The 57,671-nt window shown below is 47.8% G+C and carries 58 protein-coding genes, 1 pseudogene and 1 riboswitch (1 of these 60 running past the window's edge); of the genes and pseudogenes, 51 read left to right on the top strand and 8 right to left on the bottom strand.

What is annotated here, in order from left to right; all coding sequences use genetic code 11:
• The 5 genes from HNR77_RS19370 to HNR77_RS19350 form a co-directional block, all read left to right on the top strand.
• Window positions 1-20, top strand: partial view of an AraC family transcriptional regulator gene (locus HNR77_RS19370; RefSeq protein WP_184187864.1) — the 3' portion only. It extends 1,933 nt beyond the left edge of the window; 20 of the gene's 1,953 nt are visible here — the last part of the coding sequence; its start codon lies off the left edge, out of view; the stop codon is at window positions 18-20.
• A gap of 185 nt (window positions 21-205) precedes the next feature.
• Entirely contained in the window at window positions 206-2,179 is a 1,974-nt protein-coding gene (locus tag HNR77_RS19365; RefSeq protein ID WP_184187861.1) for an AraC family transcriptional regulator, read from the top strand.
• A gap of 147 nt (window positions 2,180-2,326) precedes the next feature.
• Window positions 2,327-3,364 (top strand): NAD(P)/FAD-dependent oxidoreductase, encoded by a 1,038-nt coding sequence (locus tag HNR77_RS19360; RefSeq protein ID WP_184187858.1) that lies wholly within the window; start codon window positions 2,327-2,329, stop codon window positions 3,362-3,364.
• A gap of 230 nt (window positions 3,365-3,594) precedes the next feature.
• Window positions 3,595-4,245 carry a hypothetical protein gene (locus HNR77_RS19355; protein WP_260410685.1) on the top strand — a complete coding sequence of 217 codons (651 nt, stop codon included), beginning with the start codon at window positions 3,595-3,597 and terminating at the stop codon, window positions 4,243-4,245.
• Between the two features lie 540 nt (window positions 4,246-4,785).
• The gene (locus tag HNR77_RS19350; protein WP_110895246.1) at window positions 4,786-5,262 is read left to right on the top strand and encodes a hypothetical protein; all 477 of its coding nucleotides are present in this window, start codon (window positions 4,786-4,788) and stop codon (window positions 5,260-5,262) included.
• 133 nt (window positions 5,263-5,395) lie between these two features.
• Here HNR77_RS19350 and HNR77_RS19345 read toward each other — a convergent pair whose 3' ends face one another.
• The gene (locus tag HNR77_RS19345; protein WP_110895245.1) at window positions 5,396-5,995 is read right to left on the bottom strand and encodes a thymidine kinase; all 600 of its coding nucleotides are present in this window, start codon (window positions 5,993-5,995) and stop codon (window positions 5,396-5,398) included.
• A 177-nt stretch (window positions 5,996-6,172) separates the two neighbouring features.
• Between HNR77_RS19345 and HNR77_RS19340 the strand changes: the two genes are divergently transcribed.
• On the top strand, window positions 6,173-6,385 hold the full coding sequence (locus tag HNR77_RS19340) for a hypothetical protein (protein ID WP_184187855.1): 213 nt from the start codon (window positions 6,173-6,175) through the stop codon (window positions 6,383-6,385).
• 36 nt (window positions 6,386-6,421) lie between these two features.
• Here the strand turns inward: HNR77_RS19340 and HNR77_RS19335 are convergent, their stop codons facing one another.
• Both HNR77_RS19335 and HNR77_RS19330 read right to left on the bottom strand, forming a co-directional pair.
• A complete protein-coding gene (locus HNR77_RS19335) occupies window positions 6,422-6,769 on the bottom strand; it encodes a potassium channel family protein (protein WP_184187852.1) in 348 nt (115 codons plus the stop codon).
• 53 nt (window positions 6,770-6,822) lie between these two features.
• Window positions 6,823-7,140 (bottom strand): DUF2627 domain-containing protein, encoded by a 318-nt coding sequence (locus HNR77_RS19330; protein ID WP_184187849.1) that lies wholly within the window; start codon window positions 7,138-7,140, stop codon window positions 6,823-6,825.
• 234 nt (window positions 7,141-7,374) lie between these two features.
• Between HNR77_RS19330 and lpdA the strand changes: the two genes are divergently transcribed.
• The 5 genes from lpdA (at window position 7,375) to lipB (ending at window position 13,344) form a co-directional block, all read left to right on the top strand.
• The gene (gene lpdA / locus HNR77_RS19325; RefSeq protein WP_184187846.1) at window positions 7,375-8,799 is read left to right on the top strand and encodes a dihydrolipoyl dehydrogenase; all 1,425 of its coding nucleotides are present in this window, start codon (window positions 7,375-7,377) and stop codon (window positions 8,797-8,799) included.
• Between the two features lie 138 nt (window positions 8,800-8,937).
• Window positions 8,938-9,966 (top strand): thiamine pyrophosphate-dependent dehydrogenase E1 component subunit alpha, encoded by a 1,029-nt coding sequence (locus tag HNR77_RS19320; protein WP_184187844.1) that lies wholly within the window; start codon window positions 8,938-8,940, stop codon window positions 9,964-9,966.
• Window positions 9,967-9,968: 2 nt separating this feature from the next.
• Window positions 9,969-10,955, top strand: a complete 987-nt coding sequence (locus HNR77_RS19315) for an alpha-ketoacid dehydrogenase subunit beta (protein WP_184187841.1) — start codon at window positions 9,969-9,971, stop codon at window positions 10,953-10,955.
• Window positions 10,956-11,034: 79 nt separating this feature from the next.
• Window positions 11,035-12,519 carry a dihydrolipoamide acetyltransferase family protein gene (locus tag HNR77_RS19310; RefSeq protein WP_184187838.1) on the top strand — a complete coding sequence of 495 codons (1,485 nt, stop codon included), beginning with the start codon at window positions 11,035-11,037 and terminating at the stop codon, window positions 12,517-12,519.
• A gap of 117 nt (window positions 12,520-12,636) precedes the next feature.
• Complete coding sequence (lipB, locus tag HNR77_RS19305; RefSeq protein WP_397367151.1) at window positions 12,637-13,344, top strand: lipoyl(octanoyl) transferase LipB; 708 nt, start codon at window positions 12,637-12,639, stop codon at window positions 13,342-13,344.
• 37 nt (window positions 13,345-13,381) lie between these two features.
• Here lipB and prli42 read toward each other — a convergent pair whose 3' ends face one another.
• Entirely contained in the window at window positions 13,382-13,483 is a 102-nt protein-coding gene (gene prli42, locus HNR77_RS19300; RefSeq protein WP_090922458.1) for a stressosome-associated protein Prli42, read from the bottom strand.
• An 80-nt stretch (window positions 13,484-13,563) separates the two neighbouring features.
• Here prli42 and HNR77_RS19295 point away from each other — a divergent pair, with 80 nt between their 5' ends.
• Window positions 13,564-14,694, top strand: a complete 1,131-nt coding sequence (locus tag HNR77_RS19295; RefSeq protein WP_184187836.1) for a M20/M25/M40 family metallo-hydrolase — start codon at window positions 13,564-13,566, stop codon at window positions 14,692-14,694.
• Between the two features lie 109 nt (window positions 14,695-14,803).
• On the opposite strand, the gene HNR77_RS19290 is transcribed toward HNR77_RS19295, so the two are convergent.
• The gene (locus HNR77_RS19290) at window positions 14,804-14,941 is read right to left on the bottom strand and encodes a Z-ring formation inhibitor MciZ (RefSeq protein ID WP_184187833.1); all 138 of its coding nucleotides are present in this window, start codon (window positions 14,939-14,941) and stop codon (window positions 14,804-14,806) included.
• Between the two features lie 184 nt (window positions 14,942-15,125).
• Here HNR77_RS19290 and HNR77_RS19285 point away from each other — a divergent pair, with 184 nt between their 5' ends.
• The 7 genes from HNR77_RS19285 (at window position 15,126) to HNR77_RS19255 (ending at window position 20,684) form a co-directional block, all read left to right on the top strand.
• A complete protein-coding gene (locus HNR77_RS19285) occupies window positions 15,126-15,719 on the top strand; it encodes an NUDIX domain-containing protein (RefSeq protein WP_184187831.1) in 594 nt (197 codons plus the stop codon).
• A 3-nt stretch (window positions 15,720-15,722) separates the two neighbouring features.
• Window positions 15,723-16,940 (top strand): endonuclease Q family protein, encoded by a 1,218-nt coding sequence (locus HNR77_RS19280; RefSeq protein ID WP_184187829.1) that lies wholly within the window; start codon window positions 15,723-15,725, stop codon window positions 16,938-16,940.
• A gap of 122 nt (window positions 16,941-17,062) precedes the next feature.
• A complete protein-coding gene (gene spoIIM, locus HNR77_RS19275; protein WP_145403903.1) occupies window positions 17,063-17,692 on the top strand; it encodes a stage II sporulation protein M in 630 nt (209 codons plus the stop codon).
• Window positions 17,693-17,800: 108 nt separating this feature from the next.
• On the top strand, window positions 17,801-18,268 hold the full coding sequence (gene fur / locus HNR77_RS19270; RefSeq protein WP_090922447.1) for a ferric iron uptake transcriptional regulator: 468 nt from the start codon (window positions 17,801-17,803) through the stop codon (window positions 18,266-18,268).
• Between the two features lie 160 nt (window positions 18,269-18,428).
• Window positions 18,429-18,671, top strand: a complete 243-nt coding sequence (locus tag HNR77_RS19265; RefSeq protein ID WP_184187827.1) for a DUF4227 family protein — start codon at window positions 18,429-18,431, stop codon at window positions 18,669-18,671.
• A 100-nt stretch (window positions 18,672-18,771) separates the two neighbouring features.
• Window positions 18,772-19,662: a tyrosine recombinase gene (locus HNR77_RS19260; protein ID WP_184187825.1), complete on the top strand. Its 891-nt coding sequence runs from the start codon at window positions 18,772-18,774 to the stop codon at window positions 19,660-19,662.
• A gap of 197 nt (window positions 19,663-19,859) precedes the next feature.
• Entirely contained in the window at window positions 19,860-20,684 is an 825-nt protein-coding gene (locus HNR77_RS19255; RefSeq protein ID WP_184187823.1) for a purine-nucleoside phosphorylase, read from the top strand.
• A gap of 167 nt (window positions 20,685-20,851) precedes the next feature.
• Here HNR77_RS19255 and HNR77_RS19250 read toward each other — a convergent pair whose 3' ends face one another.
• Window positions 20,852-21,403, bottom strand: coding sequence for a glutathione peroxidase (locus HNR77_RS19250; protein WP_184187821.1), 552 nt, complete (start codon window positions 21,401-21,403; stop codon window positions 20,852-20,854).
• Window positions 21,404-21,796: 393 nt separating this feature from the next.
• Between HNR77_RS19250 and HNR77_RS19245 the strand changes: the two genes are divergently transcribed.
• From HNR77_RS19245 to HNR77_RS19220, 6 genes are all read left to right on the top strand, one after another.
• Complete coding sequence (locus tag HNR77_RS19245; protein WP_260410699.1) at window positions 21,797-22,918, top strand: D-alanyl-D-alanine carboxypeptidase family protein; 1,122 nt, start codon at window positions 21,797-21,799, stop codon at window positions 22,916-22,918.
• Window positions 22,919-23,060: 142 nt separating this feature from the next.
• Window positions 23,061-23,414: an anti-sigma F factor antagonist gene (gene spoIIAA, locus HNR77_RS19240; RefSeq protein ID WP_110895208.1), complete on the top strand. Its 354-nt coding sequence runs from the start codon at window positions 23,061-23,063 to the stop codon at window positions 23,412-23,414.
• Window positions 23,411-23,866 carry an anti-sigma F factor gene (gene spoIIAB, locus HNR77_RS19235; RefSeq protein WP_110895206.1) on the top strand — a complete coding sequence of 152 codons (456 nt, stop codon included), beginning with the start codon at window positions 23,411-23,413 and terminating at the stop codon, window positions 23,864-23,866. Before spoIIAA ends, spoIIAB begins: the two co-directional genes overlap by 4 nt.
• A gap of 14 nt (window positions 23,867-23,880) precedes the next feature.
• Window positions 23,881-24,636 (top strand): RNA polymerase sporulation sigma factor SigF, encoded by a 756-nt coding sequence (gene sigF / locus HNR77_RS19230; RefSeq protein WP_110895204.1) that lies wholly within the window; start codon window positions 23,881-23,883, stop codon window positions 24,634-24,636.
• A gap of 241 nt (window positions 24,637-24,877) precedes the next feature.
• Complete coding sequence (locus HNR77_RS19225) at window positions 24,878-25,903, top strand: hypothetical protein (protein ID WP_184187815.1); 1,026 nt, start codon at window positions 24,878-24,880, stop codon at window positions 25,901-25,903.
• A gap of 70 nt (window positions 25,904-25,973) precedes the next feature.
• Entirely contained in the window at window positions 25,974-26,507 is a 534-nt protein-coding gene (locus HNR77_RS19220) for a hypothetical protein (RefSeq protein WP_184187812.1), read from the top strand.
• 420 nt (window positions 26,508-26,927) lie between these two features.
• Here the strand turns inward: HNR77_RS19220 and HNR77_RS19215 are convergent, their stop codons facing one another.
• A complete protein-coding gene (locus tag HNR77_RS19215) occupies window positions 26,928-27,068 on the bottom strand; it encodes a hypothetical protein (RefSeq protein WP_184187810.1) in 141 nt (46 codons plus the stop codon).
• A 61-nt stretch (window positions 27,069-27,129) separates the two neighbouring features.
• Here HNR77_RS19215 and HNR77_RS19210 point away from each other — a divergent pair, with 61 nt between their 5' ends.
• The 26 genes and pseudogenes from HNR77_RS19210 to HNR77_RS30680 all read left to right on the top strand — a co-directional run bounded on the left by HNR77_RS19210 (window position 27,130) and on the right by HNR77_RS30680 (window position 55,741).
• Window positions 27,130-27,786 (top strand): stage V sporulation protein AA, encoded by a 657-nt coding sequence (locus HNR77_RS19210; protein ID WP_184187807.1) that lies wholly within the window; start codon window positions 27,130-27,132, stop codon window positions 27,784-27,786.
• On the top strand, window positions 27,773-28,195 hold the full coding sequence (locus HNR77_RS19205) for a stage V sporulation protein AB (RefSeq protein ID WP_184187804.1): 423 nt from the start codon (window positions 27,773-27,775) through the stop codon (window positions 28,193-28,195). The genes HNR77_RS19210 and HNR77_RS19205 overlap by 14 nt, the downstream gene beginning before the upstream one ends.
• A 30-nt stretch (window positions 28,196-28,225) precedes the next feature.
• Window positions 28,226-29,902: a spore germination protein gene (locus HNR77_RS19200; protein ID WP_184187803.1), complete on the top strand. Its 1,677-nt coding sequence runs from the start codon at window positions 28,226-28,228 to the stop codon at window positions 29,900-29,902.
• Between the two features lie 103 nt (window positions 29,903-30,005).
• A complete protein-coding gene (gene lysA / locus HNR77_RS19195; protein WP_184187800.1) occupies window positions 30,006-31,337 on the top strand; it encodes a diaminopimelate decarboxylase in 1,332 nt (443 codons plus the stop codon).
• Window positions 31,338-31,610: 273 nt separating this feature from the next.
• The gene (locus tag HNR77_RS19190) at window positions 31,611-32,042 is read left to right on the top strand and encodes a peptidylprolyl isomerase (RefSeq protein ID WP_110895194.1); all 432 of its coding nucleotides are present in this window, start codon (window positions 31,611-31,613) and stop codon (window positions 32,040-32,042) included.
• Window positions 32,043-32,157: 115 nt separating this feature from the next.
• Entirely contained in the window at window positions 32,158-33,477 is a 1,320-nt protein-coding gene (locus tag HNR77_RS19185) for a hypothetical protein (protein ID WP_184187797.1), read from the top strand.
• A gap of 154 nt (window positions 33,478-33,631) precedes the next feature.
• Window positions 33,632-33,797, top strand: a riboswitch (FMN riboswitch).
• Window positions 33,798-34,127: 330 nt separating this feature from the next.
• On the top strand, window positions 34,128-35,231 hold the full coding sequence (gene ribD, locus HNR77_RS19180; protein WP_184187795.1) for a bifunctional diaminohydroxyphosphoribosylaminopyrimidine deaminase/5-amino-6-(5-phosphoribosylamino)uracil reductase RibD: 1,104 nt from the start codon (window positions 34,128-34,130) through the stop codon (window positions 35,229-35,231).
• A 93-nt stretch (window positions 35,232-35,324) separates the two neighbouring features.
• Window positions 35,325-35,993 carry a riboflavin synthase gene (locus tag HNR77_RS19175; protein WP_184187792.1) on the top strand — a complete coding sequence of 223 codons (669 nt, stop codon included), beginning with the start codon at window positions 35,325-35,327 and terminating at the stop codon, window positions 35,991-35,993.
• Between the two features lie 63 nt (window positions 35,994-36,056).
• Window positions 36,057-37,298 carry a bifunctional 3,4-dihydroxy-2-butanone-4-phosphate synthase/GTP cyclohydrolase II gene (locus tag HNR77_RS19170; RefSeq protein WP_184187789.1) on the top strand — a complete coding sequence of 414 codons (1,242 nt, stop codon included), beginning with the start codon at window positions 36,057-36,059 and terminating at the stop codon, window positions 37,296-37,298.
• Between the two features lie 65 nt (window positions 37,299-37,363).
• Complete coding sequence (ribH, locus tag HNR77_RS19165; protein ID WP_090922403.1) at window positions 37,364-37,831, top strand: 6,7-dimethyl-8-ribityllumazine synthase; 468 nt, start codon at window positions 37,364-37,366, stop codon at window positions 37,829-37,831.
• Between the two features lie 103 nt (window positions 37,832-37,934).
• Window positions 37,935-38,735: a segregation and condensation protein A gene (locus HNR77_RS19160; protein WP_184187786.1), complete on the top strand. Its 801-nt coding sequence runs from the start codon at window positions 37,935-37,937 to the stop codon at window positions 38,733-38,735.
• Complete coding sequence (scpB, locus tag HNR77_RS19155) at window positions 38,704-39,402, top strand: SMC-Scp complex subunit ScpB (protein ID WP_260410682.1); 699 nt, start codon at window positions 38,704-38,706, stop codon at window positions 39,400-39,402. The genes HNR77_RS19160 and scpB overlap by 32 nt, the downstream gene beginning before the upstream one ends.
• A gap of 171 nt (window positions 39,403-39,573) precedes the next feature.
• Entirely contained in the window at window positions 39,574-40,356 is a 783-nt protein-coding gene (locus HNR77_RS19150; protein ID WP_184187783.1) for a DUF2953 domain-containing protein, read from the top strand.
• Window positions 40,357-40,544: 188 nt separating this feature from the next.
• A complete protein-coding gene (ytfJ, locus tag HNR77_RS19145; RefSeq protein ID WP_184187780.1) occupies window positions 40,545-41,021 on the top strand; it encodes a GerW family sporulation protein in 477 nt (158 codons plus the stop codon).
• A gap of 139 nt (window positions 41,022-41,160) precedes the next feature.
• Window positions 41,161-42,348 (top strand): D-alanyl-D-alanine carboxypeptidase family protein, encoded by a 1,188-nt coding sequence (locus tag HNR77_RS19140; RefSeq protein ID WP_397367141.1) that lies wholly within the window; start codon window positions 41,161-41,163, stop codon window positions 42,346-42,348.
• A 57-nt stretch (window positions 42,349-42,405) separates the two neighbouring features.
• A complete protein-coding gene (locus HNR77_RS19135) occupies window positions 42,406-43,032 on the top strand; it encodes a nucleoside recognition domain-containing protein (protein WP_184187774.1) in 627 nt (208 codons plus the stop codon).
• A 6-nt stretch (window positions 43,033-43,038) separates the two neighbouring features.
• Window positions 43,039-43,572, top strand: a complete 534-nt coding sequence (locus HNR77_RS19130; RefSeq protein ID WP_289371420.1) for a spore maturation protein — start codon at window positions 43,039-43,041, stop codon at window positions 43,570-43,572.
• A 63-nt stretch (window positions 43,573-43,635) separates the two neighbouring features.
• Complete coding sequence (locus HNR77_RS19125) at window positions 43,636-44,457, top strand: S1 family peptidase (RefSeq protein ID WP_184187771.1); 822 nt, start codon at window positions 43,636-43,638, stop codon at window positions 44,455-44,457.
• A 176-nt stretch (window positions 44,458-44,633) separates the two neighbouring features.
• On the top strand, window positions 44,634-45,383 hold the full coding sequence (locus HNR77_RS19120) for a pseudouridine synthase (RefSeq protein ID WP_110894394.1): 750 nt from the start codon (window positions 44,634-44,636) through the stop codon (window positions 45,381-45,383).
• Between the two features lie 136 nt (window positions 45,384-45,519).
• On the top strand, window positions 45,520-46,047 hold the full coding sequence (locus tag HNR77_RS19115) for a redoxin family protein (protein WP_184187768.1): 528 nt from the start codon (window positions 45,520-45,522) through the stop codon (window positions 46,045-46,047).
• Between the two features lie 14 nt (window positions 46,048-46,061).
• Window positions 46,062-47,735, top strand: a complete 1,674-nt coding sequence (gene resB, locus HNR77_RS19110) for a cytochrome c biogenesis protein ResB (RefSeq protein WP_184187765.1) — start codon at window positions 46,062-46,064, stop codon at window positions 47,733-47,735.
• Complete coding sequence (gene ccsA / locus HNR77_RS19105) at window positions 47,732-48,994, top strand: cytochrome c biogenesis protein CcsA (RefSeq protein WP_184187762.1); 1,263 nt, start codon at window positions 47,732-47,734, stop codon at window positions 48,992-48,994. The genes resB and ccsA overlap by 4 nt, the downstream gene beginning before the upstream one ends.
• Before the next feature lie 140 nt (window positions 48,995-49,134).
• Window positions 49,135-49,851: a response regulator transcription factor gene (locus HNR77_RS19100; protein WP_110894386.1), complete on the top strand. Its 717-nt coding sequence runs from the start codon at window positions 49,135-49,137 to the stop codon at window positions 49,849-49,851.
• Window positions 49,852-49,906: 55 nt separating this feature from the next.
• Complete coding sequence (locus HNR77_RS19095) at window positions 49,907-51,301, top strand: ATP-binding protein (RefSeq protein ID WP_184187758.1); 1,395 nt, start codon at window positions 49,907-49,909, stop codon at window positions 51,299-51,301.
• Window positions 51,302-51,488: 187 nt separating this feature from the next.
• Window positions 51,489-53,036: pseudogene (locus tag HNR77_RS30685) on the top strand (collagen-like repeat preface domain-containing protein); the annotation flags it as partial.
• A 440-nt stretch (window positions 53,037-53,476) separates the two neighbouring features.
• On the top strand, window positions 53,477-55,741 hold the full coding sequence (locus tag HNR77_RS30680; RefSeq protein WP_184188013.1) for a collagen-like protein: 2,265 nt from the start codon (window positions 53,477-53,479) through the stop codon (window positions 55,739-55,741).
• 96 nt (window positions 55,742-55,837) lie between these two features.
• Here HNR77_RS30680 and serA read toward each other — a convergent pair whose 3' ends face one another.
• Complete coding sequence (gene serA, locus HNR77_RS19075) at window positions 55,838-57,433, bottom strand: phosphoglycerate dehydrogenase (RefSeq protein ID WP_184187754.1); 1,596 nt, start codon at window positions 57,431-57,433, stop codon at window positions 55,838-55,840.
• Window positions 57,434-57,671: the final 238 nt, after the last annotated feature.

Below are 57,671 nucleotides of genomic sequence, written 5' to 3'. Positions count from 1 at the left end.
AGATTTCGAGAAAAAAGTAAACGGTAAGATTACTTGCTGAGAAGGCATCCAATTCCACTCAAAATTTCAGTTGATAATGAAAATTATTATCACTTATAATTGATAGACTATAGTGCACCTCTGCTAGGCATATGTCTTATCGATTTTTGGCAGAATGATGACCATTTAAGGTCTTTAGGGTGAGGCCGGGATTGGAGAGTATTTGATGCAATTAGACGAACAGATGAAATGCTGGAATCAAGCCGCAGTTAAGGTTCTGGATATCCGTCGAATCGTTATGGGGAGAGGAGCACAACTGAGTTCCTATTCACTTCCGGCAAATGGATTTATATATACGATTCGGGGATCTGCTCAACTTCAATTAGATGGACAAGCACATCAGGCGGAGCGATTTTACATGCTTCATGGAGCGAAAGGATCTTTACTGGATATCCAAGCCAATGCAGATTTTGAATATATTCTGCTTTACTACAGGGCATTCCTTGCCTTTCCACGTTTTCGAAAAAAAATGTTATTGGCACAGCCTGAGGTTGCACCATTCTCCTTGCAGTATGGATTTACTCCGAGTAGTCCACTGAGGCTGTTACGATATCTTAGTGAGATGGAGAAAGCATGGGCGCAGTCAACCCATTTAGATCTGCTTCATACTAAAAGTTTGTTTTATCAGTTCATTCATGAGTTGATGGTTCAACTGTCTGCACAGGAGGTTCAAACAGAACTTGCGGACCCGGTAAAACAAACCATTCGTTACATCCAGAATCATTACAGAGAACAGGTTACACTTGATTTGCTTGCAGAGCAATTTAATTATAGCTCTCGTCATTTATCGATGCGATTCAAAAGAAAGACGGGTTATAGTCCCATCGATTATTTAATTCAGACACGAATTGGCAAGGCTCGGGATTTACTTGTGCGCTCTGATGCAAAGCTCGGCGATATCGCAGCAGAGGTTGGTTATTCGGACGTGTACTACTTCAGCCGTATTTTCAAGAAACATGTAGGGGTGTCTCCAAGCCTTTATCAAAAGAAAATGAGGCATGAGGGGCAAGCTGAAGATCGTGCATTGCATTTATCCGGATCGTCCATTGGCTGGACCTTGAAGTCGAGATATATTGATTATGATAATCATTATCAATATAAAGACGGAGGGTCTACACCAATGAAAAGTAAAAAAACGAGCGCCAGCATGATCATGATTGCATTGTTAAGTTTAACGATGCTCCTTGCGGCCTGTTCTTCGGGGACAGCTGCTACTCGATCAGCCGGTGAAAGCACGGGTACGAATTCGAACAGCAGCAATCAGGCAGTAACCTCAGAGACGGGAAGTCAAGTAAACAAAGATAATGAAACACGCACTGTCTCGACAATAAAAGGTGATGTTATTGTTCCAGCTAATCCAAAACGGGTTGTTGTGCTGTATCTTCAGGGTGATGTGGTTGCACTTGGAGTTAAGCCCATCGCAACATCAGATGTATACGACGGGGCTGCTTACAAGAGTGAGCTTGAAGGTGTGAATTCACTGGGTACCTGGTTCGAACCGAACCCTGAAGCGGTCATTGACCTTAATCCAGACCTGATTATTGTCCCGTCGGAAGAAACATATAACATTTTGAAAAATATCGCACCTACGGTGTATATTCCATATGAGAAAATGACAACAGAAGAACGGCTCCACGGCATAGCCAGCATCTTTGGTAAAGAAAAGGAAGCTGAAGTCTTGATTAATGACCTTAACAGCAAAGTGGAGGAGAGTAAGAAAACTCTTGCAGATGCAGGGATATTGGACAAGACCATTTCCATTATTGAAGGTGGTTTGAAAGGTATGGTCGTTGTGGAGAGTAAGCAATTTGGTCGGGGTTCTCAGGCAGTCTATGAGTATCTGGAAATGAAAGCTCCTAAAGTAGTGCAAGACAAAATCGATGTAGTATCAGAAGCTGCTGGTTCTACAATCTCGATGGAAGTTCTTCCGGAATACGTAGGTGACTATCTGTTTCGCTCTGTTTATGATGGGGCAGACAATCTAACAGATAACCCTATATGGAGCAGCATTCCGGCAGTAAAAGAAGGTCGTCTGATCGAGATTGATTTTGATTTCTTTTATTATTCAGACATCTATTCCATCAATAAACAACTCGATTTTGTCGTAGATAAACTTTTGTCTGCCCCAAGAGCACGCTAAATGAAGAGGAAATCTTATACGTAAGGTTATTCAGGAGGCAAAAATGATATAGCCATTGTAATTTCAAACGATTTCCATTAAACTTAAACGATAATGAGAATCAATATCATAATCGATGATAGTCGAATGGATGGAGGTCCTATAAAGATGAATCAGGATTTGGAGCTTTATGATGTAACCATCATCGGAGGCGGCCCGGCGGGCATGTACTCTGCTTTTTATAGCGGTATGCGTGATATGAAGACTAAACTGATTGAGGCGAGAGACAGACTTGGGGGACGTATGCTTTTTTACCCGGAAAAGATGATTTGGGACGTTGGCGGAGTGACCCCGATCCTGTGTGAAGATTTGATCAAGCAGCTCGAACAGCAGGCCCGAACCTTCGATCCAACTTTGGTATTTGAACAACAGATTGAAGGATTTGAGCGGCTGGATGACGGTACGATTCTGCTCACAGCTGCAAGTGGGGAACAACACTGGACACGCACGGTTATTCTTGCTATCGGATATGGTATTTATAAAATGGCGAAGCTTGAGCTTGAAGGAGCAGATCGCTACGAGGTATCGAACTTGCATTACACTGTGCAGGAACTGGAGCCTTTCCGCGGTAAACGTGTGCTCATCTCTGGTGGTGGAGATTCAGCGGTGGATTGGGCTAATGAGCTGGAGAGCCTTGCCGAGCAAGTAACGGTTGTACATCGCCGTGATCATTTTGGCGGGTTGGAACGCAATGTACTGCGTATGAAAGAATCATCAGTGGACGTGCGGACACCTTATGCGATTGATAAGCTGCACAGCTTGAGCGGGGAAATGATCGAACATGTAACCATCACCCATATGGAAAACGGACAGACAGAGATGCTTGAAGTCGATGCGGTCATCGTTAATCATGGCATGAAGAGTGATTTTGGTCCGATTCGTGATTGGGGATTGGATTTGGGCGAATGGCATGTCAGCACAACCGAGAGACTTCAAACCAATATCCCGGGTGTTTTTGCAGCAGGAGATTTCGTAGATTATGGCAGTAAATTATATCTGATTGCGGGAACGTTTACGGATGCTGCTCTGGCAGTAAATAGCGCGAAATTGTACATGGACCCGGCTGCGGAGAAGGTTGCTTACGTCTCTTCACATAACAGCCGGTTCAAAGAGAAAAACAAAGCACTCGGTGTGGTAGAAGAATAATTTATCACTTTCACTCAGAATTGGACTTCATAATACGGATAACCTCGGGAATTTCCCGAGGTTATTTTTTTGCCTGCTGCGGGTATGAAGAAAATAAGACTGCACAAAATAGAAGGGGGCTTGATCCATTTGAAGAACACCTCCAAACAAACTATAATCAAAATCGATAACTCAATAAAATCAGATTCAATAACAGGTTTTTACGAACCGACAAGAGTGGAGTGCAGCATATGAAAAAAAATTCACCTTCAACGCGAAATGTCACTTTCATTCAGCGCATGTTTAATCGAATAAACAAGAAACGAATCAAGTGGTCTGAAATCTATCTTGCCGCAGCCGGAGCGCTTCACCGTTTATTGGTAGAGGGGCGCCGTAAACGGGTAGCCGCGAGAAGACAACAGCAGGACCTGCCTCTTAGTGTATTAACTTCAATGAAGCTCGAGCCGGGGGACATCGTATATACGCCAAGCTCGGAGTCAACCTATTATGCTGGACATATGGGTATTATTGGTCTGGATGGGAAGGTGTATCATGTGCACCCTTATGGACCTGTTTTTGCAGATACACTGGACTGGTACCTCACCCGCTTCTATGAAGGAGACCGTTTTATCGTATTTCGCTCCAGGCTTCGTCAAGTTGGAGATCGGGCAGCGGAATGGGTAGAGGATCATTATCAGCTGGTAAAGTATTATCGTTTGCAAACGGATCTTCTGAGCATTGAACGAAACTATTGTTCTAAATTTATATACCAGGCGTACAAGTTCACGTCGGGGTTGGATCTGTGGGGACGCAGATTTTCCAAAATCAGGCAGGGTTTCATCTATCCTTTTCGGATTGAGCGTTCGGCAGATCTGGATGTGCTGGGCACATTTTATAAATAAAAAACAAGCCAAAAAATCGACTAGTCACCTGTTTCTCTTTTGTGAAAGAGAGAGGTAGCTGTCGTTTTTTTTTAATATGTACTGAGATTAAAACAGGAAAAACAGCAAAAACGTCGAATAAATTATGAGATAGACACGCACAACTTGGAATCGTATACATAATAGGTGGCGCGATTTACAGGCCAAGGATGAGAAGCGACTACAAGGCTGGCGAACAGAAAAGAGTGAGGCGAATATGCATTGGCGGAGCTTCTTACGAAGGTTTAAACGGCAGCAAAACGTAGTGAAGCTATCGGACCACATTCCAAAAAAGGAAAGGAGGTACTACTGTTCCATTTGCAAGAAACATGTGAATCACATATTGCATTACGCTGCTCCGCAGGGAAATGTTACAGGTGTATGCAGTTCCTGTAAGTCTTTGGCGGACGAAAGGGGCATGTTCCCCATTTAATAAGAAGAAATGCGCTCAGGAAACAATATTATTTTGATTTATGCGCGTTTTTGTAGTACATTAGCAAATGTATTCGAAGGAGGATTCTAATGTACTCAGGAAGACAAGACGATACTTTATACATCATGACCTACACTTTAAACAGCGGTATCAAGGGTACGGTTCCACTGTCTAACAAGCAGATTATTGAATGGCTCGATTGTTATAGAAATGAGAAGCGCTTCGTGACGGAGATCGGTAAAGAGTTTTTTGGATTAAATGCAGGACTGGTTGCAGACTTCAAAGTTCAAAATCATCTATCCGATTATCAGCAGACGATTATGCCTACGCAGCAGCAGGATAACCTAGATCGTTTGTCCAGTGCTTATAAATCAACCGAGATATTGATGAAGATTGATTGTAAATGTGGCACGGCTTACGTGACGGAATCCCCTTACAAGCGTACAAAATGGTATTGCACAAAATGCAAAGAAATTGTATTTCTGGATGCCAAAAAAGGAATGGTTGAAACGTCGCGAGGAGACGCTTATTACATGACCAACAAGTATTTTGTTTCCCGGGATTAGCGGGAATTGATTTTGGAGCATCGCCTATGCGATGCTTTTTTTATTCGTGATGTGGATGCTTCGTACTGCTGATCTAAAAATAGTACTTCACATTGCACATCTTCAGTATAAACAAAAAAGCCCAACAGGGCTTTTAAGAAGGACACTCGACTTTGTGAGGTGGAATAAAGCAGCAGCGACAGCGGGGTTCATAGGCTTCCGAATCGCCAATCATGACAACTGGACCCAATGTGACAGGTTCTCCGTTGACAATACGCTGTGTGAACGCTGCATCCGGGCTGCCGCAAACAGCACAGAATGCTGATAATTTTTCAATATCATCCGCCATGGCCAGCAGCCCGCCGATATATCCGAATTCTTTGCCGCGGTAATCCATATTCAGTCCATCCACGATAACATGTTTGCCGCAGTAGGCCAGCTCGGAAACGAGCTCCATAATGGCACTGCTGAAAAATTGTACCTCATCAAAGGCAACCACATCGGCATCTATGGTCTGCTTCAGAATCGTCTCTATGGATTCCGGCGTCAGCTGCCGGGGAATGGAATGGGCGGGCAGTCTGTAGCCAATCCGGCTTACGATCTCGTCCTGAGCGAAACGATCATCCTCGGCTGGTTTGTAGGCAACGACCTTTTTACGGCCAAATTGAATAAGCTTCTGACAACGGCGAATAAGTTCACCGGATTTTTCGCTGAACATGGGTCCAGTAATAACGGTTATACGTCCAGTTTGCACGGTGCTGCTACCCCTCTCGCATACGGAATTCAAAAAAAGCGACCATTACAGATTACCACATCTGCTTTGGAAAGAGCCAGAACTAAAATGGAGCAGTTTGTGTTACGATATGGTTTGTTGCGATATTGGTCACGGCAGACGCAGAGTTAATATAGTTTTTGAAAAGAGGTGTTACCCATGAACGAAGTTTTGAATTCGCTGAAGCAGCGTTACAAGGAGCTGCAGGGACAGGGCAAGCTGGATGAGGCTGCACAGACTCTGTTTGCTGAGTTGATGGCAGAGGCAGAGAAATTGCAGGCAAGCAACTTGACGCTGCGCAGAACCATTCTGAAGTCCTCCTCCAAGGAGTCACGCATGTCTACCAAGCTCCGAGATGCTTTATACGAGTGAGGGATACAGTTCAGTTAATGCAAGAGAGTGAGTAGTCTACTCTTCCTCCTGTTCTGATTTCATTCTGCGAGGGAACAAAATACCGGCTGTAATTCTGGCAATCATGGCAAAGGTGAGACCGATGCCGGCAAACATATAAATGACAGTAAAGGCTTTGCCCAATCCCGTGGAAGGCACGAAGCTTGGATGACCCACGGTTGTTAATGTAACGGCACAAAAGTAAAGAGCGTCAATCCAGTGAAGTCCTTCCACACGTGTGTAGAACAAGGTGCCTGATAACAAAGTTGCCGCCGCTAAAACGAACAAAGCCAGAAATTTGGGGTCTTTGAATGCATAGAATATGCCTTTAAGCAGGCGTTTTAATGTCAGTACGAACGAAACCATAATCAACCTTCCGATCTGTATGTAAAATGAAAAGAAACAAAAAAAGCCCGGAATCAGGTAGTGCTTCCGGGTGTTTCGACCTGTTCAGGCTGCTTTTTCGAGCGAAAACGAGGACCTACATAATTGCGTTTACGGTCGCGAAACAAAATCCAGCCGCCGAGAAAACTCATGCCTGCTGCAAACAGGACGAGCCCACCTAAGAAAGAGAGCCACTGGAAGCCGGGAGAGATCAAGTCATTCCCATGCTCAGCGTAATACAGAAACAGGGCATCTTTCATCATGAGGAAACCTTTCATGGCCATCAAGCCAGGGATGACGAGTACAATAATTGCGAGAAATCGCGCAAAGACTATTTTTGTATTCATGAGCATTATACCCTTTCTGCCAGAGTAGACATAATATAAAGGTTACGCTTACAGAGAATTCCTGTTTATATCATAGCTTGGAATGCACAAGCTGTCCATGCGAGATTGCACAAACTTTGAGTTGACTGCGCAAGGAGAGTACAATGAGATGTAGAGGGCATGCCATTGTTTGGGATGCAAGCACACCTATTTATTATTTTTATGAAACCAAAAAATGAATGTATAGAGGAGAACGTAGAGATGCCAATACCATGTGATGTTGCTGTACTGGGTGGAGGAACGGGAGGATATGTTGCTGCAATCCGTGCCGCACAGCTGGGCAAGAAGGTTGTTATTATCGAGAAGGACAAGCTGGGTGGAACCTGCCTGCACCGTGGCTGCATTCCAAGCAAGGCTCTGCTGAAAAGTGCGGAGATGTACGCCGAGATTCAGGACAGCGAGAGCTACGGAATTGAGACGACGGGAGCAACGCTTGTATTTCCCAAAGTACAGGCACGCAAGGATGCCATTGTTGAGCAGCTGCACAAGGGTGTTCAGTATTTGATGAAAAAAAATAAAATCGAGGTTGTACATGCCAAGGGGCGTGTCATCGGACCTTCCATCTTCTCGCCGCAGAGCGGTGCAGTAGCGGTGGAGTTCGAGGATGGCGAGATGGATACAGTCGTTCCAACCAATCTGATCATTGCTACGGGATCACGTCCACGTGTACTGCCTGGGCTTGAGCCGGATGGAAGATATATTATGAGCAGTGATGAGGCGCTTCGCATGGACGAGCTGCCTGCTTCAATCATTATTGTAGGTGGCGGTGTGATCGGGCTGGAATGGGCGTCGATGCTGAATGATTTTGGCGTGAGTGTGACAGTGGTTGAGGCGGCTGAGCATGTGCTTCCGGCAGAGGATGAGGAAATAGCGAGAGAAATGCAGCGTTTGCTTGGCAAACGGGGTGTTCGTTTTCTAACGGGTGCGAAATTACTGGCAGACAGTTATCGTGTAGAGAATCAGAGCGTGCATGTGGATGTGCAGCTTGCAGGAGATGACCTGGAGACGCTGACTGCTGAAAAAATGCTGGTGTCCATTGGACGTCAGGCAAACGTTGAAAATATTGGACTGGAGAATACAGATATCAAAGTAGAGCGCGGCTTCATTGCAGTGAACCAGCATCTGCAGACGGGTGAAGGTCACATCTATGCAATTGGCGATTGTATCGGCGGATTGCAGCTGGCGCATGCGGCAAGCCATGAGGGCATACTCGCCGTTAATCATCTTGCTGGTGAGCATGTGCATGCAGTTGAGGCGCATCGGATTCCGCGCTGTGTGTACACAAGGCCAGAAGCGGCAAGCATTGGTTTTACGGAGAAGGAAGCCAAAGCACGCGGCCATGAGATCAAAACGGGCAAGTTTCCTTTTCAGGCGATCGGCAAATCACTCATTCATGGAAGCCGTGACGGCTTTGTGAAGGTCATTGCAGACGCTGAAACGAATGATATATTGGGCGTACATATGGTTGGCACCCATGTAACAGAGCTGATTGCAGAAGCCTCACTGGCCCAGATGCTGGATGCTACTCCATGGGAGGTCGGACAGACCATTCACCCGCACCCTTCGCTCTCTGAAATTATGGGCGAGGCCATGCTGGCCGTGGATGGAAAAGCAATTGGCATGTAAGCCGGACAGGCTTATGAGAAAGGTTCTTTCCTTTTTTGGGCAAAAGGGATTATAATAAGGTTAAGCCAAGTCTTAGTACCAGGTTATAAGATCGGGTAGTAAGGCTGAACAGGCTCTGACTAAAAGGAGGTACCTCATATGAGTTCACAAGGTACTGCAGATGCGGTCCATCGCCATGAACAGCTTGGACTTAGCGATGGTGAAGTATTGGATATGTACAAATACATGCTGCTTGCACGCAAGTTTGACGAGCGCTGCTTGCTCTTGCAGCGGGCCGGCAAAATTAACTTTCACGTATCCGGTGTAGGTCAGGAGGCTGCGCAGGTTGGCGCGGCATTTGGTCTGGACCGGGATCACGATTACTTTTTACCTTATTACCGTGACTACGGCTTCGTTCTGGCTGTAGGCATGACGCCGCGTGAGCTGATGCTGTCTGCATTCGCGAAGGCGGAAGATCCGAACAGTGGCGGACGGCAGATGCCAGGTCACTTCGGACATAAAAAGCTGCGGATCGTTACGGGCTCCAGCCCGGTTACAACGCAGGTTCCTCATGCTGTTGGATTTGCTCTGGCTGCCAAAATGCAGAAGAAAGAATTTGTATCCTTTGTTACCTTTGGTGAAGGCTCAAGCAACCAGGGGGATTTTCACGAAGGGGCCAACTTTGCAGGTGTACACAAGCTGCCTGTAATCATCATGTGTGAGAACAATCAATATGCGATCTCCGTTCCGCTGCATAAACAGCTCAGCGGTAAGGTGTCGGACCGTGCACTCGGTTACGGCTTCCCTGGCCTGCGGGTAGATGGCAACGATGCTCTTGAGGTGTACGCGGCCGTGAAGGAAGCACGTCAGCGTGCCATTGCGGGCGAAGGGCCAACACTCATTGAAGCAATGATGTATCGCCTGTCTCCTCACTCCACTTCAGACAATGATCTGGCTTACCGGACCAAAGAAGAAGTTGAGGAGAACTGGAAGAAAGACGGAGTGCTTCGGATGAAAAATTATTTGATTGATTGCGGCATCTGGGATGAAGCCCGGGATGCGGATCTGGCTTCACAGCTTGCGCTGGAAATGAAGGAAGCAACTGAATATGCAGACAATGCGCCATATCCGAAACCTGAGGACACGCTGACGCATGTCTATGCGGACAGCGAAGAAGGGGGACGGTAATCATGGCTATGATGGAATATATTGATGCAATTCGTCTCGCAATGAAGGAAGAGATGGAACGCGACGAGAATGTGTTTGTGCTTGGTGAGGATGTCGGGGTAAAAGGCGGCGTGTTCACGACGACGAAAGGGCTGCAGGATCAATTTGGCGAGATGCGTGTCATGGATACACCGCTGTCCGAATCAGCCATTGCGGGTGTTGCGATCGGTGCAGCGATGTATGGCATGAAGCCTATTGCCGAGATGCAATATTCAGACTTTATGCTGCCGGCAACAAACCAGATTATTAGTGAAGCGGCCAAAATTCGTTACCGCTCCAACAACGACTGGAGCTGTCCAATCGTGATTCGGGCACCGATCGGCGGCGGCATCTTCGGCGGGCTGTATCATTCCCAATGTCCGGAATCCATATTTTTCGGTACGCCGGGTCTGAAGATTATTGCTCCATATTCGGCGTATGACGCCAAAGGGCTGCTGAAAGCGGCTGTCCGCGACCCGGATCCTGTACTCTTTTTTGAAAACAAAAAATGTTACAAGCTCATCAAGGAAGATGTTCCTGAGGATGATTACATCGTTCCGATCGGTAAAGCCAACGTGCTTCGTGAAGGTGCGGATATTACGGTCATCGGGTACAGTCAACCACTGCACTTTGTCATGCAGGCTGCCGAGGAGCTGGAGCGTGAAGAGGGTATTACCTCTCATGTACTTGATCTGCGCACGCTGCAGCCGCTTGACCGTGAAGCGATTATTGCTTCTGCCAGATTGACAGGCAAGGTGCTGATCGTACATGAGGATAACAAAACCGGCGGTGTAGGTGCAGAGGTTGCGGCTATTATCAGTGAGGAATGTCTGTTTGATCTGGATGCGCCTATTCAGCGTCTGTGTGGTCCGGATGTACCGGCCATGCCAATCAGCCCGACGATGGAGAAATTTTTCATGCTGAGCAAGGATAAAGCCAAAGCAGCTATGCGTGAACTTGCCCAATACTGATTAGAGAAGATATCTTAACAACTACTGATGGAATGTAATTCCATTTATAGTTAAAAGTAAAGTTTGGAGTGATAAATCAATGGCTGAACGTATGAAATGGATCGACGTCATCATGCCGCAGCTGGCAGAATCGCTGGTTTCGGCAACCATAGCCAAATGGTTGAAAAAACCGGGTGAACCTGTGGAGCAGTATGAGCCGATCTGTGAAGTCATTACCGATAAAGTAAATGCCGAGATTCCATCTACAGTAGACGGAATCATGGGTGATCTGTTGGTAGAAGAAGGAACGACGATTGCTGTAGGTGAAGCGATCTGCCGTATGCAGGTGGCTGCTTCAGATGAAGATGCAGCGCAGCAGGCAGTACCGGCCTCATCGGAAGAGGAGCCGGTTCAGCAAGATCGGATGCAGCATCATTCAGGTCAGGCTCCTGCCGCTGGTACGAACGCTCCTGCTTATGATCCGAATCAGCCGATGCGCAATCGTTATTCACCTGCGGTGCAGTCTCTGGCGGCAGAGCATGGGTTGAACCTGCAGCATATTCAGGGAACAGGTGCAGGCGGACGGATTACACGCAAGGACGTGCTGGCATTTGTTGCACAAGGCGGTCAAGCAAGTGCAGCATCAGCGACTGTGCAAAGCGCTGCCTCGGTTAATTCATCCGCACAGTCAGCGACAGCATCTCCTTTCAGCGGGATTAGTCGGGATTCCGGCTTGAGTACTGGCTCTGCAGCTGGTTCTGCGAATCAAGACGCTCATCAGACGCTTCCTGCATCCGATGCTGGCATTCCGGTGCGTCATTCCGGCATTCATCTGACAGAAAGCCCTAAAATTCCGCAGATTGAAGTGGAAGGCGGCGGACAAGGAAGATCGGAATATTTCATTGATGTTACCCCTGTGCGCAACGCGATTGCTCGCAATATGCGTCAAAGTGTATCCGAAATTCCTCATGCCTGGACGATGATTGAAGTGGATGTAACGAACCTGGTCATGCTGCGCAACAAGCTGAAGGATGAGTTCAAACGAAAAGAAGGTATTAACCTGACCTATCTTTCTTTTATGATGAAGGGTGTCGTCAATGCAATTAAAGATTACCCGATCATGAACTCGGTGTGGGCGGTTGACAAAATTATTGTGAAGCGCGATATCAACCTGTCTATGGCTGTGGGTACAGAGGACTCTGTACTTACACCGGTAATCAAACATGCGGATCAGCGCAACATTGCAGGACTTGCTCGCGAGATTGATGATCTGGCTCGCAAGACCCGTGAAGGCACGCTCAAGCTGGATCATATGCAGGGCGGGACGTTTACGGTGAACAATACAGGTTCATTCGGTTCGATTCTTTCCCAGCCAATTATCAACTATCCGCAGGCGGCAATCCTTACTTTTGAGTCCATTGTGAAAAAACCGGTAGTTATCAACGATATGATCGCTGTACGCTCGATGGCTAACCTGTGTCTTTCTCTGGATCACCGTATTCTGGATGGGGTAATCTGTGGCCGGTTCTTGCAGCGTGTCAAGGAGAACCTGGAAGGCTACAACATGGAGACGAAAGTTTACTAAGTGTATAATATAAATGACGGGAAAGTGTATGTGCCTCAGGCCGTGCACTTTTCTGACTGTCTACAGACGGGTTTATCTTCATATATTAATCAATGAGGCAGAAGGATGTGGGGAATGATGGGCAAATTGCTGAATGTGGCATACATACCGATGCTGGATTATGAAGAGGCATGGAATCTTCAGAAATCTATCGTGCAGCAGCTGGACGCAGGCGACGGCCCTGAACAGCTGCTGCTGTTGCAGCATCCGCCAACCTATACAATCGGTTCACAGAATCATCCCGAGCATCTGCTGTGGAGCGAAGAGGAGCTGAAGGCTCAAGGGATCTCCTTGTTTCAAATTGATCGGGGCGGGGATATTACTTATCATGGGCCCGGGCAGCTGGTAGGATATCCTCTATTGGTGCTAGGCAGGGATGAGGAGCTGGATCTGCACGGTTATCTGCGCAGGCTGGAGCAGGTGATGATCGATTATCTTGCGGATCAGGGTGTTGAATCCGGGCGTAAAGAGGGGTATACGGGTGTGTGGATTGGTGATCTGAAAATCGCGGCCATCGGCATCAAGTTTAATCGATGCAAGCACAGACGCGGTTTTGTAACGAGTCACGGTTTTGCCTTCAACATTACTTCGGGCATTCAGCATGCCGGGTTTCAAGGAATTATTCCATGCGGGATCGAACAGTATGGTGTCACCTCACTGGAGGATATTACGGGCAAGACCTATGCGGTAGAGCAGGTGGCGAGAGATATTATTCCTTATTTTCAACGTATATTTCCGTATAAGATGGCTTGGAGCACAGAAGAAGAAGCCCTCCAGCGTCTGTAGACAGAACGTTAGAAGGGCTTAGGTCAGGTGAGTGTGATTATCCAAACAGCAGCGGCTCCAGCGCGATGAACAGGGTGGAGCCAACCATAGCGGCCAGCATGAGATAGATCACAATTTTGAACCATTTCTTATTTTGCATGAAGAGAGAACTCCTTTCAGACCTTTTAAACAAGCATAGTAACATTATTGTACCGTATCTACGATAGGGAGGAAAGTCTAATGATTAATGAACAGCGTGTCATTCAGCAGTTTATGGAACTGGTGCAGACAGATAGCGAAACCAAACATGAGCAAAACATATCCAAGGTATTAAAGGAACAATTCGCAAGCCTCGGCCTGCACGTCTATGAGGACGATACGATGAACCAGACGGGTCACGGTGCGGGCAACCTGATCGTTACGATGGAGGCTGCGGGTGTGGAAGGTGTTGATCCCGTCTTCTTCACATGCCATATGGACACCGTAACCCCTGGACAAGGCATCAAACCGGAGCTGGGTCAGGACGGCTGGATTCGCAGTGACGGCACAACGATTCTCGGGGCGGATGATAAAGCTGGTATCGCAGCTTTGTTTGAGGCGATTCGGGTCATTCAGGAAAATAACATTCCGCACGGAAAAATCCAGTTTGTGATTACCGTTGGCGAGGAATCTGCTCTTGCGGGTGCACGTGCGATGAATCCCAAGGACATTGATGCTGCATTTGGTTATGCGCTTGACTCCAACGGTGCGGTAGGCACAATCTGTGTAGCGGCACCGGCCAGAGCCGAAATTTTGATGAACATCTATGGCAAGTCAGCACATGCTGGCGTGAATCCAGAAGATGGCATCAGTGCAATTCAGGTTGCAGCCAAAGCAATTGCGGCGATGAAGCTTGGACGCATTGATGATGAGACTACGGCGAATATCGGACGCTTCCAGGGCGGCTCCGCGCTGAATGTTGTATGTGATTTTGTTCAGATTGAGGCGGAAGCACGCAGCATTGTGCAGGAGAAGATTGAACAGCAGGTGGCCGAAATGCGTGAAGCGCTGGAGACGACCTGCCGCAAATATGGGGCTACGGCAGAGTTCCGCAGTGAAATCAAATATCCTGCATTTGGCTTCCATGACGATCATGAAGTGGTGCAACTTGCACAGCGGGCGATCCGAAGCCTTGGCCTTGAAACGAGCACATTTGCCTCCGGCGGGGGCAGTGACGCCAACGTTTTCAATGGATTCGGCATTCCAACAGTGAACCTTGCGGTAGGATATGAAGATATTCATACAACCAAAGAGCGCATTCGTGCTGAGGATCTCGTGAAGCTGTCCCGGGTGGTAGTGGCGATTGTACAGGAAACGGCTGCCGGGAAGTAAGGTTCATGTAATCACAGCGCTGGTTGCTGGTTGAAAAAGAAAAAGAAAAAGAAAATGAAAGTCCGAATTCGGTTCAGACCGAGTTCGGACTTTTTGAACAATGACAGGACTAGCTCCTGCGCCCAGCCAGCATGTCGACTAGTTTGGTGTCAGGGCCCCATTCGCGCATCCACTGTCTAAGAATAAGCTGGACTTGTCTGGCTTGTCCAACCACATGTGCCGTTTGAGGTGTGAGATAACTTTTCATAAAAATCGTCCCCCTTGTGACTAACCATTCGTTTGCTTTAAGAAAAGCACAGTTAGTTTCTTATAGGCTCACCATATGCCCAAAAACAATGATTTATACATCTCAGTTCAATTGAACGAATTTTTTACACAATCATCTTTGTTCAATCGAACTCACAACCAATAGAAACGGAGCTGAAGTACACATGAAATCCAGAACATCTGCTGAAACAATCTATGCCAAGCAGCCGGCGAATCCGAAGCTTGATGAATTGACGATTTCAACACAGCCGATCTTTGAGGGAAAAGTGATTTCACTTCAAGTCGATACGGTCAAGCTGCCCAACGGGCAGACAGCAACCCGGGAGATCATCAAACACCCGGGAGCGGTAGCGGTGCTGGCACTAAAGGGTGACCGCATGCTGGTTGTGGATCAATACCGTCAGGCGATGGGACGTACCGAGGTGGAAATTCCTGCAGGCAAGCTGGACCCTGGAGAGCAGCCAGAGATTGCAGCCGCACGTGAGCTGAAGGAAGAGACGGGATATACAGCCCGATCGCTGCGCCATTTGCGTTCCTTTTACACCTCACCGGGCTTTGCAGACGAGATTATTCATCTGTACATCGCCGAAGAGCTGGAAGCCGGAGGTATGGCACTGGACGAGGACGAGTTCCTTGAAGTATCGGAGATTACACTGGAGGAAGCCTACAAGCTGATGGATGAAAACCGGATTAGTGATGCCAAGACGATGATGGCCGTGTATGCGTGGGATATTTACAGAACGACAGGACGGTTTTAAAGAATGGCAAAGGACACGGGAACAACGGCGCTGTGGCAGCCCTGTTATGCAGACCTGCACATCCACATCGGGCGTACTTCCCGCGGTGAAGCAGTTAAAATCAGCGGCAGCCGTGATCTGACCTTCGAGAACATTGCCCGGGAGGCAGCACATCGCAAAGGCATTCAATTGCTGGGTGTCATTGATTGTCATTCACCTGTGGTGCAGCGAGATATTGAAGAGCTATTGGAGAATGGTACGATGTCCGAGATTGAGGGCGGGGGCATCGCTTATCAGGATACAACGATTCTGCTTGGTACAGAGATTGAGCTGCGCGAGCCTGAAATGCGTGAATTTCATATGCTGGCCTACTTTCGTGACCTGAGCACGATGAAGTCCTTTACCGCCTGGATGACACGATATATGAAAAATGTAAACCTTAGCTCCCAGCGGGTCTACGTGCCTGCCATGGAGATGCAAGCGGAGATCAAGGCACGCGGCGGGCTTATTGTACCCGCTCATGTGTTCACACCGCACAAAGGCATATACGGCAGTACAGCTTCTCGTATGAAAGAAGTGCTGGATACCCGTCTTGTGGATGCGATTGAGCTGGGACTCAGCTCGGATTCGTCCATGGCCAGTTACATTCGGGAACTGGATCAGGTGCCCTTCCTGACCAACTCGGATGCACATTCCCTGGGGAAGATCGGACGGGAGTACAATGAGCTGCAGCTTGCTAATGCTTCCTTTGATGAATTTGCTAAGGCACTTCAAGGTAAAGAAGGAAGACGTATTGCTGCCAATTACGGCTTGAATCCGAGACTTGGGAAGTATCATCGGACATATTGTGCAGCATGCGGCAGCGTTATGGACGAGAAAGATCTGTCAGCAGAACGGTGTCCGCTGTGCGGCAGCCAGAAGCTGGTTCAAGGAGTGCTTGACCGGATTCTGGCTATTGCAGACCGGGAGCAGCCGGAGCTTCCCCCAGGAAGACCACCTTATCACTATCAGGTTCCACTCGAGTTCATTCCGGGGCTTGGAAAAGCCAAGCTGCGTCAGCTGCTGGATCGTTTTGGCACAGAGATGGCAGTATTGCATCGTACGGACGAAGCACAGCTGGCTGAGGTGGTTGGTCCGGTGCTCGCAGAGCTGATTGTTGCTGCCCGGGAAGGGAAGTTAGTGCTGTCCTCCGGAGGCGGCGGTACGTATGGCAAAGTTGCAACAAATGTACAGAAGGATTAGAGCATTATCACACGGACAAGATGTCATACAGGCGAGTCCCGGTTCATAAGCTGAATTATAAGGATGATGAGATCGTAGCGAATCCTTGCAGCAGCATTATCGGAAAGGGGACTCGTACCTGAATGCGTTCTTCCTATTTTACGTTTAAAGGACAAACCTCGTTATATGTATTCGTCGCTGTATTGTTTCTGGTCGGTGTTATCTTTGGCGCATTGATGGTCAACGCCCTGTCCCTGGAGCAGCGGCAGGATCTTGAAGGATATTTGGGCAACTTCTTCATGACTGTGCAGCATAGCTCTCAAGGCGTGGATACCGGAACCTACTGGGATATTGCCATGCTTCATCTGAAATGGGTCGGGCTGATCTTTATTCTTGGCTTGTCCGTTGTCGGCCTACCAGGCATACTGGTGCTCGATTTTTTGAAAGGGGTGCTGATTGGTTTTACGGTAGGTTACCTCGTGGGACAGTATTCATGGAAAGGGTTGCTGTTCGCGCTTGTGTCGGTGGCACCGCATAATCTGTTTGTCATTCCGATTCTGCTTATCTGCAGTGTGGCTGCCATGACATTCTCGTTATATATCATTCGTAATCGGGTACTAATGCATCGTGCACCAAGTCGCCAAAGGCCGTTTGCTTCCTACGTTATTTTGACAGTGGTCATGGCGGTGCTGCTGCTTGGCGTTGCGTCTTTTGAAACGTGGGTTACGCCTGCAATGATGCGCTGGGTGACTCCGATGCTGCTTCCCGTTTAGGTTGTTCTGCAATGGTCTAAAATGTTGACTTTAATATTGAACTCCCCCTATAATGAAAAGAGTGGGTTAAGTTGCAGTGTGCAGTGATTTCCTAGGGGGAGGGAGAAAATGGAAGCACGGATCGATAAAATTAAGCAGCAACTACAGTCCCAAGGTTATAAATTAACGCCCCAGCGGGAAGCCACCGTCAGAGTCCTTTTGGAGAATGAAGAAGATCATCTGAGCGCAGAGGACGTATTCATGCTCGTTAAAGAAAAGGCTCCCGAAATCGGTCTGGCAACCGTGTACCGTACCCTCGAACTGCTGAGTGAGCTGCATGTTGTAGAGAAAATCAACTTCGGCGACGGTGTAGCGCGTTATGATCTGCGCGGAGATACATCCAAGCATCACCATCATCACTTAATCTGCGTGCAATGCGGAAGTATGGATGAAATACGTGAGGACTGGCTTGGACCGCTTGAAGAACGACTGGAGCGGGAATTTAACTTTTCGGTTGTAGATCACCGATTGGACTTTCATGGAATTTGTTATCGTTGCAAAGCTAAAAATGAACAAAAGCCCAAAGATGAAGAATAACATAGCCTATCTTCGAGCTCTCACCGGCGGTTTTGACGGGGGAGCTTTTTTGGTCCCGTACCTCGTGTGAGGTCCTCCTCACCCAGGTATAATCCTCTGTGTAAGGACATACCCTGTTTCAAGGGCCATACTGGACTTGAACACGGAAGGGGACATTTCGATGATAATATCTGTACGGAGAGGGCTCCGTTTTATACGTTTTATTATATTTTTCGTAGCGCTTGTATATTTGTTCTATCACGTGCTTGATCTGTTTAACGGCTGGATCTCACCTGTGGATCAGTATCAGATTCCAACCGGCAACGCGGTCAAGGTATTTCAGGAAACGGATTGGTCAGGCATTGGAGAAGCACGTCCTACGATGGCCGAGCGACTCCGTCTCTTCTATTGGTACGGGGAATAGCTGTCAGTCAGCATATGAAGAGCTGTGCGGCAGCCAGGGATGCAAATACGGAAGCAGCAGTCAACCTGTTGGCATTGCTGTCAGATGAGGAGTGTTGAACATGAATCAGACCATACACGCCTATGCGTTATACCTGGAAGAAGATAAGGGGATGTCCAGCAGCACGCTGGAATCGTATCTCCGAGATGTGGACAAGTTCGTGGAATTTGTGAGAAAGGAATACAGCATCCGTGAAGCGAGCGAGGTAAGACGTACACATGTTGTTTTGTTTGTCGGTCAGCTCAAGCAGGATGGCCGTGCAAATGCAACGATTGCCCGCAGCATCGTATCACTGCGCTCGTACTTTCATTTTTTGATGCGGCGTGGAGAGATTATTCAAGACCCTACGTTTGATGTCGAGGCACCCAAGGCTGACAAAACACCACCTCAAGTGCTGACCGTGGAAGAGATCGAATTACTGCTTGCCGCTCCTGACATCAATTCGCCGCATGGGGTACGAGATCGGGCGATGCTGGAGCTGTTATATGCCACAGGCATACGGGTGTCGGAGCTCATTGCGCTTGATGTTCGCGATGTGCAGCCCGGGATGCGTTTCATAAGGTGCGGCGGGGCAGGGAAAGAACGTATTCTTCCGATCGGCGCTCCTGCCGCTCACTGGGCCAGTGTGTATATCAATCAGTATCGGGAGCAAATGCTCAAGGGCAGATTGGACGAGCAGGCGCTGTTTGTAAACGTGTCCGGCAGACGATTAACCCGGCAAGGATTCTGGAAGCTGCTGAAAAAAGCAGCAGTGGATGCTGGCATTTCGGGTGAGATTACGCCGCATACACTGCGCCACTCCTTTGCAGCCCATCTGATCGCAAGCGGGGCAGACACGCGTGCAGTGCAGGATATGCTGGGGCATGTTGAGCAGCCCGGACAGCAATACAGCCAGCATGGGCGCAAAACGATGAAGGAAATTTATGAAACCCATCATCCGCGGGCAAAATAGCTTTTGCCGTATATTCTTCACAATTGGGCAGCGGAGTGATGGAACATTTTAGAGTAAAATAAATTCGAACCCAACCAAACGCCGTTAATACATAGGCAGCTGCATGTTATGAATACTGGACTGCCCAAGACTGGGTACAGGTAATGCAGCTGCTGCTCATAAACGGATCGTTTTTACTCAAGGAGGAACTACATCTTATGACAGCTTTAAACCAACAGATGATTACAGAAGCGGCATCTTATATTCAGAGTAAAAGTGCGATCAAGCCGGAAGTTGGCTTGATTCTCGGATCAGGTCTCGGCGTGCTTGCCGAGCTGATTGAAGATGGTGTGAGTATTGCTTACCAGGACATTCCGCATTTCCCGGTGTCCACTGTAGAAGGACATGAAGGCGAGCTGCTGATTGGCACGATTCAGGGCCGTCCCGTTGTAATGATGAAAGGCCGTTTTCATATGTACGAAGGATATGGCCCGGAACTGACAGCGTTCCCGGTTCGTGTCATGCAAGCTTTGGGTGTAGGCAGCCTGCTCGTAACGAATGCGGCTGGCGGTGTTAATACATCCTATGAAGCGGGAGATTTGATGCTGATCTCGGATCACCTGAACCTGACGGGCAGAAACCCGTTAATCGGACCGAATGATGCTGCGCTTGGCGTACGCTTCCCTGACTTGTCTGAAGCCTACAGCCGCCGCTTGCGTGCGCTTGCGAAGGATACGGCAGCTGCGCAGGGCTTCAAGGTGCAGGAGGGTGTATATGCAGGCATGCTCGGACCAAACTATGAAACACCAGCTGAGATTAAAATGCTTCGTACCCTGGGTGCAGATGCGGTAGGCATGTCTACTGTTTCCGAGGTCATTGTAGCTCGTCATGCGGGTCTCGAAGTGCTGGGCATTTCCTGTATCAGCAACATGGCTGCCGGTATACTGGATCAGCCACTGTCACATGACGAAGTAATGGAAACAACGGAACGTGTTCGCGAAGCTTTCCTTGCGCTTGTGCTGGCTGTTATTCCGAAGATGTAATAGTGAGAGAGAGGGAAGTTTGAATTGAATTCATCTTCCTTGATTTAACGAATGGAACAGGGAACAAATCGTGGAATGAGGTATTCTCCATGATTTGTTCCCTTTTTAGTGATAACCAGGAGGTAAGGATCTCGTGTACATAGCGTGTACGCTGCTTTCATCTTCAATCAGATTGAAAGCAATGATTGGATCATAGGCTCTATTTCCATGGGTTCTGTTGTTGTCTCATATCTTCCGCACACCTGACCGCTCTGATCAATCAAAAACTTCGTGAAATTCCATTTGATCCCGTATCCCTCGTAAATATCGGGGAATTTCTCCTTCAAAAAACGATCCATCCACTCCCCGCTGGCCGTTTCAGTATCAAAACCTGGAAATGGTGCTTGTTCAGTCAAGAACTGAAAGATCGGGTGGGCATTTAACCCTCTAACTTTTATTTTTTCAAATAACGGGAATGTCAGCTTGAACAGATTTTCACAATCTGCTTTCACTTCGGCATTGTGCCCGGGTTCCTTCTCATTAAACTGGTTACAAGGAAAAGCAAGAATTTCAAAACCATAATGCTGGTATTTATCGTACAGCTGTTGCAGAGTCGTAAATTGACGAGCGTAGCTGCACTTACTGGCTGTGTTAACAACAAGCAGCACTTTGCCTCGGTACATTGTTAAATCAGCTGGGCTGCCATCTATAAAATGAATATTCATATCAAAAAAAGACATCGGATTCTCCCTCCTTAAATATTTAACTTGTGACATATACATCATAAATCGGTGCTGTTCATAGGGGAAATATATAATAACGATTACATATATAGGTAAATCCTATAAAAGAATATCGGTAATGAAACATTTCATGAACGTATACCCTTTCCCGATCAGGTAAATATCCAGTCTCAATAATCATACTCTTTCAACAAAGACAAGCTATGTCTCTTACTTCGATAAAAAAAGTTAGGGAAAACCTGCTGAGAATGGAATAATTTACTGCGAACGGGCCGACAATGGTTAGCAGTACATGCGAGGATAGACACCGAGCATTTCATTTGAGGAGGGAACCTAGTGAGAAAAAGAATAATGGCATCTTTCATGACCGTTTGTATGCTGCTGCCTCTAATGGCGGCTCCGGCGTCGGCTGAAGAGTCACCCAAGGTTAGTGGGGGAGCGGATTTGGCTCCATCGGCACGCTCTGCCATTTTGATGGATGCGGACACGGGCACCGTTATTTATGAGAAAAACAGTCATGATCAGCTGCCTCCGGCAAGCATTACGAAGATTATGACGATGCTGCTTACAATGGAAGCGATTGATTCGGGCAAGCTCAAATTAACGGATAAAGTGAGAACGAGTGAATATGCGGCGTCTATGGGCGGTTCACAGATTTTTCTCGAGCCTGGTGAAGAGATGTCTGTAGATGATATGTTAAAAGGAATCGCTATGGCCTCTGGCAATGATGCATCGGTCGCGATGGCAGAGAAGCTGGCTGGCTCGGAAGAGGCGTTTGTGCAGCTGATGAACGAGCGTGCGCAGGAGCTGGGCATGAAGGATACACGTTTTGCCAATGCGAACGGTCTGCCAGTGGCTAATCATTACTCCTCTGCTCACGATATTGCGGTGATGAGCCGTGAATTGTTGAAACATCAAGGCATTACCAAATATACAGGAGCTTATCAGGATTACTTGCGTAAAGACTCCGAGAAGCCGTTCTGGCTTGTGAATACAAACAAACTTGTGCGTTTCTATCAGGGAGCAGACGGTTTGAAAACCGGGTACACCTCGGAAGCAAAATTTTGTCTGTCGGCTACCGCCTCGAAGGATGGGCTGCGTGTAGTAGCTGTTGTTCTGGGTGAGCCGAATACCAAAACCCGAAACAGTGAAGTTTCTTCAATGTTCGACTACGCCTTTGCTCAATACACAATGAAAGCACTCTACAAAGCGGGCGATCTGCTGGGCAGTCTGAAAATTGAAAAAGGCGATGTCGCCGAGCTGCCGCTGAATGCCTCCCAAAACTACAGTGTCCTGATGCGCAAAGGGGCCAAGTCGAATGATATTCGTCATGAACTTATTGTCGCCAAGGAACTGAAAGCACCGATCAAAGCCGGACAAAGTGTGGGCAAGCTTGTCGTTTATCAGGGCAACGAAGTCATTAAGGAGTTTGATATCCAGGCTCCGCAGGATGTAGGCAAAGCAGGCTGGTGGAAGCTGTTCAAGCGCACAACCTCGGGCTTGTTTGATTAAATGGCAAGAAACGTCTTTCTCCTTGCACCTTGAACAGTTTTTGTAGTTAAATAGGGGTTTTCTTCTAGTTTTGTCGGGGGGCAGGAAAAGCTTCTGGCAGCGTAGAAATCCTTGTTCAAGACAGGGAGGAGAGTGGGCAAACGTGAACTTGAATGTGGACATGGAACATCACCGCGGGATTTTGATTGTACGATTATCCGGGGAGCTGGATCACCATACAGCCGATATGGTTCGCATGCAGATGGACGAAGCGATTCAGCGCAGACAAAGTGAACACCTGGTACTCAGCCTGAAGGATCTGCAATTTATGGACAGCTCGGGGCTTGGTGTTATTTTGGGAAGGTACAAGTTGATCAAAAATAAAGGCGGCAAAATGGTCGTCTGCGATGTCAATGCGCCGGTGTATCGTTTGCTGGAAATGTCGGGGTTGTTCAAGATCATGCCGATATACGAAAATGAGGGAACTGCTCTCTCAGGTCTGGAGGTCGTCTCATGAATGAAGGAACAGGGACAAATTTCATGAATCTGCAATTCGCGGCCAAGTCGGAGAATGAATCGTTTGCCCGGGTGACGGTAGCTGCTTTTATCTCGCAGCTTGATCCGACGATGGACGAGCTCAGCGATCTGAAAACGGTTGTCTCCGAGGCGGTGACCAACAGTATCATTCACGGATACAACAACAACCCGGAAGGTGTAGTGACCATTCAGGCCGAGATTCGTGAGGATATGATTACGATCATCGTAGAAGACCGCGGTGAAGGCATTGAGGATCTTGATCTGGCGAAACAGCCGCTGTATACGTCCAAACCCGAACTTGAGCGGTCGGGCATGGGCTTTACCATTATGGAAAACTTCATGGATGAATTCGAAGTCAGCAGCGAGCCCGGCAGAGGCACCTCCATCAAGATGAAAAAAAGGATTGAATCCAAGAAAGCATTGTATAATTAGGGGTTGGTATTCTTATGGATGCTGAAGTGAAACCATCTTCACAGACCTACTTGGACGATGCCGAGGTCAAACGGCTGATTGCGCTCAGTCAGTCGGGTGACCATGTATCTCGGGATACGCTGGTGAACTGCAACATCAGACTCGTCTGGTCCGTCGTGCAGCGTTTTATGAACAGGGGATATGAACCGGAGGATCTGTTCCAGATCGGCTGTATCGGCCTGCTCAAGTCAGTGGACAAGTTCGATCTCAGTTATGACGTAAAGTTCTCGACGTATGCGGTACCGATGATCATTGGTGAGATTCAGCGTTTCCTGCGGGATGACGGGACCCTCAAGGTTAGTCGTTCGCTGAAAGAGATGGCTAACAAAGTCCGCAAAAAGCGGGATGAGCTGTCCAAACATCTGGATCGGCTGCCAACGATCAAGGAGGTTGCCGCTGAACTCGGGGTTACTCCGGAGGAAGTCGTCTTCGCCCAAGAGGCGAACAAACCGCCGACCTCTATTCATGAGACCGTATTTGAAAATGATGGTGATCCGATTACACTAATGGATCAGATTGCGGATGAAACGCAGGAGAAGTGGTTCGACAAGCTGGCGCTGAATGAAGCAATCGGCGGCCTCAGTGAGCGGGAACGACTTATTGTGTATCTGCGGTATTATCGGGATCAGACACAATCCGAGGTGGCAAGCAGGCTGGGCATTTCCCAGGTGCAGGTATCACGTCTGGAGAAAAAAATATTACAATCCATCCGCGATCAGATCGCGCAGTGATGTCATATTGCACGAAACCAGATGCAGAGTTTATACAACCATGCATTCAGATGAAAATAAATAAATTAACATACAAAACCATACGACAATTAACAACCTTCTTTCGCACTATTATGCGTGGGAGGTTTTTTGTCTTCGGTTTAATTTGATATTACTTAATTTTTGGAATATAATTACATGGATAAAATGATAAGTAGTGGTAAATTTGAACTCAATAAAACAATATGTTCTTCTTTTGTTCGTGCTTTTACTTGTAATTAGTCCTATCTCTGTTACTCATGCAAACGAAGTTACAGAAACAGGTCCCTATCCAGCAGACTCTAGAGAAGAGACCATTAATAATCTCATGTCTGAAAGAACGATACTTAAAACTAAACTATCTATGGTGCAAAAAAGTATCGAAGACAGTAGTATTGATACCAATATTACTGATGTTAAGAAAGTTAAAGAAGTAAAAGAACTTATAACTGAAATTCAAAAAATCAACGATAATCTTTTTGAACTAGGGGTAAGAGAAGTAACTAGTGAAGAGCTAGCCAGAAAAGCCCAAATAACTGGTATAGGTCCAATGGCGGTTGTGCCCACAGGGTATACAAATGTACACTGGGAAACATACAGAGCCATTTGGGTAAAAGATTCAGTTAGATACGAAGTCCAACATATTGTTGCTAGTCCTAAAGGGACTGGTTCAAGTAGTATAAGTCAAAGTGGAACTACTGTTCAAACAACAAATGGTGGTGTTAGAGCAGCAGCAACAGGACTTGTAGTAACATCAGCAAAAGAAGGAGCAAGTTTAATCCCTGGGGTTGATATTGCTATCACATTGTACGATGCTATAAAACAAGCCATATCTGATTTTAGTAGTACAACAGAGGTAACTAATATTACTTCAAGTTTTAATTGGGACTATAATATGAATGTTGATTTCATGTATGTAAAGAAAGAAGGACAATCAGACACTTCGCAGTATTTATCATTTAAATCTTCAGAAGTATTTGGTGCTGTTTCATGGAGTATAAGAAACTTTAGTTATAAAAAAGGTACTAATATTGTAACTGCAACCAATTTCATAACAGGAAGTAGACAATATAAAAATACTCCTTCAAGGCATAAGAACGGTTCAAATGCAGTCACAGCATATCTTAATCCAGGGTCCTCAAACTCAGCATTTGTTACAAAATTAGATTTTACTGGTGTTGATGGAAAGGTGTTCAAAAGTGTTACACTGCCTCTATTCAGTTTCCCAACTCAGATTCAAGACAGTTAATTGACATGTATTTTGAACATTCCTAACTTTGCTTTATTTCTGGATAACTTCTTTGGAAAGGGCCATGTTCATGAAAAAATCTTTTTACGTCTTGTTAGGTATTTTACTTCTAGGGTCAGCACTTTTTTTGTGGTTCTACTCTTTTCCTACACCGATTGAGAGGGTTAACGAAGTTGTAATTCAAGACAATCCAAATACGTTCAGCGATAGTGCTACGGTAACGATGAAAGGAAAATTATATCGTCCTTTGTTTAGACAGAGTTACTTTGAAGGAACGATTAAAATTTCCTCTTTAGAATTTACCAATGCATATAAATTGTTTCCATTATATATGGTAAAAGAAGGTGAAATATACAGCTCATTTGTTACATATTCCGGCTCATCACAACAACTTAACAATGTGACTGGTGTAATGTTTCATGATGCTGATTTTACAACATTTAATCTTTTTCTTAGAGAAGTTCCTTACAAAGATAAGACCAGAGATTTGATTCAGGTCGTCTCGCCTGCATCTGACGAGGCTGATGCGGAACAAGTATTAGACAAGCTGAAATTAAAGTTCCCTGAAATGCCGAGTGCGGAAAAATTACTTCCTCAAAAATAAATTAAATAAAAATCAATATATGTCTACACTTTGTGAAATGTAAAAAACAAGTCAATCTGGGAATGGATTACTTGTTTTTTTTGTGCTTTTTGATTTGAGAAAAAGCTATTGTTAAAAAGCACTAACTATCCCAACTTCCCCACATGTCTTTGCCTTTCGCGAATCGGCTTTCAGTATCCCCCCTGCCCGCCGCCCACAAGTTTCTTCCATCTCTTTTGGAAAAAAAGAAGGGGCAAGCCAGCGTAGGGATGGAATCGGTAAAAGGAGCGAAGCGAGCGCGTTTATCACAGGATTTCCTCCTTGGAGAGGAGAGAACCAGAAATCCGGGGATAACCAGCGCCCGATGCCGATCCATCCCGCAGCGCCCAGCGCCCCGTTCACACTCTTTTCCAACCTAGATGTAATAAATTTGCCCATTCTTCAAATACTAACCAAGGGCGTGTCTTGAAACCACTGAAGTGCATCTTTTACCACCTTTTCGCCCCATGCTGCGTCACTTTCCCTTGACGTGCCCCGGCACGCCTGCGGAAAATTTCCTGGCTTGGAACGAAAAATCGGCAAAATCTGCCTCCTCCAGTGTTTTCAGACACACCCTAAATTAAGCAGTAAAGGAGTGCTTTGGATGTCCCAGACACCCACTCCAACGGTCTACGTTCGCATGCGCAGCCGAATTCGCATTCAGAGAGGGCGAGCGGTCAAACTGAGGGATATAGCTCACGTACTGGCCTCATCCGAGGATCAGGAGCACAAGCTGCTGGAGCTCGAACTGCTGCGGCCCGGACCGGAGGACGGCAACCTGATTCTCATTGATATTCTGCAGATTATTCCACGGATTCGGCAGTTGCTGCCTGACGTAAACGTGGAGCTGATGGGATCGGGGCATACGTTAGTTGAAGTAATGGCGGGCAGCGGCAAGGCTTCAAAGTCGCTATTTATTCTCGTATGGCTGCTGCTGTTTTTCGGCTCGGCGCTGACGATTATGAATTTTCACGCGGACGTCAACATGCAGGAGGTTCAGATTCGGATTGTGGAGATGTTGACGGGTAAACGGGATGAGCATCCGTATTTGTTTCAGCTTGCCTATTCCTTGGGAATTGGCTTTGGCATGGCTGTCTTTTTTAATCATCTGTTCAAGAAAAAGTGGAATGAGGAACCTACACCACTGGAAGTGGAGATGTTTCTATATCAGCAAAATGTGGATCAGTTTGTGGTCATCGAAGAGACCGAACGTATGCATGAGCAGCATCGCAGGGAGCTGAACAACGATGAGCGTGCTTAACGGAGCGATCAGCATTGTGCTTGGCATTGCAGGTGGCATTGCGGTGGGGAGTGGTGTCATAGCCCTTATTCTGGTGCTGGATATGATTCCAAGGCTGGCTCAAGTGACGCAGTCCTATGATAAAACCCATTGGTACGAGGGGGCACTTATTGGAGGTTCGTTACTGGGAACAGTAGCGGATTTCTGGCATTGGAAGATGCATGGGGTCATGCTGCTTAGTCCCATTGTGGGGCTGTTCTGCGGTGTATTTATCGGTCTGTTGGCTGCGGCGTTGACAGAGGTGTTGAATGTATTGCCTGTTCTGGCCAAAAGGCTGGGTATGAGGTCGTATTTGTTTGGATTGCTGCTGGCGATGATTCTGGGGAAAATGACAGGTTCATTGTTTGATTTTTTCATATATCTGCGGTAAATCGGCGTCACAGGTTAAAGGAGGATGGACATGGACGAACATACAGAGCGCTCTGAGCATACGGATCACGAACAGGGTGATGGGATTACAGAAGACATGAACCACAAGTCTGCATACGAAATTCAGAAGCAAGAAGAGAAGAGGGCCCACCAGAAGAAAAAGCAAAACGAGATGTCTGACAGCATTGAAGAATCTGTTCATTACTGGCAGCATAACGACGAAATCTCGCCCCGCATGAGCGATAACAAAAATACACTCAAGCAAGTGCTAGGACTTGGCGAGTCCTTTGATGTCGATCTCCGGGAAATGGTGCTGGGTGGAAAACATGTTGGGTTGCTGCTGCTAACGGGGTTTGCGAAGGATGAAATTTTGCTTGAAGTGTTAAAAAGACTAACCTATCTCTCCCCGGACCAGGTATCGGAACACGCACTCAAATCCTATTTCGAATGTTATATTCCCCATATTCAGGTGGAACGTGTCGAGAAGATGAGTACTGTCATCCGTAAGGTGCTAATGGGTATGAGCGCTATGTTTGTGGAAGGAGACCGCTCCGTTCTGATCATGGACACCCGGAGTTATCCGGTAAGATCGCCCGAGGAGCCTTCACTTGAACGTGTCGTCCGCGGTTCGCGAGATGGTTTTACGGAAACGCTGCTGACCAATGTGGCGCTGGTACGTCGCAGAATTCGGGACCCCGGATTGAAGTTTGAACTCATGCAGGTCGGACGGAGAACACAGACGGATGTGTGCGTTGTGTATATTGACGACATCGTTGACAAGGTTCAGGTGGATTCAGTTCGTGAAAAAATACAGCGAGTGGATATCGATGGTATTCCGGCTGCCGACAAGCAGCTGGAGGAAGCGATTATTAACAAAGGCTGGAATCCATTCCCTCTTGTTCGTTATTCGGAACGTCCAGACGTGACCGCCTCTCATCTGATGGAAGGACGCGTTGTTATTTTTGTCGATACGTCTCCCAGTGTGATGATCCTGCCAACAACGTTTTTTGATCTTTGTGAACACGCCGAAGAGAACAGGCAGACCGCTTTGATGGGCACCTATTTGCGTTGGGTTCGTTTTGCAGGTATCCTGATGTCGTTGTTTTTATTGCCGCTGTGGATGCTGATGGTCATTGAGCCTTCTCTCAAACCACCCGGGCTGGATTTTATTGGTCCTCAGGAAAGTGTGAAGCTGCCCATTATTATTCAGTTCCTTCTGATTGAGCTCGGGGTTGACCTGTTGCGCATGGCTGCTGTGCACACCCCGACACCGCTCGCTTCAGCCATGGGATTGATTGCAGCCATTCTGGTCGGAGATATTGCGGTGAAGACGGGTTATTTTGTCAATGAAGTGGTGCTGTATATGGCTATTGCAGCTATAGGCATGTTTGCGACACCGAGTTATGAGTTAGGACTTGCGAATCGATTGATCAGGCTGCTGCTTCTGATAGCGGTTGCGATATTCAAAGTACCAGGTCTGGTCGTTGGAACGACAATCCTGATTGTGGCTCTGACCACTCATCGCTCCTATAATTCTTCATATCTCTGGCCATTTATACCGTTTAATGCAAAGGCATTTGGCAACTTTCTGTTCAGGGTTCCACTGCTTGTCAGCAAGAAACGTCCATCGTTCAACAAAACACGTGACAACACCAAGATGTCGGACGATCCTGACGGTGAGCTGCGAAAAAGTAAAAAACACAAATGATGTGCCGAAAAATCCATTCATCTCCCGGCTTAATTTGGTATACTGGTGTAAAATCAATGGAATAGCAAATGTTCCAGTATATAAAAAGTGAGGAATGCAGACGATGTATTTACACGGTACAAGTAGAATAAATGAGCAAGGTCATCTGGAGATTGGTGGAGTAGACGTAACAGATATGAAAGAGCAATTCGGCACACCGCTCTATGTTGTGGACGAGCAGTTGGTTCGCGAGCGCTGTAGAGAATACATGGAGGCATTTCGCGCTTCCGGTCTGGGCTTCCAGGTTGCCTATGCAAGTAAAGCATTCTGTGTTATGGCGATGTGCGCCCTCGCAGCGGAGGAAGGTCTTTCCCTGGATGTCGTATCTGACGGAGAGCTGTTCACAGCGCTGCAGGCAGGTTTTCCAGCGGAGCGTATTCACTTCCACGGCAATAACAAAACGCTGGAAGAAATCGAAATGGCGCTTGACGCCGAGATTGGCTGCTTCGTAGTAGACAACTTTAACGAGCTGCACCTTCTCCAAGCAGTTGCAGCGGACAAAAATCTCAAAGTTAACGTTCTCCTGCGTGTGACCCCGGGGGTTGAGGCACATACACACGAGTATATCTCGACAGGACAAACGGACTCCAAGTTCGGTTTCGATATTGGGAACGGCACAGCATTTGAAGCGATTGAACTGGCCTCCAAACAACCTAACCTGGTATTGCTTGGTGTGCATTCTCACATCGGTTCACAAATCTTCGAGGTTGAAGGCTTCCAGATGGCGGTTCAACGTGTTGCTGAATTTGCAGCAAGTGTATATGAGCGTCTGAGCGTTGCATTCAAGGTGGTAAACCTCGGTGGAGGGTTCGGAATCCGTTACATTGATGGAGATACGCCGCTTGAAGTGGCACAGTATGTGAAGGCGATTACGGATGATGTGAAAAATCATTTTGCGCAAATCGGTTATGCCGTGCCTGAAATCTGGGTAGAGCCGGGCCGCTCCATCGTGGGTGAAGCAGGTACAACTCTTTACACGGTTGGAACAAGCAAAGACATTCCAGGCGTGCGTAAATATGTTGCGGTAGATGGCGGCATGACGGATAACCCGCGTCCTGCGCTGTATGAGTCCAAATACGAAGCGGTACTGGCTAATCGTGCAAACGAAGCAGCCACAGAAACCGTTTCTGTAGCCGGTAAATGCTGCGAGAGCGGTGATATGCTGATCTGGGATCTGGACCTGCCAAAAGTAGAAAGCGGCGACCTGCTGGCTGTAGCCTGCACTGGCGCTTACAACTACTCAATGGCGAGCAACTACAACCGGATTCGTCGTCCAGCCGTTGTGTTTGTCAAAGACGGTCAAGGAGATGTTGTTGTACGTCGCGAGTCGTATCAGGACATTATCCAGAATGACCTCGTTCCAGCGCGTATTGGCAAACAGCCGGTTACTCGTTAACTCAATTTATTCATGAAAAAATAAGAGGCGGAAGAGGGAGATGTTCCCTTTTTCCGCTTTTTGGCTTGTATGCCGCAAATCTGGAGTTACGTACGTCTGCAAAATGTGCTTCGAACTTGTGCTTTTTGACAGGACAAATCGAAAAAAAATGCTGTTTGTTTTGCGATTCATCTCTTTTCGGTGTACACTAATAAAAGTGCTGTAGTGCTTGACCTGAAGGTTGGTATTACGTCACAATTCACTATGCTTAAAATTGAAAGGAGTCATTTACATATGGCGAAACAAGCGAAAATTAAATTGGCAAACGGCGGAGAAGTTCTGATTGACCTGTTCGATCAGGAAGCTCCGAATACCGTAGCAAACTTCGAAAAGCTGGCAAACTCCGGCTTTTATAACGGTCTAGTATTCCACCGTGTTATTCCGGGCTTTGTAGCTCAAGGCGGATGCCCTAGCGGTACGGGTACTGGTGGCCCTGGTTACACAATCAACTGCGAGATCAACCCGAACAAACACGAGCGTGGAACTCTTGCAATGGCACATGCTGGCCGCAACACAGGCGGAAGCCAGTTCTACATCTGCTACCAGCCACAGCCGCATCTGGACGGACAACACACTGTTTTCGGTAAAGTTACGAAAGGTATGGAGTTTGTAGATGCATTCGAAGGCCGCGACAAAATGGAAACGGTTGAGGTTGTAGAAGTTTAATTCAACCTGCTGCATAACTACTAAAACTATTGAGCCCCTGATATCTTCTGTTACAGAAGTACCAGGGGTTTTGTGCATGTAACCTTACCTTGAAAGGATGTTGTTGACTTTGAGTATGGATATTGTACAGCAGCTTAAATTACTTCAGCACATTTATAGCGAGAGTACAACTTGGGACGAGGAGATGCGTGCTTCAAGACAGACTGTGCCTAAAGATGTATCGACGGAACAATTACAGGCTTTAGAGGCTTCAGGACATGAACCTAATCGCTTTGTAAGACCGCAGCATGAGGAGACGATCCAAGAGCTGAGAACATTGGCTGAGCGTTGGACACTTCAGGACGCTGCTCAGGCTTTTGTGGCTTCACTATGGTCAGCGCCAGTGATCTGGCGTTCACTTCTTACAGGTAAACTGATCGCATCCAGCATACCGGATCATGAATATAAGCCGTATCCTTCCAGTCATAAGTGCCAGATCTGTGGTTTGGATGTGAATGACGGAGTAGATATATCACTCCAGTGGTACTGGCGGATGACAAATGGCACACCTCTGGATGGAAACATTTTTGGACATGCACTGGCTCTGAGGGAGATAGCTGCTTCACCCGAGATTCCTGCTGCGACTGAATACGATCGCTGGACGCTCCGTGCAGTCCTTACTGTACTGCGTAATTTGCCTCCCAAGACCCGTTACAGCAAGGCTGCGGATGCACTGAAAAAAGCACAGCTGCTGCCTTCCAAAAAGATATATGTGTACCGCGACTTGCTCGAGACGCTGGCACTAACAGGCATTCTGGACACACCAGAGCAGCCAGGCATGATGACTGCGTTCACTTCTTATGCAGAACGTGACAAGCGACCTAACACCCACGTTGAGGTTCAAGCTCCGCTCGCATGGTGGGATTCATCTTTTGGGATTAATGAGCAGAATCTGTCCCGGATTTTCGGTGAATTTAATTGTAGTGATGTATCGCTTGAGCACAAACCTGAACCGAATCCACCAGCAAGTGAAACGGTTATTGGTGCCTTTGAAAGCAGAAGAGGTGTCGGTGCCAAGGCCAAGGTACCTAAAAAATCTCCGGATGCCGGCACAGGTGAGGTGCAGCCAGGAGATGTATACGCTGTAAAAGTACTTAGTGGTGTTTGGGTTACCGTTTACTGCCATGAAGTAAAGGACAAACGTGCTAGAGTCGAGTATTTAGATGGTGTGTTTCCAGATAGGCCTGGAAAAGAAGAGCTTATTCTGACCGTTCGTCCAAGGCCGGATGAACGCTGGCATTGTTACGCTATCGGAATGGACTCCACGAGCTGGGTTAGAAGAGTGGCCCGGGATATGCCAGCTCCTGCTGCTGACCAGCCAGCACCAAACAGTATTCCTTTCCATTCTGCAAAGGATTTAAGGCACATGGCTAGCTGGTGTTTTCCTGATCTATAGAACTTATTTTCTCTCTAGGATTAAGATCCGTGTCTCGTGCAAGATGCGGATTCGAATACATAAATGCTTATTAAAAGTTAGTATGTGACAAAAAGAAACAAAAATAAATTGATTTTTTGACACTAAAGTGCTAACATCCAATTAATAACGTAAGCGAATCCTTCAGGGCAGGGTGAAATTCCCTACCGGCGGTGATGTCCATGTTGAAGCAGAGTTTGCATATCAACATAACAAAGTCCGTGACCTGTCTGCCTGTGGCAGATGGCTGATCTGGTGTAATTCCAGAACCGACAGTATAGTCTGGATGGGAGAAGGAGAGTGTGCATGCCGGGCAGGCTGCACGCCGCAGGAGTAATGCTGCATAGCTGTTCAGCAAGCGATAGCTTGCAGGTGCTATGCAGGGAAGGTTCGTAGTTGAGCGAAGCTTCCTGTACGTCATACCGTTTTATAAGAAACTCTTTACCTGAACATTGTATTCATCAGGGTATGTGTTTGTTTTCACTTGCCTGAAATGTGATTTTGGGTGAAGTGCGGGTATGGTGTATTCCTTTTACTCTTGCAGATGACATTAGTCTCTCATCATCCCCACTCGAACGGATTGTTCGACGGGGATTTTTTAGTTCAAGATTATAACCGTGGGGTGAACGGATATGGAAATGATCAATGATGAATTTTATATGGCGTTAGCACTGGATATGGCAGAACGGGCACAAGGACAGACTGGAATTAATCCTGTCGTGGGATGTGTCGTTGTTAAGGAGGGACGGGTTGTTGGCCTGGGAAGCCATCTGAAGCGTGGAACAGGTCACGCCGAAGTTCACGCTCTGAATATGGCTGGAAGTGATGCGGAGGGCAGTACGGTTTATGTAACACTCGAACCTTGCAGCCATTATGGCAAAACACCGCCGTGTAGTGAGCGATTGATTCATGAGAAGGTCAAACGTGTCGTTGTCTGCTGTGAAGACCCGAATCCGCAGGTATCCGGTACAGGCATCAGTATGCTGCGTCAACAAGGCATCGAAGTTGAAGTGGGTGTTTTGCGCGAACGCGGAAGACGCTTGAATGAGAAGTTTATCAAGTTTATTACGACCGGTTTGCCTTTTGTTACTCTGAAAACAGCTTCAACGCTGGATGGGAAAATTGCAACGCGCAGTGGAGACAGTAAATGGATTTCCAACGAGCCGGCACGTGAAATTGTACATGCGCTTCGTCATCGTCACCAGGGCATTATGGTAGGGGTAGACACGGTCATTGCCGATAATCCAGAGCTGACAACGCGTTTGCAGGTAGAGGGCATCAGCCCGGTAAGAATCGTTGTGGATTCCAAGCTGCGACTTCCTGTAGGCTCTAAAATAGTCAAGGACGGGCTTGCACCAACCTGGGTGCTTACAACGGATGAGGCTAGCCAGGAGGCGGCAGAGCGCCTTGAGGCTTACGGTGTTGAAGTGATACGCTGTGGCCCTGGACCTCGTGTCGATCTGCTGCATGGACTGAGCAAGCTGGGAGAACGCGAAATCGGCTCGATACTGCTTGAAGGCGGCGGCACGTTAAATGGTGCAATGCTGGAGGCACGTTTGGTGGATCGACTGCTTATGTTTATAGCTCCTAAAATTGTGGGTGGGTATGATACCCCTGGAAGCTTCCGTTTTGAAGGTGTAGAGCGGATGAGTCAGGCGATCCAGCTGCATCAGCTGGAAATTGAGCAAGTTGGAGATAATATTAGCATTGGCGGCATTCCGGTCTGGCCGGAGTAACTGGCTGGATAAGACAAATCTGAACGAAGTGAAGCTTATAACAAATAAATAAGACTGCAATTGTACATCGCTTTAAACTAGGGAGGCGGCAGCATGTTTACGGGTTTGGTGGAAGAAGTGGGTCAAATTCGGCGTATTGGTCGTAAAGGCGAAGCCCTGGTTCTGAACATCAGCGCGTCTGTCGTTATGCATGATCTGAAAATAGGCGACAGCGTAGCGGTGAACGGGGTTTGTCTGACAGCGACAACGCTGGAGAGCGGAGGTTTTACGGCAGATGTTATGCCTGAAACGTATCGTCATACCAATCTCAGTCAGCTTCAGTCCGGCAGCAAGGTGAATTTGGAGCGAGCCATGCTGTCGGGTGGGCGCTTTGGTGGTCATATCGTGCAAGGTCATGTGGACGGGACAGGTGTGATTGGTAATATCACGCGAGATCAAAATGCAGTTGTGTTTGAGATCAAGCCGGATGACATCGCCATGTTCAAGTTTCTGATCCCAAAAGGATCTGTGACTATAGATGGTATAAGCCTGACGGTGGTACAAACGAACCAAGGCTCCTTTACAGTTTCAATCATTCCTCATACGATCGGGGAAACGGTACTGAACGTGAAGAAGACGGGAGATACCGTCAACATTGAATGTGATATTTTGGGGAAATATGTAGATCATCTGTTGCAGCATGGCAAAGGTCATGCAGAGACAAGTGCTGGCAAGCCGCGCAGCATCAGTGAGGAGTTTCTCTCTAATCACGGATTTGCATGATCTAGGTTAGCAAGGACTCGTATGATCAGGCATTAAATAAAACTGGAAGCAGGAGGTGCATCGATGTCAGAACATTCCGAACCATCTGTTCTGGATTCAATTGAAGAAGCTATTTATGATCTGATGCGTGGCAAGCCGGTTATTGTGGTTGATGATGAAGATCGTGAAAATGAGGGTGACTTTATCGCCTTGGCGGAAAAGGCAACCCCGGAGGTTATCAATTTCATGATCACTGAAGGCAGAGGGCTCGTATGTGTACCGATTACACAGCAGCGTGCAGACGAGCTTAATCTGAAGCCAATGGTGCAGCAAAATACCGATTTTCACGGGACAGCCTTTACCGTCTCGGTGGACCATACAGACACAACAACAGGCATCTCAGCGCATGAGCGTTCGATTACCGTTAAAGGCTTGATTGATCCGAACGCGAAAAGCAGTGATTTTCGCAAACCGGGTCACATGTTCCCGTTGATCGCCAAAGACGGCGGTGTATTGCGTCGTGCCGGACATACGGAGGCAGCTGTAGACCTTGCCATCATGTGTGGCTCATACCCGGCCGGGGTAATCTGTGAAGTCATCAAGGAAGATGGCACCATGGCCAGATTGCCGGATTTGCAGGAGATTGCAAGCAAGCATAATCTCAAGCTGATCAGCATTCAGGATATGATCCGGTATCGGAACGAGAAGGAAAAGCTTGTACAGCGTGAGGTTTCTGTTCGCATGCCAACGGATTTCGGGGAATTTCAGGCGGTTGCATACACCAATGCTGTGGACAATAAAGAGCATGTTGCGCTGGTCAAAGGCGAGATAGACGGCTCCAAGCCTGTACTCGTTCGTGTACATTCGGAGTGTCTGACTGGAGATGTATTCCACTCGCATCGTTGTGATTGCGGTCCACAGTTCGATGCAGCGTTGAAACAGATTCATGATGAGGGCAACGGTGTGCTGCTCTACATGAGGCAGGAAGGTCGGGGTATCGGTCTGATCAACAAACTGAAGGCTTACAAACTGCAGGAGGAAGGTCTCGACACGGTGGATGCCAATCTGAAGCTCGGGTTCGCCGCTGATTTGCGTGATTATGGTATTGGTGCACAGATTCTGAAGGACCTTGGTGTTCGTCAGATTCGTTTGTTAACGAATAACCCGCGGAAGATCAAAGGTCTGGAAGGTTACGGGCTAGAAGTGGTTGAGCGTGTTCCTATTCAGATGAAGGAAAATGAGGACAATACCGCTTATTTGCATACGAAACAAGCGAAGCTGGGTCATATGCTCAAGTTCGATGATATCGAGCAAAACGAACAGTAACTCATGTGAACACGGACGTTATCCGTAAAACATACAACTTATATATCGACAGGGAGATGACAGAAATGCCTAATTATTTTGAAGGACATTTAGTATCGGAAGGTTTAAAATATGGCGTGGTAGTTGGACGTTTTAATGAATTCATTACTAGCAAGCTGCTAAGCGGGGCACTGGATGCGTTCAAGCGCCATGGCGTGCAGGATAATGAAGTAGATGTGGCCTGGGTACCAGGTGCATTTGAAATCCCGCTGATTGCTCAGAAAATGGCTGAAAGTGGCAAGTATGATGCAGTGATTACACTCGGAACGGTTATTCGCGGCTCCACTACGCATTATGATTATGTCTGCAACGAGATGGCCAAAGGTGTAGCGGCGATTAACCTGAAAACAGGCGTGCCAACCATCTTCGGATTGGTTACTACAGAGAACATTGAGCAGGCCATTGAACGTGCTGGAACGAAGGCTGGTAACAAAGGCTGGGATGCAGCTACAGCTGCAATTGAAATGGCGAACTTGACGAAACAGCTAAAATAGTGCTTATTTAATAGTAGTGCCCTGCTTTGCGCAGACGAAATCGGGAGATCGGTTTCGAACGGCTGGCAGGGTTTTGTATTTTTTTGGCGGGAGGATTCGTCTAGTGACGGTAGTTACATATAAACTGGAGACTTTTGAAGGGCCTTTGGATCTGCTGCTTCATCTGATTGATAAGGCTGAGATCGACATCCAGGATATTCCCATCAGCGATATTACCGATCAATACATGGCGTATCTGCACTCCATGCAGGAGTTGGAGCTGGATATTACAAGTGAATTTCTGGTGATGGCGGCTACGCTGCTGTCCATCAAGAGCAAGCTTCTACTGCCTAAACCGCCGGTTATCGAGGAGTTCGAGGATTATGATTATATGGAAGATGAGGATTATGATCCACGTGCTGAACTGATTGCACGGCTGATTGAATATCGTAAATATAAAGGTATTGCAAGGCATCTCCATGAACGGGAATGGGAGAGAAGTCTTATTTTTTCCAAGGAACCTGAAGATTTGCGGCCCTACATGCCTGAACAGGAGCAATCAAACCCGGTACAGGGTCTGCATACTTCTGATCTCATAGCAGCGTTCCAGAAGGCATTGCGCAAGGCTGACAAGCGTACAACGGTCACCCGGATCAAACGGGATGAAATATCGGTCAAGGACCGTATAAGAGAAGTTGTTGGTGCCTTGGAGCGTGTGGGTCCTGGAGGGCGGCTGTTATTTTCCAAGCTTATGGATGACCAGATATATCGGCATGAGATTGTGGTGACGTTTCTGGCAGTGCTGGAGCTGATGAAGATGAAGCAGATTGTGTGTTATCAGGAGCGATTGTTTGAGGATATCGTTATGGAGTGGAGAGGGGAAGCAATGAATCATGGATTTTCCGAAATTGAAGTCGATTATTGAGGGCCTGCTGTTTTTGTCCGGAGAAGAGGGCCTGAGTGTCAAACAAATTGCCGAGATTGTTGATCAGCGCGTGGAACTCGTTACGGATGCGATCGAGGAGATGATCCGTGAGTTTTCAAATCAGGGGCGAGGGGTGCAGATTCTGAAGATTGCGGGAGTTGTGCAGCTTGGAACACTGCCTGAGCATGCGGCTTATTTCGAGAAGCTGGCGTATTCTCCGGCACGTACGTCTTTGTCCCAAGCGGCACTGGAGACACTGGCCATTGTTGCTTATCGTCAGCCGATTACACGGGTGGAGATTGAAGAGATTCGTGGTGTAAAATCCGAACGAGCCATTCATACCTTGGTGAACAAGGATTTAATTGTTGAAGTGGGGAGAGCGGAGGCGATTGGGCGCCCGATTTTGTATGGTACGACGAAGTCGTTTCTGGATTATTTCGGACTTGCCTCGATTAAAGATCTTCCAGAACCGGGCCTGTTTGAAGACTCTGAAAATCTCGAGGAGGAAACACAGCTGTTGTTTAACAAGCTGGATATGCAGCAGCCAGATGCTCAAGAGCCTGATGTGAATAATGCGTTTGATTTTGAAGAAGACGAAGGGTCATCTACTGAACAGGATTTTGCTGGACATACAGAAGACGAAGACCCGTGGAACTCATCCAAGTAGTTATAGACATCTTATAAAAGGAACTGCCAAGGCGAAGTGGACATTGATCCTGCTTCGTCTTTTTTTTGTTTCGGGCTGGTGATCCTCTGCCAAGAGCAAGCGAGTGTGGGATAAAGTTGGAATTTTCAAACGAATCGTGAATTTTTTCCAGTGAGAAATGCCATACTAGACATGAAAAGAATTGAGGGCTTGGAGGTAAGGCCTGTGTGGATCTGGCTTGGAGGAATCGGTTTGTTCATCGCACTGCTGATTGCCGCAGTCCTCATCTCAAATGTTCATGTACATGTTGTGTTTCGCAAACATAAGAGCGATGACCACGCTAATATTAATATTCGGCTGTTGTACGGCATCGTACGTATGAATTACGAGATTCCGAGCATTGTTTTCCGAAATATGAAAGAGGGTTTCCTGCTCAAAACAGAGAAGTCCATGAATCATTCCAGAGGTGAAGTGCTGGGGAGCCAGCAAGTGAACAAACGGAAAGTGAAAAATTGGGCCGAAGAGGTCAAGGTCATGCTGCGCGCAACCGAGGCTTTAAAGCTGTGGGTTAAACAGACCCTTCAGCATGTGTATATAACCAATCTGTTCTGGTCTACTGCGGTCGGGGTTGGCGATGCTGCATATACGGCGATGCTGTCAGGCTGGTTGTGGAGCGTGAAGTCGATGATTGTTGGTTTCTTAACGTATCAGATGCGGTTTAGAACGGTGCCTGACCTTGAAGTTCTTCCGGTTTGGTCGGAGGAAATGGAGTTTCGAACAGAACTGGACTTTAAGCTGCGTATGCGGGTTGCTTCACTATTGTCCGCAGGCTTGAGGTTAACGACACGTGTGCTTCAGGTTGAAGGCGGCTGGCGAATGTGGATCAAGCTTATTCAAGAGCAGCGCCGCAAGTCCAAGGAAAAGAAAAAGCGCAAGCATATTGTGGATAAAGAAACCCATTCCTCCAAAACGTAGAGGGTCAGCGAACATGGCTTGGCAGTAGAACGGGTCACATAAGGTGTGTTCCTCTGGATTCGTTACATAAGTCCCCGAAGTTTGGGGATGATATGGTTAGATCAAAAACCTGCAAGTTGAACGAATGCTTTACATTTCTTCTTGAGTTCGGCTTGTATAGTTTACATTGAAACTGGAGGGAATATGAAATGTCAGATCATCCAATTCAAGGCTTAATGGAAACTGCTATGGAAAATATCAAGGCCATGGTGGATGTCAATACAATCGTTGGCGATGCTGTGGAGACACCGGATGGCACGGTTATTCTGCCGATCAGTAAAGTGGGCTTTGGTTTTGCTGCAGGCGGCAGTGATTTTAACGTAAACGACGGGAAAGGAAACAATACGTCCAGCACGACAGAGCATGCGCACTCAGCCAAGGTTGCTTCTCCGTTCGGCGGCGGCAGCGGCGGCGGCGTATCCATCCGTCCGATCGCTTTCCTGGTCGTAGGCAAACAGGGCGTGCACATCGTACCACTCGATAATTCGACGCACTTGTTCGAAAAATTGATTGATTCTACCCCGTATGTCCTTGACCGTATTCAGGAAATGTTCCGCAATCGGAACCATACAACAACGGAAACAGGCATCCCGGTGACACCTAACGACCATTCGACTTACAGTTAAACAAAATATCATTAGTTGAAAATCCTTCCTGCCCCTTCAGGGTGAGAGGGATTTTTGCTGATTTCATCTGTTCGGGACATACTCCAGGTTGTCCGAACATAGGATAGTACAAGATTCCAAGCGACCCGGAGGAATGTGGATGCGAAAATTAATGAAGGCTGTTGTCGGTATGCTAATGCCTGTGTTGCTGTTTTCAACGATAGGAGCATCGCCAGTACAGGCCATGGTTACTCCCCCCTCAACCCACGCGCAGAGTGCAGCGCTGATTGATGTCACCTCTGGACGGATTCTGTACAGCAAGGATGGGGACAAGGAACTTCGTATTGCCAGTTTGACCAAAATTATGACGGCCATCGTTGCGATTGAAGAAGGCAAGCTGGATGACAAGGTTAAGGTGTCGCCGTCCGCATTTGCCAAGGAAGGCTCCTCGCTCTACCTGAAGCTTGGTGAGGAGATGACACTTGAGAACATGTTATATGGTCTCATGCTTCGGTCAGGGAATGACGCGGCTTCTGCGATTGCAGAACATGTAGGTGGGTCGGAGGAAGGTTTTGTACTGCTGATGAATAAAAAGGCAGAGCAAATCGGATTAACCCGTTCTCATTTTATGAATCCGCATGGACTTGATGCAGAGGGACACTATTCTACAGCGAATGATCTGGCTAGATTAACAGCTTATGCGCTACATAACCCGGTGTTCAAGCGCATCGTGGCAACAGAGAACAAATCCGCGCCAAATCCGAATGAAAGCTGGGAATATTCCTGGAATAACAAAAACAAAATGCTTCGTTTGTATGACGGTGCCGACGGGGTGAAAACAGGGTATACCAAAAAAGCATTCCGCTGTCTGGTCAGCTCGGCCACTCGGGATGGACAACAGCTTGCCGCAGTTACACTGAACGATGGAGACGACTGGAATGATCATGCCAAGATGCTGGACTTTGGTTTCGAACATTTTCCGCTCGTTGAAATCGCAAAGCATGAGCAGCCGGTGCAAAATATGGAGCTTGTCACGGGGCGCGGTTTTAAATATCCGCTGGCTGAAGGGGAACAGGAGGCATTAACCAAAAAGCTGGTTTTGCTTGATCAACGTTCACAGGCTGAGACAGCCGGGAGTGATTCAACAACCGGCCCTTCCTTTGGATTGGCGGGGCGAATTGACATGCAGCTGCATGGTGAAGTTATCGGTTCCATCCCGGTTTATCGCAAAGGCAGCTACATCCCGCCAGAGCCCAAAGTGGAAGATGCGGCACTGGGCAGTGCCATGGAAGTCACAACATGGCTATCTGCCTGGAAAGCCGTGCTGGGCAGACTGTTATCGCCTTGATAAAAATAAAACCTAAAGGATAGCTTGCAGTTTGCTGTGAAGGGGAGGCATGATGCATTGATTAATCTGATCTGGCTTATGATGATATTAATCGGTTTTGTTTTTGCAGCCGTAAACGGGAAGATCGAGGTTGTCACTCAGGCAGCATTTGATGGTGCGGCAACAGGAGTCACCGTATGTTTCGGCCTGATCAGTGTGCTCGTATTCTGGATGGGTATGATGAAAATGGCAGAGGATGCTGGTCTTCTTGATCGGATCGCGAAGCTGCTTGGACCTGCTGTTCGATTTCTGTTTCCTGATGTTCCGAAAGACCACCCTGCAATGGGTTACATCTTATCCAACATGAGCGCCAATCTGCTCGGACTTGGCAATGCAGCTACACCGATGGGCATCAAGGCCATGCAGCAGCTTCAGGAACTTAATCCAGACAAACAGACGGCTTCCCCGGCCATGTGTACTCTTCTGGCTCTGAATACAGCGAGTATTACGATCATACCGACGACCTTGATTGCGATTCGGCTGAACTATCAATCAGCCAATGCAACAGAGATTGTAGGTACGACTTTGATGGCTACGATCATTGCCACGCTGGCTGCCATAATGGCTGACCGCTGGTATCGAAACAGGACATTGCGCAGACCGCCGCGTGTAACTTCAAGCGGTAATCCCGGCATGAAAGGATGAGCAGCCTTGTTGACCTTCATTAACTGGATTTCCGTCTGGGCCATTCCGGTTATTATCGCGTTTGTTCCATTATATGCGTTTACCAAAAAGGTCCCGGTTTACGAATCCTTTGTTGATGGGGCCAAGGATGGCTTCTCGACGGCGATCAGCATCATTCCTCATCTGGTAGGCATGATGGTAGCGATCAGTGTCTTCCGGGCCTCGGGGGCACTCGATTATGTCATTAGTCTGTTCACACCACTTGTGTCCTGGATGGGTGTGCCCGGCGAAGTGTTACCTCTCGGAATATTACGTCCGCTAACCGGGACAGGCTCACTGGCTTTTACAACCGATTTGATCAAAACGTATGGACCTGACTCCATGATTGGCCGGATGGCATCGACCATTCAGGGCAGTACGGATACCACATTGTATGTATTGACGGTTTATTTCGGAGCGGTGGGCATACGGAACGGCCGTTACGCACTCAAAGTTGGATTGTTTTCGGACGTCGTTGGATTTATTGCAGCACTTGCGATATGTTTAATCGTTTTTGGTTAATCTAGTGCTCCTTTCCTTCCGATATACTAGTTATGCTAGAATGATAACGGAGGAGAGTGAGACATGCAGAAGAGTTGGAAACGAATGCTTCATTTAGGGATGACAAGTATGCTCGCCATGGGTTTGTTTGCAGGTCCCACAGGATTAGCGGCTGCTCAAGCTGAGCAAACGATCCAATTTAACGGTTACTTCGACAAATCATTGCGAGCTAAAATGGCTATAACTGCCGATTCATTTCCAGTGGTAAATGTTCGTTTGATTAAAGCAGATGAGCCCGACATGGTTTATTACGATGTAGGCACCTCAATTCTGATATCCAAAGACGTTGTGCTGACCAATTACCATGTTGTGCAGGACTATGCGGAGCTATCCGCTGGAGATGAGGGGACGTTGACAGTAGCGAGTCCGGGTGCGCTGAATCAGTCTGTTCATGCAAAAATTATAAAAACCGATCCCGTAACAGATATGGCTCTGCTCAAGCTGGATAAAGCGATTGATGCTGAACCTGTATCGTTTGCGAGTGCCAAAGACAATCAACTGGTGTATACCATCGGTTTCCCTAAAAATGCTGCTGGTGATCTTGTGCTCCTCGATGATGAGTTCCCTAAGACCTACAACACGATTGCCAAAAGTCGAGTGTTCAGCTCGCAGGCGACCGATGTGCCAGGAAAAGCAGGCATTGGCAGCATCGTTAAAGCGATGGCCCAAGGTAATTCGGGTGGGCCGGTGCTGAACCAGAACAATCAGGTTATCGGCATGATGACGTTTGTTTATGGTGGTCGGACATATTTTATCACCTCAAAGACATTACAGTTGTTTATTAAAGAAGCTGCGGCTCCGGCCAAAAACCCTGTGGTGGTTGCAGGTAAAGTTTCAGGTTCGTAAGGGATCCCGTCTGTTTTAATGAAAAATGAGTAACACTGTTGAATATGAAGGAGGTTTACCTTTGCGTGATGCAGCGAAAGCGGTCGAGCGGAGGTAGGCTTTTTTTGTGTGCAAACGATAATCCTTGTGATTTCCCGGTTGGATGGGTATCATTAGTGTGAGGTGACATGACAAACATGGAAAGATTACAAAAAATTATTGCACAGGCAGGCATTGCATCCCGCCGCAAGAGTGAGGAACTGATCCTGTCCGGCAAAGTGGAAGTTAACGGGGAGGTCGTAACCGAGCTGGGCACGAAAGCAAACCCCGAAGAGGATATGATTACGGTTAATGGCAAACCGATCCGCAGTGAGAACAAAGTATATTTGATGCTGAACAAACCGAAGGGTGTCATTACAAGTGCATCAGACCCCGAAGGACGTAAAATCGTATCTGACTATCTGAAAGGGGTTAAAGAGCGTGTCTATCCGGTAGGTCGTCTGGACTATGACACGGAAGGGCTGCTTATTCTTACGAATGATGGAGAGTTTGCACATCTGTTGACCCACCCGAAACATCACGTGCCCAAAACGTATCTCGCAACGGTTAAAGGTGTACCGCATGGTTCTGCGCTGGACAAGCTCAAAAACGGAATTATGCTGGAGGATGGCATGACCGCACCAGCAGAAGTGGAATACAAGGATGTAGATACGGCTGCGAATGAGGCTGTCATCTCCATTACGATCTATGAAGGACGAAATCGTCAGGTTAGACGCATGTTTGAGGCCATCAACCATCCGGTCATTCGTCTGAAACGGATTTCCTTTGGTGGTATTCTGCTGCAAAATCTGAAACGCGGGCTGACACGTAAGCTGACGAAAGAGGAAGTTAACAACTTGATTACGCTCGCCAAGTCCGAACCCGCCAAAAAAATGAAAAAAAGGTAATGTGAGGACACATAATTTTCATAAAACCGCCGCAGTTTTGTGACGAAATTCGCTATAATTGTTCATAGGATGTTCACAGTTGTCTGTGCGAAACAGACGAGCGAATGAAATCGTCATTAAAAAGGGGAGTCAGCACATGGGGAAATCAAGAAGAACGGTGCAAATCGTTATTTTGTGCTTGATCCTGGTGTTGGGCGGGTACGCGATTACGACATCGGTATCTGGCTCGAACGGCAAGCCAAAAGAAGGGGATCAAGCCCCTTCTTTTGAACTGCTGGGCCTGGATGGTCAAGTTCATACGTCTGAGGAATATCAAGGGAAAGCGATGGTGATCAATTTCTGGGGCACATGGTGTGAACCTTGTGTGAAGGAGATGCCTGCGCTGCAAGCTCAGGCCGACAAGTGGAAAGATAAAGGTGTGCAATTTGTCGGAATCAACGTTGGAGAAGATCAGATGACTGTAGAAAATTTTGTGCAGCAGGTGGGTGTGGATTTCCCGATTATGCTGGACCGGGACAAAAACTCGGTTCGGGATTTCGGAATTTCTCCTATGCCAACAACGTTTTTTGTATCTGAAACGGGCAAAATCTCCACTATTCACATCGGACAATTGGACCTGGGCACACTTGACGCTCAAATTTCACAACTGGCGAAGCAGCCCTGACAGGAGGTCTATTCGTGTTCCAAAATACGAAATGTGAGTGTGGACATCAGAATCCGGTAGGCACAGTACTATGTGAAGCCTGTGGCAAACCGCTGCTGGAGGCTGAAGCGCAAACCAATGAAGTGCTGGAGATGCGTTATGACGGGATGGCACGGCGTTCACAGCGCAGCAATCCCAATATTATCGATCGCATATGGAACTTTTTTTCATCCGTTAAAATTGCAGTGTATATGATCGTTCTTACACTGGTTGGCTCCATGCTGGGCACAATCTATCCGCAGGAGAGCACGTTTCTGAACATGGACCCTTCCGTTTATTACAAAGAGACCTATGGTCAGTTAGGTCATATTTATTATCTGCTGGGCTTGTCTCATACATATGAATCCTGGTGGTTTATTTTACTGCTGGTTATGATCGGCGCTTCGCTTGTCATCTGCAGCCTGGATCGGGTACTTCCACTATACAAAGCGCTGAACAAGCAGCGAATCCGCAAGCATCCGCAATTTCTGACAAGACAGCGACTGGTGTACCAAGGTTCTGTTGAAGAGGCCCCTGAAGAGTGGATTAAGAAAGCGGTTACTCCGCTGCGCAAGAAGGGGTATCGTGTGCACACTCAGGGAGACGCATTGCTTGCGGAGAAGCAGCGTTTCAGTCGCTGGGGTCCCTATGTTATCCATATCGGACTAATAATCTTCCTGCTAGCTGTACTCGCACGCGGGCTACCTGGCCTGAATCTGGATGAGCATGTGGCTTTTCCGGAAGGGGAGATCAAAAAGATTCCAAATACTTCGATGTATCTGAAAAATGAGAAGTTTAATGTGGAATTTTATAGTGATGATGAGGTGCCGGAGCAGTTCAAAAATTTGAATAAAACGGTTCCCAAATTGTTTGAAACGAAGGTCGTTTTGTATGAATGTACAGCAGATTGCTCTGATCCGTCCAAAAAACCTCAGCTCGCTGAGGTTGCAAGGCACGATGTGCGTGTCAATCATCCACTCAATTACCATGGCCTGAAGGCGTACCAGTTTGATTATGATCTGACGCCAACGATACGCTCGGTCACGCCCGATCTGGTTAATACCAAAACCGGTGAGGTATACGGCTCTTTAAAGGTTGATATGACGGATACGCAGCGTAATTTCGAGGTCGGACCTTATACTTTGACGGTTAAAGAGAAATATATGGATTTTGCACTGGACGATAAAGGTGTGCCCAAATCCAAGTCTCCTTCTCCAAACGCACCCGCATTTCTTTTCCACATTGAAGGGCCGGATCTGCCGGAGAAGGGAATGCAATACCTGTATTTTGTCAAACAAATCGACAAGCAGCGCTTCCAGCAGGATGCAATCAATCGTCAGCTTGTAGGGGGCGAGCTTCCATTGGAGCTGGAAGTCGACAGCATGGATAAGGTGGATCTTATCCAATCGGTAAGTTACCTCAATATACGTGTGGATAAAGCGATGCCGTTTGTATGGGTAGGCGCAGGTATAGTCATGCTGGGGCTTGTAATGGGCTTTTACTGGCATCATCGCCGGATATGGATTCGATTTGATGATGAACGGATTACGCTTGGCGGACATACTAACAAGAACTGGTTTGGGTTTCGGCGGGAAGTTGCCGGGATTTTGAAACAAATGAATCTGGAAGTGGATGAGAAGTCGTTGGATAACGGGGGGAACCAAGCATGAGTATACTGGATTTCAGCAGCGACGCATTTATCGTATCTTTTTTCCTATATTGTGCTGCATTTTTGTTGTATGCCGTTGCGGTCATGGGCAAGAAATGGAGTAATCGTGATCCGCTGGCTCATATGAATCGCTGGGGCAAACGTGCATTTATCGCATCGACGGTAGCGTTGACAGCACATCTTGTTTTCTTCGTAACCCGTTGGATTGGAGCAGGTCACATACCGGTAAGTAATATGTACGAATTTATGTCCTTTTTATCCATGATGATTATGGTTGCCTTTATCGTGGTGTACGCTATTTATCGCAAGTCTTTGCTTGGATTGTTTGCACTTCCGCTGACGATTATTATAATGGCCTATGCCGCTGTATTTCCACAGGAAGTTCAACCCTTGATCCCGGCATTACAGTCCATCTGGCTGAAAATACATGTTACGCTTGCAGCGCTTGGTGAGGCGTTTTTCGCAGTGGGTTTTGCCGCTGGCTTTATGTTTCTGCTTCGTACGGTAGATTTTAGTGGGAAGGACAAGACCTCCCGCCGTCAACGCGGCTGGGTGGAGTTTACGATGATTACAATTGTTGTTGTTATTGGATTTATCGGAACAGTGTTTGCCTTCCGCTCGGCTGGGTATGAGGCTGTTTTTGTGCAAAAAACAGTCGGCATTGACACAGAGGTAGAGGGAAATAGTACAATAGAGAAAGTGATTTATCGCATGCCTCCTGTTTTTGCTCCATATAATAGCGAAGTGGAGAGCATGGAACCGTTTCTCGGGATGAAGAAGCCATTACTTGAAACGCCTTCCTGGATGAATGGAGTTAATGCAGGACGTAAGCTGAACACGGTGGTTTGGTCTATTGTTGTAGGTTTGATTCTATATGGTATTATTCGTTTAATTGTACGCAGACCACTTGGACAAGCGCTGCAACCCATGATGAATGGAATTGATGCTGATGACCTTGATGAGATCAGTTATCGTGCCATAGCCATCGGATTCCCGATTTTTACCCTGGGAGCTTTAATATTTGCCATGATCTGGGCACAGATTGCCTGGAGCCGCTTCTGGGGCTGGGACCCGAAAGAAGTGTGGGCATTAATTACGTGGCTGTATTATAGTGTGTATCTGCATTTGCGTTTATCCAAAGGATGGCAGGGGCAGAAGTCTGCTTGGCTTGCCGTGCTCGGTTTTCTGGTCGTGATGTTTACGCTGGTTGGCGTAAATCTGATTATCGCGGGATTGCATTCCTATGCTGGAGCAGACTAATAGAGTCTGTTACATGAGGAACATACCAACGGTAAATTTCATGATGTACCCTGAGGGTTAAACAGGGTATTCAAATATTGTTCGCAGGATCGAACATAATAGAAGTGATTGAGGAGTTATTGCAAAGGGGCTGGAGTGGCATGTCGGAACATGAGAATCGTATACTGGTCGTGGATGATGAAGAAAGAATCCGCAGACTCTTAAAAATGTATCTTGAAAAAGAAGGCTATGAAATTGACGAAGCGGAGGATGGAGAAACAGCACTTCGCAAAGCAACCGCAGGTGATTACGGCCTTATTCTGCTGGATGTTATGCTTCCAGGCATGGATGGTGTTGAAGTGTGTACTCGGCTGCGTCAAGTCAAATCAACCCCTGTATTGATGCTTACTGCAAAAGGGGAAGAAATCAACCGAGTACAAGGGTTTGAGGTCGGAGCGGATGACTACGTCGTTAAACCGTTCAGCCCGCGTGAGGTTATTTATCGTGTGAAAGCGATTCTGCGTCGCTCTTCGGCAACTGCGTATTTGTCTAAAGAGAGCAATTCAAGCAACAATATTGTATTTCCCCATCTGGTCATTGAGCATGATGCACACCGGGTGACTGCGGGCGGCGAAGAGATCAGCTTAACTCCGAAAGAGTATGAATTGCTGCATTATTTGGCAACGTCACCGGACAAAGTTTTCTCCAGAGAAGAACTGCTTAAAGATGTATGGAATTACGAATTTTTCGGTGATCTTCGTACCGTGGATACCCATGTGAAGCGTCTTCGCGAGAAGCTGAACAAGGTATCTCCTGAATCGGCAGCGATGATTACAACCGTGTGGGGTGTCGGTTATAAACTGGAAGTACCGAAATAGTTTTGCTTTCTGGAGATCACTGGTTGGAAAGTTATGGATTACAATTATATGCCTTGTGGGTTGTGTACTTATAGCGCTGGGTCTATTTCTGTTGCCCTATATTGATACCAACTTTGCCGAGACAGAGTCCAGAGACATCAAGAGGCTGTTTACGTATATTTGTATCGTCGGTTTTAGTTTAACGACCTTTTTTGCATTGTTTCTGTTCACCAAAATTACGCAGCCTATGCAGCAGTTGATTCAGGCTGCCAATGCGATCCGTAAAGGCAATTACGGTACCCGGCTCTCACTTCGAACCAATGACGAAATTGGTGAATTGGCGAACACATTTAATCACATGGCTATACAACTGGAGGATACAATCCGGAATTTGAATCATGAGAAGGAACATTTGGCAAGTGTGCTTCGGAGTATGACCGATGCTGTGATTACGTTTGATGGTGAAGGCAAGGTGATTCTGACGAATCCGCCTGGGGAGAAAATCATGCAGGCATGGTGTGCCCTTGACTGGGCTCAGGAGCATGAAGGTCTGGATAGTCATTCTGCTGTTAAGCCGTCGCGGGATGTACCGGAGCCGCTTGTTCCGTTATTCAGATTGGTGATGGAGCAGGGCGGGGATCAGAGTTCCAACGTGCATGTGCAGCAAGGGGTCTGGTCTGTTCAGATGGCTCCTCTGTATGCGGATAGTGTTGTTCGCGGAGCGGTTGCCGTTTTGCGGAATGTTACTGAAGAAGTGAAAATGGAAAAAATGCGCCGTGATTTCGTGGCTAACGTATCTCATGAGATACGCACACCGTTGTCCATGATGCAGGGATACAGCGAAGCGCTTCTGGACGGAATGGCAACATCGCCGGAAGAGAGTGAAGAACTGATTCAGGTCATTCATGATGAATCACTGCGGATGGGCAGGCTGGTGAAAGATTTATTAGATCTTGCACGTATGGACGCAGGACATACAGATATGAACATGAGGGAAGTTGAACTCGGGGAATTGCTCGAACGCATTTATCGAAAATTTATGGTGCGCTCGAAGGAGCAGGGGATTCAGCTTCAGTATGAATGCAAGCAGGAGATTTGTCTTCAACAGGCCGATGAAGATCGGCTTGAGCAGGTGTTTACGAATTTGCTGGATAATGCGTTTAGACACACACCTGAGGGTAAAAGTGTAGTGATTTCTGCTGAACTGGTCTCTCATACGCGTGCTCCTTTTGCCAGAGTGTGTGTAAAGGATCAGGGTGTGGGTATTCCCTCATCAGACGTACCGTTTATATTTGAGCGTTTTTACAAGGCAGACAAAGCTCGCGTCCGGGGAGAAAGCGTGGGAACCGGTCTGGGCCTCGCTATCGTAAAAAATATTGTAGACGCTCATCAAGGTACAATTCAAGTCAATAGTGTGCTTGGTGAAGGTACAGAGTTTATTTTACAATTTCCTCTGGATTCCTCGAAATAGCAAACAAAAAATGCCGAAACACCCTCTGATGGAGGGTGTTTTTTGTTGAAGTCTTCCGTTTAATCTTGTTCATCGTGGAACAAAGATAACATTATCTTTTTGCTGTGAAAAAAATGTCCAAGATAATTTTTATTCATCTCCTTCATAAGCTTGAAAAATAAGATGCCAAAGGAGGATTGAAACAAACATGTCCGATGGACGAAAAAGAGTAAACATCAAAGCATTTTTGGAAGGCAGATCATTTCGAGCGGGATCACCGTTTATTCCAATAAATGCGAGTGAACTTGAGCAATATGAAACTATTCTTCGTTCTCTTGCCGTGACGATTCCACCTGCAATCAGTCAGCCTACCGCGGCTAATATACTTGCATTACAGAATGGGCTGCGTCAATTACTTACATTAGTAAATCAATCTGAGTTCCGAGCGGGTGTAAAAGCGGAGCTTCAAGCTGTACTAGAGCTGACCATTGCCTCTTCTGAGGTTGTTCCTGTTGCTTTGATCAATCTGGCAGGTAACTTGCAAAATCTGCTGGATGACCTGCTGAGCGTCACCTTGCTGCTGGAGATTCCGCCGGCAGACAAAGATAGACTGGTCGTGTTAATCCGTTCCATATCCATCTCGTTAAGCAGAGCAACAACGACTCTTGGCGGTGGTGTAACGGGGCCGCCAGGACCTCCGGGTGTACCAGGGGTTCCAGGGGTTCCAGGCGTTCCAGGCGTTCCCGGAGCGAGAGGACCGGCAGGTCCAGCAGGTGCGGTGGGGCCAGTCGGACCTATTGGTCCTGCTGGACCGCAAGGCATACAAGGACCAGCCGGTGCTCCGGGCGCAGGTTTAAACAATATTACAACTTTTAACCCTTCCACCGGATCGACTTACGCGCAAGGTCAGGTTGTCAGCTATAATGGCAGCTTGTATGTAGCTAATGTGAATGGACCAACAGGTGTACCGGGGAGTTCGGCAGATTACACGTTATTACTTGCTGCCGGGCCACCAGGAGCAACAGGGGCAACGAGTGCGGGACTTTCCGGAACGGTGGGATTTGATCCAGCTCTTGCACCGGGTTATGTCGCTGGTCAGGTTGTTACGTATAATGGCAGCACATATATTGTCAGTGTAGCAGGTCCTACGGGTACACCAGGTACATCTTCAGACTACACTTTAATTGCTGCAGCAGGAGCAACGGGTGCCACAGGGGTTGGACTCGGCGGCTCGATGGCATTTGACCCTGCTCAAGCACCAACGTATCCAGCGGGTCAAGTGGTAACCTACAATGGAAGTACGTATATTACGAATGTGGCTTCTCCAACAGGAACGCCTGGAAGCTCACCGGATTATACGTTAATTGCAGGAGCTGGACCAACAGGACCAACAGGAGCAACTGGGGTTGGTTTAACAGGCATTGTGGCGTTTGATCCGGCAGTGGCCCCAACATATCCAGCGGGTCAGATCGTTACGTTTGACGGAAGCACGTATATCGCGAATGTGGCATCTCCAACGGGAACGCCGGGTACATCAGCGGATTACACGCTGTTGGCGGCGTCAGGAGCAACGGGTGTGACGGGAGCATCTGGAGTAACTGGAGAAACAGGTTCTACTGGAGTCACGGGAACTACAGGTGCAACGGGAGTTGCAGGCTCGACCGGGTCCACCGGGACAACAGGAGCTGATGGCGTTACAGGAGCAACAGGCAGCACCGGAGCCACTGGTGCGGCAGGTCTGACTGGAGCAACCGGGGTTGGTTTAACGGGCATCGTAGCATTTGATCCGGCAGTGGCCCCAACATATCCAGCGGGTCAGATTGTTACGTTTGACGGAAGCACGTATATCGCGAATGTGGCATCTCCAACGGGAACGCCGGGTACATCAGCGGATTACACGCTGCTGGCCGCGTCAGGAGCAACGGGTGTGACGGGAGCATCTGGAGAAACAGGTTCTACTGGAGTCACAGGAGTTACAGGTGCAACGGGAGTTGCAGGCTCGACCGGGTCCACCGGGACAACAGGAGCATCTGGAGTTACGGGAGCAACAGGAGGAACTGGAGCTACTGGTGCGACAGGTCTGACTGGAGCAACCGGGGTTGGTTTAACAGGCATCGTAGCGTTGATCCGGCAGTGGCCCCAACATATCCAGCGGGTCAGATCGTTACGTTTGACGGAAGCACGTATATCACAAATGTGGCATCCCCAACGGGAACGCCGGGCACATCTGCAGATTACACGCAGTTGGCAGCCGCAGGAGCAACGGGCGCAGATGGAGTTACGGGTGCAACAGGAGTCACCGGAGCGTCAGGAGCTACGGGCGTGACGGGAGCATCTGGACTAACAGGAGAAACAGGTTCTACTGGAGTCACGGGAACTACAGGTGCAACGGGAGTTGCAGGCTCGACCGGGACAACAGGAGCTGATGGTGTTACGGGTGCAACAGGAGGAACTGGAGCCACTGGTGCGACAGGTCTGACTGGAGCAACTGGGGTTGGTTTAACAGGCATTGTGGCGTTTGATCCGGCAGTGGCCCCAACATATCCAGCGGGTCAGATCGTTACGTTTGACGGAAGCACGTATATCGCAAATGTGGCATCCCCAACGGGAACGCCGGGCACATCTGCAGATTACACGCAGTTGGCAGCCGCAGGAGCAACGGGCGCAGATGGAGTTACGGGTGCAACAGGAGTCACCGGAGCGTCAGGAGCTACGGGCGTGACGGGAGCATCTGGACTAACAGGAGAAACAGGTTCTACTGGAGTCACGGGAACTACAGGTGCAACGGGAGTTGCAGGCTCGACCGGAGCAACGGGCGCAGATGGAGTTACGGGAGCAACAGGAGGAACTGGAGCTACTGGGGCGACAGGTCTGACTGGAGCAACCGGGGTTGGTTTAACGGGCATCGTGGCGTTTGATCCGGCAGTGGCCCCAACATATCCAGCGGGTCAGATTGTTACGTTTGACGGAAGCACGTATATCACCAATGTGGCATCTCCAACGGGAACGCCGGGTACATCAGCGGATTACACGCTGTTGACAGCCGCAGGAGCGACAGGTGTGACGGGAGCAGCAGGCACAACTGGGGAGACAGGTTCTACTGGAGTCACAGGAGCTACAGGTGCAACGGGAGTAGCAGGTTCGACCGGGTCCACCGGGGCAACAGGAGCTGATGGCGTTACAGGAGGAACTGGAGCCACTGGTGCGACAGGTCTGACTGGAGCGACGGGTGTCGGTTTAACGGGTATTGTTGCGTTTGATCCGGCAGTGGCCCCGACATATCCAGCCGGTCAGGTGGTTACGTTTGACGGAAGCACGTATATCGCGAATGTGGCATCCCCAACGGGAACGCCAGGCACATCAGCGGATTACACGCAGTTGGCAGCCGCAGGAGCTACGGGTGTGAGGGGAGCGACAGGCTTAAGTATTACAGGCAGCACCGGAGCCACTGGGGCAACAGGTCTGACTGGAGCGACGGGTGTCGGTTTAACAGGCATCGTAGCGTTTGATCCGGCAGTGGCCCCAACATATCCAGCGGATCAGATCGTTACGTTTGACGGAAGCACGTATATCACAAATGTGGCATCCCCAACAGGAACGCCGGGCACATCTGCAGATTACACGCTGTTGGCAGCCGCAGGAGCAACGGGTGTGACGGGAGCATCTGGAGTAACTGGAGAAACAGGTTCTACTGGAGTCACAGGAGCTACAGGTGCAACGGGAGTAGCAGGTTCGACCGGGTCCACCGGGGCAACAGGAGCAGATGGCGTTACGGGTGCAACCGGAGTCACTGGAGCGACAGGTGCAAGTATTACCGGGTCAACAGGCGCGACCGGAGCCACAGGAGCAACGGGCGCAGATGGAGTTACGGGTGCAACCGGAGTCACTGGAGCGACAGGTGCAAGTATTACCGGGTCAACAGGCGCGACCGGAGCCACTGGAACAACGGGCGTAGATGGAGTCACGGGTGCAACCGGAGTCACTGGAGCGACAGGTGCAAGTATTACCGGGGCCACGGGCTCAACAGGAGATACAGGTGCTACGGGGGCGACAGGAACGTCTGTCACAGCTACATCGGCGTTTGCAGAAAATACGAGCGGTACAATCGTTGTTATTTTGGGTGGTACGTTGATTTCGCTGCCTAACAATCAAAACATCGGCCCTGGTATTACAGTGAATGGATCTAACGATACGTTCACCTTGGCTAACACTGGAAGGTACTTTATATCTTATAGAATAAATTTAACAGCTGCTGCATTAATTCAATCCCGTGTGCTGCTCAATGGGGCAGCGGTTCCCGCAAGTGTAGTTTCTCCTGCACTTTCCATAAGTCAGTTAACGACTGAATTTATTATCACAGTTACGGCCGGCTCAACGATCCAGCTGCAGCTTTTCGGCCTTGTAGCTACAGCTGTTCTGGCACCACCGGGTGCAACATTAACCATTATTCAATTAAGTTAAAACGCACAAGTTAATAGAAAAAAGTAAATTTTCACGTACAAAAAGAGACGGGAACATCATCGTTCCCGTCTCTTTTGTATAATATAAGCCGTGATATTAGCCCAGTACAATCTCAACGGCTGTGTTCAATTCAGGCAAAGCTGTGAGCTGAACCAGCACATCTTTTGGTACTTCTTTATCTACGGTCAGAATCATGATCGCAGCACCGCCAATAATTTTACGGCCAACCTGCATGGAGGCGATGTTTACATCATTTTGACCAAGCAATGTACCTACACGTCCGATGATCCCCGGTTTATCGTTATGAGATATCAGAATCTGGTGGCTTTCCGGTGCGATATCTACCGGGAATTTGTCCAGACGAACAATCCGCTCACCGTATCCCGCAAGAAGTGTACCTGCAACACGGCGTTCTTCTGCATCCTGATTGGTCACCAGAGTTACAGTAATCAGGTTTGTGAACCCTTTTGTAGCCGAGGTTTGGCTGACCACAACATTCAAGTCACGAATTTTGGCAAGGTGCATGGAGTTGACGATGTTGGCTTCTCCACCCAGATGTCTGGCCAGAACCCCCTTCACAATATAACGTGTCAGTGGTGATGTATCTACCTCGGACAGCTCACCCGCATAATCAATGCGAATCTCCTGCACAGCGTTCTGTGTGATTTGAGCGGCAAAGCTGCCCAGTGTTTCACCCAGTTTGAAGTAAGGCTGCAGCTTGTTCATAACCGCTGGTGCAACAGGCGGCATATTTACAGCATTTTTGAACGGTTCATTACGAAGAATGTGAAGCACCTGCTCTGATACGTCAATGGCTACATTTTCCTGAGCCTCTACCGTCGATGCGCCCAAGTGAGGTGTAACAATGATGCTTGGGTGATTCAGGAACGGATGATCTGCCGCTGGCGGCTCGCTTTCAAATACGTCAAATGCCGCACCCGCTACAATTCCTTCATCGATAGCTTCAACAAGGGCCATCTCATCAATAACACCGCCGCGGGCACAGTTGATGATTCTCATGCCTTTTTTCATCACTTCAAACTGTGGACGGGAAATCATATGGCGAGTTTCTGGAGTCAGCGGTGTATGAACTGTCATAAAGTCTGCATTGCGAATGATATCATCCACACTTGCCAGCTTCACTTGCAGTTTTTCTGCACGCTCTTCTGTAAGGAACGGGTCGTATGCGAGAATATCCATTCCGAAAGCTTTAGCCCGTTTGGCAACTTCGCTTCCGATCCGTCCCATACCAAGTACACCCAGAGTTTTATTTCTCAATTCCACGCCGAGGAAGGTTTTCCGATCCCATGTACCTTGAATGGTTTTGGCGTAGGCTTGCGGAATGTGACGGGCGAGTGCCATCATCATTGCAAAGGTATGCTCACAAGTGGTAATGGTGTTTCCGTCAGGTGCATTAATAACGATAATTCCGCGTTGTGTAGCAGGTTCAAGCTCAATATTATCAACGCCAACACCTGCGCGTCCGATGACTTTCAGATTGGTACCAGCCGTCATAATACGTTCAGTAACACGTGTTTGGCTGCGAACGAGGAGTGCGTCATAATCACCAATAATGGCAACAAGCTCATCTTCACTAAGTCCGGTTTTCTTCTCGACAACAACATCACTTGCATCCACTAGCTGCTGAATTCCCAGATCACTGATTGGGTCAGACACTAACACTTTGTACATGGTTTCTTCCTCCTTGGATTTGTATATCTATATTCGTCAAGGATTGATCTCCGTCAGGAGAACGTCCTTAAAACCAAATGATCCTTCCCTCCAACAACGCGGTACTGTGGCAGAGGGGTAGGGTAAACAAACAGGGTGATTCCACGAGGCCACTGAAAAAGTCCATTCCATGTTAAAGGTACAGCTCTCAAGAAAATTGTGGAGACTGTACCTTTTTCGCTTATAATTAAAGTATCAT

The organism is Paenibacillus sp. JGP012 (assembly GCF_014203995.1).
Classification (GTDB): Bacteria; Bacillota; Bacilli; order Paenibacillales; family Paenibacillaceae; genus Paenibacillus; species Paenibacillus silvae.
The sequence above is the reverse complement of the archived record's forward strand: the minus strand, read 5'-3'. Positions and strand labels throughout refer to the sequence as shown.

What these genes read in the sequence shown, in the direction of transcription:
- serA (WP_184187754.1), bottom strand. Translation starts at nt 57,433, where the DNA reads ATGTACAAAGTGTTAGTGTCTGACCCAATCAGTGATCTGGGAATTCAG.
- HNR77_RS19100 (WP_110894386.1), top strand. Translation starts at nt 49,135, where the DNA reads ATGTCGGAACATGAGAATCGTATACTGGTCGTGGATGATGAAGAAAGA.
- HNR77_RS19265 (WP_184187827.1), top strand. Translation starts at nt 18,429, where the DNA reads ATGATAATATCTGTACGGAGAGGGCTCCGTTTTATACGTTTTATTATA.
- HNR77_RS19315 (WP_184187841.1), top strand. Translation starts at nt 9,969, where the DNA reads ATGGCTATGATGGAATATATTGATGCAATTCGTCTCGCAATGAAGGAA.
- HNR77_RS19295 (WP_184187836.1), top strand. Translation starts at nt 13,564, where the DNA reads ATGATTAATGAACAGCGTGTCATTCAGCAGTTTATGGAACTGGTGCAG.
- prli42 (WP_090922458.1), bottom strand. Translation starts at nt 13,483, where the DNA reads ATGCAAAATAAGAAATGGTTCAAAATTGTGATCTATCTCATGCTGGCC.
- scpB (WP_260410682.1), top strand. Translation starts at nt 38,704, where the DNA reads ATGGATTTTCCGAAATTGAAGTCGATTATTGAGGGCCTGCTGTTTTTG.
- spoIIAB (WP_110895206.1), top strand. Translation starts at nt 23,411, where the DNA reads ATGAATGAAGGAACAGGGACAAATTTCATGAATCTGCAATTCGCGGCC.
- HNR77_RS19125 (WP_184187771.1), top strand. Translation starts at nt 43,636, where the DNA reads ATGCAGAAGAGTTGGAAACGAATGCTTCATTTAGGGATGACAAGTATG.
- HNR77_RS19220 (WP_184187812.1), top strand. Translation starts at nt 25,974, where the DNA reads ATGAAAAAATCTTTTTACGTCTTGTTAGGTATTTTACTTCTAGGGTCA.
- HNR77_RS19245 (WP_260410699.1), top strand. Translation starts at nt 21,797, where the DNA reads ATGGCGGCTCCGGCGTCGGCTGAAGAGTCACCCAAGGTTAGTGGGGGA.
- spoIIM (WP_145403903.1), top strand. Translation starts at nt 17,063, where the DNA reads ATGCGTTCTTCCTATTTTACGTTTAAAGGACAAACCTCGTTATATGTA.
- HNR77_RS19360 (WP_184187858.1), top strand. Translation starts at nt 2,327, where the DNA reads ATGAATCAGGATTTGGAGCTTTATGATGTAACCATCATCGGAGGCGGC.
- HNR77_RS19260 (WP_184187825.1), top strand. Translation starts at nt 18,772, where the DNA reads ATGAATCAGACCATACACGCCTATGCGTTATACCTGGAAGAAGATAAG.
- HNR77_RS19310 (WP_184187838.1), top strand. Translation starts at nt 11,035, where the DNA reads ATGGCTGAACGTATGAAATGGATCGACGTCATCATGCCGCAGCTGGCA.
- lipB (WP_397367151.1), top strand. Translation starts at nt 12,637, where the DNA reads ATGGGCAAATTGCTGAATGTGGCATACATACCGATGCTGGATTATGAA.
- ribH (WP_090922403.1), top strand. Translation starts at nt 37,364, where the DNA reads ATGCCTAATTATTTTGAAGGACATTTAGTATCGGAAGGTTTAAAATAT.
- HNR77_RS19175 (WP_184187792.1), top strand. Translation starts at nt 35,325, where the DNA reads ATGTTTACGGGTTTGGTGGAAGAAGTGGGTCAAATTCGGCGTATTGGT.
- HNR77_RS19140 (WP_397367141.1), top strand. Translation starts at nt 41,161, where the DNA reads ATGCGAAAATTAATGAAGGCTGTTGTCGGTATGCTAATGCCTGTGTTG.
- HNR77_RS19335 (WP_184187852.1), bottom strand. Translation starts at nt 6,769, where the DNA reads ATGGTTTCGTTCGTACTGACATTAAAACGCCTGCTTAAAGGCATATTC.
- HNR77_RS19205 (WP_184187804.1), top strand. Translation starts at nt 27,773, where the DNA reads ATGAGCGTGCTTAACGGAGCGATCAGCATTGTGCTTGGCATTGCAGGT.
- HNR77_RS19200 (WP_184187803.1), top strand. Translation starts at nt 28,226, where the DNA reads ATGGACGAACATACAGAGCGCTCTGAGCATACGGATCACGAACAGGGT.
- HNR77_RS19290 (WP_184187833.1), bottom strand. Translation starts at nt 14,941, where the DNA reads ATGAAAAGTTATCTCACACCTCAAACGGCACATGTGGTTGGACAAGCC.
- fur (WP_090922447.1), top strand. Translation starts at nt 17,801, where the DNA reads ATGGAAGCACGGATCGATAAAATTAAGCAGCAACTACAGTCCCAAGGT.
- HNR77_RS19255 (WP_184187823.1), top strand. Translation starts at nt 19,860, where the DNA reads ATGACAGCTTTAAACCAACAGATGATTACAGAAGCGGCATCTTATATT.
- sigF (WP_110895204.1), top strand. Translation starts at nt 23,881, where the DNA reads ATGGATGCTGAAGTGAAACCATCTTCACAGACCTACTTGGACGATGCC.
- HNR77_RS19185 (WP_184187797.1), top strand. Translation starts at nt 32,158, where the DNA reads ATGGATATTGTACAGCAGCTTAAATTACTTCAGCACATTTATAGCGAG.
- HNR77_RS19280 (WP_184187829.1), top strand. Translation starts at nt 15,723, where the DNA reads ATGGCAAAGGACACGGGAACAACGGCGCTGTGGCAGCCCTGTTATGCA.
- HNR77_RS19115 (WP_184187768.1), top strand. Translation starts at nt 45,520, where the DNA reads ATGGGGAAATCAAGAAGAACGGTGCAAATCGTTATTTTGTGCTTGATC.
- ccsA (WP_184187762.1), top strand. Translation starts at nt 47,732, where the DNA reads ATGAGTATACTGGATTTCAGCAGCGACGCATTTATCGTATCTTTTTTC.
- HNR77_RS19320 (WP_184187844.1), top strand. Translation starts at nt 8,938, where the DNA reads ATGAGTTCACAAGGTACTGCAGATGCGGTCCATCGCCATGAACAGCTT.
- HNR77_RS19350 (WP_110895246.1), top strand. Translation starts at nt 4,786, where the DNA reads ATGTACTCAGGAAGACAAGACGATACTTTATACATCATGACCTACACT.
- HNR77_RS19340 (WP_184187855.1), top strand. Translation starts at nt 6,173, where the DNA reads ATGAACGAAGTTTTGAATTCGCTGAAGCAGCGTTACAAGGAGCTGCAG.
- ribD (WP_184187795.1), top strand. Translation starts at nt 34,128, where the DNA reads ATGGAAATGATCAATGATGAATTTTATATGGCGTTAGCACTGGATATG.
- HNR77_RS19330 (WP_184187849.1), bottom strand. Translation starts at nt 7,140, where the DNA reads ATGCTCATGAATACAAAAATAGTCTTTGCGCGATTTCTCGCAATTATT.
- HNR77_RS19355 (WP_260410685.1), top strand. Translation starts at nt 3,595, where the DNA reads ATGAAAAAAAATTCACCTTCAACGCGAAATGTCACTTTCATTCAGCGC.
- HNR77_RS19285 (WP_184187831.1), top strand. Translation starts at nt 15,126, where the DNA reads ATGAAATCCAGAACATCTGCTGAAACAATCTATGCCAAGCAGCCGGCG.
- HNR77_RS19170 (WP_184187789.1), top strand. Translation starts at nt 36,057, where the DNA reads ATGTCAGAACATTCCGAACCATCTGTTCTGGATTCAATTGAAGAAGCT.
- HNR77_RS19365 (WP_184187861.1), top strand. Translation starts at nt 206, where the DNA reads ATGCAATTAGACGAACAGATGAAATGCTGGAATCAAGCCGCAGTTAAG.
- ytfJ (WP_184187780.1), top strand. Translation starts at nt 40,545, where the DNA reads ATGTCAGATCATCCAATTCAAGGCTTAATGGAAACTGCTATGGAAAAT.
- lysA (WP_184187800.1), top strand. Translation starts at nt 30,006, where the DNA reads ATGTATTTACACGGTACAAGTAGAATAAATGAGCAAGGTCATCTGGAG.
- HNR77_RS19120 (WP_110894394.1), top strand. Translation starts at nt 44,634, where the DNA reads ATGGAAAGATTACAAAAAATTATTGCACAGGCAGGCATTGCATCCCGC.
- HNR77_RS19150 (WP_184187783.1), top strand. Translation starts at nt 39,574, where the DNA reads ATGAAAAGAATTGAGGGCTTGGAGGTAAGGCCTGTGTGGATCTGGCTT.
- HNR77_RS19190 (WP_110895194.1), top strand. Translation starts at nt 31,611, where the DNA reads ATGGCGAAACAAGCGAAAATTAAATTGGCAAACGGCGGAGAAGTTCTG.
- HNR77_RS19210 (WP_184187807.1), top strand. Translation starts at nt 27,130, where the DNA reads ATGTCCCAGACACCCACTCCAACGGTCTACGTTCGCATGCGCAGCCGA.
- HNR77_RS19250 (WP_184187821.1), bottom strand. Translation starts at nt 21,403, where the DNA reads ATGTCTTTTTTTGATATGAATATTCATTTTATAGATGGCAGCCCAGCT.
- lpdA (WP_184187846.1), top strand. Translation starts at nt 7,375, where the DNA reads ATGCCAATACCATGTGATGTTGCTGTACTGGGTGGAGGAACGGGAGGA.